Annotated in this window: 47 protein-coding genes and 1 tRNA gene (2 of these 48 only partly in view); 38 read left to right on the forward strand and 10 right to left on the reverse strand. The window is 57.4% G+C overall.

Features of this window, described 5'->3' with window-relative positions; translation table 11 throughout:
* The 8 genes from RAC90_RS00500 to glyA form a co-directional block, all read right to left on the reverse strand.
* Window positions 1-1,719, reverse strand: the 5' portion of a protein-coding gene (locus RAC90_RS00500) for a DUF294 nucleotidyltransferase-like domain-containing protein (protein ID WP_375123814.1). The gene continues 165 nt to the left of window position 1, outside the view; 1,719 of the gene's 1,884 nt are visible here — the first part of the coding sequence; the start codon lies at window positions 1,717-1,719; its stop codon lies off the left edge, out of view.
* Window positions 1,720-1,779: 60 nt separating this feature from the next.
* Entirely contained in the window at window positions 1,780-3,438 is a 1,659-nt protein-coding gene (locus RAC90_RS00505; protein WP_039338067.1) for a BCCT family transporter, read from the reverse strand.
* 155 nt (window positions 3,439-3,593) lie between these two features.
* On the reverse strand, window positions 3,594-4,454 hold the full coding sequence (gene purU, locus RAC90_RS00510) for a formyltetrahydrofolate deformylase (RefSeq protein WP_375123815.1): 861 nt from the start codon (window positions 4,452-4,454) through the stop codon (window positions 3,594-3,596).
* Window positions 4,455-4,520: 66 nt separating this feature from the next.
* Window positions 4,521-5,195: a sarcosine oxidase subunit gamma gene (locus RAC90_RS00515; protein WP_081011341.1), complete on the reverse strand. Its 675-nt coding sequence runs from the start codon at window positions 5,193-5,195 to the stop codon at window positions 4,521-4,523.
* Window positions 5,188-8,208, reverse strand: a complete 3,021-nt coding sequence (locus RAC90_RS00520; RefSeq protein ID WP_375123816.1) for a sarcosine oxidase subunit alpha family protein — start codon at window positions 8,206-8,208, stop codon at window positions 5,188-5,190. The genes RAC90_RS00515 and RAC90_RS00520 overlap by 8 nt, the downstream gene beginning before the upstream one ends.
* A 12-nt stretch (window positions 8,209-8,220) precedes the next feature.
* Window positions 8,221-8,508: a sarcosine oxidase subunit delta gene (locus tag RAC90_RS00525; RefSeq protein ID WP_033740381.1), complete on the reverse strand. Its 288-nt coding sequence runs from the start codon at window positions 8,506-8,508 to the stop codon at window positions 8,221-8,223.
* Between the two features lie 11 nt (window positions 8,509-8,519).
* A complete protein-coding gene (locus RAC90_RS00530) occupies window positions 8,520-9,773 on the reverse strand; it encodes a sarcosine oxidase subunit beta family protein (RefSeq protein WP_033740946.1) in 1,254 nt (417 codons plus the stop codon).
* Window positions 9,774-9,858: 85 nt separating this feature from the next.
* Window positions 9,859-11,124: a serine hydroxymethyltransferase gene (gene glyA / locus RAC90_RS00535; protein ID WP_375123817.1), complete on the reverse strand. Its 1,266-nt coding sequence runs from the start codon at window positions 11,122-11,124 to the stop codon at window positions 9,859-9,861.
* 313 nt (window positions 11,125-11,437) lie between these two features.
* On the opposite strand from glyA, the gene RAC90_RS00540 reads away from it, so the two are divergent.
* The 8 genes from RAC90_RS00540 to RAC90_RS00575 all read left to right on the forward strand — a co-directional run bounded on the left by RAC90_RS00540 (window position 11,438) and on the right by RAC90_RS00575 (window position 22,251).
* Window positions 11,438-12,814 (forward strand): L-serine ammonia-lyase, encoded by a 1,377-nt coding sequence (locus tag RAC90_RS00540; protein ID WP_375123818.1) that lies wholly within the window; start codon window positions 11,438-11,440, stop codon window positions 12,812-12,814.
* Between the two features lie 335 nt (window positions 12,815-13,149).
* Window positions 13,150-14,298, forward strand: a complete 1,149-nt coding sequence (locus tag RAC90_RS00545) for a GlxA family transcriptional regulator (RefSeq protein ID WP_033740379.1) — start codon at window positions 13,150-13,152, stop codon at window positions 14,296-14,298.
* 209 nt (window positions 14,299-14,507) lie between these two features.
* Window positions 14,508-15,485, forward strand: coding sequence for a dipeptidase (locus tag RAC90_RS00550; RefSeq protein WP_033740378.1), 978 nt, complete (start codon window positions 14,508-14,510; stop codon window positions 15,483-15,485).
* A 38-nt stretch (window positions 15,486-15,523) separates the two neighbouring features.
* Window positions 15,524-16,051, forward strand: coding sequence for a DUF5943 domain-containing protein (locus RAC90_RS00555; RefSeq protein ID WP_033740376.1), 528 nt, complete (start codon window positions 15,524-15,526; stop codon window positions 16,049-16,051).
* Window positions 16,052-16,144: 93 nt separating this feature from the next.
* Complete coding sequence (gene dgcA, locus RAC90_RS00560) at window positions 16,145-18,208, forward strand: dimethylglycine demethylation protein DgcA (RefSeq protein ID WP_375123819.1); 2,064 nt, start codon at window positions 16,145-16,147, stop codon at window positions 18,206-18,208.
* Window positions 18,209-18,273: 65 nt separating this feature from the next.
* Window positions 18,274-20,232 carry a (Fe-S)-binding protein gene (locus RAC90_RS00565; RefSeq protein WP_039338059.1) on the forward strand — a complete coding sequence of 653 codons (1,959 nt, stop codon included), beginning with the start codon at window positions 18,274-18,276 and terminating at the stop codon, window positions 20,230-20,232.
* Window positions 20,232-21,470, forward strand: a complete 1,239-nt coding sequence (locus RAC90_RS00570) for an electron transfer flavoprotein subunit alpha/FixB family protein (RefSeq protein ID WP_375123820.1) — start codon at window positions 20,232-20,234, stop codon at window positions 21,468-21,470. Before RAC90_RS00565 ends, RAC90_RS00570 begins: the two co-directional genes overlap by 1 nt.
* The gene (locus RAC90_RS00575; RefSeq protein WP_185199289.1) at window positions 21,460-22,251 is read left to right on the forward strand and encodes an electron transfer flavoprotein subunit beta; all 792 of its coding nucleotides are present in this window, start codon (window positions 21,460-21,462) and stop codon (window positions 22,249-22,251) included. The genes RAC90_RS00570 and RAC90_RS00575 overlap by 11 nt, the downstream gene beginning before the upstream one ends.
* A 48-nt stretch (window positions 22,252-22,299) precedes the next feature.
* On the opposite strand, the gene RAC90_RS00580 is transcribed toward RAC90_RS00575, so the two are convergent.
* On the reverse strand, window positions 22,300-23,565 hold the full coding sequence (locus RAC90_RS00580) for an aromatic ring-hydroxylating dioxygenase subunit alpha (protein WP_054633523.1): 1,266 nt from the start codon (window positions 23,563-23,565) through the stop codon (window positions 22,300-22,302).
* 361 nt (window positions 23,566-23,926) lie between these two features.
* Here RAC90_RS00580 and RAC90_RS00585 point away from each other — a divergent pair, with 361 nt between their 5' ends.
* Entirely contained in the window at window positions 23,927-25,054 is a 1,128-nt protein-coding gene (locus tag RAC90_RS00585) for a 2Fe-2S iron-sulfur cluster-binding protein (protein ID WP_152607497.1), read from the forward strand.
* Window positions 25,055-25,341: 287 nt separating this feature from the next.
* On the opposite strand, the gene RAC90_RS00590 is transcribed toward RAC90_RS00585, so the two are convergent.
* A tRNA-Asn gene (locus RAC90_RS00590) sits at window positions 25,342-25,417 on the reverse strand.
* 503 nt (window positions 25,418-25,920) lie between these two features.
* Here RAC90_RS00590 and RAC90_RS00595 point away from each other — a divergent pair.
* The 29 genes from RAC90_RS00595 to phnM all read left to right on the forward strand — a co-directional run.
* Window positions 25,921-26,844 (forward strand): sugar ABC transporter substrate-binding protein, encoded by a 924-nt coding sequence (locus RAC90_RS00595; RefSeq protein ID WP_033740368.1) that lies wholly within the window; start codon window positions 25,921-25,923, stop codon window positions 26,842-26,844.
* 31 nt (window positions 26,845-26,875) lie between these two features.
* Complete coding sequence (locus RAC90_RS00600; protein WP_033740365.1) at window positions 26,876-28,360, forward strand: sugar ABC transporter ATP-binding protein; 1,485 nt, start codon at window positions 26,876-26,878, stop codon at window positions 28,358-28,360.
* Window positions 28,361-28,383: 23 nt separating this feature from the next.
* Window positions 28,384-29,409: an ABC transporter permease gene (locus tag RAC90_RS00605; RefSeq protein ID WP_369974382.1), complete on the forward strand. Its 1,026-nt coding sequence runs from the start codon at window positions 28,384-28,386 to the stop codon at window positions 29,407-29,409.
* Between the two features lie 603 nt (window positions 29,410-30,012).
* Window positions 30,013-30,930 (forward strand): nitrogen assimilation transcriptional regulator NAC, encoded by a 918-nt coding sequence (gene nac / locus RAC90_RS00610; RefSeq protein WP_006119661.1) that lies wholly within the window; start codon window positions 30,013-30,015, stop codon window positions 30,928-30,930.
* A gap of 203 nt (window positions 30,931-31,133) precedes the next feature.
* On the forward strand, window positions 31,134-32,093 hold the full coding sequence (gene cbl, locus RAC90_RS00615; RefSeq protein WP_375123821.1) for an HTH-type transcriptional regulator Cbl: 960 nt from the start codon (window positions 31,134-31,136) through the stop codon (window positions 32,091-32,093).
* Window positions 32,094-32,230: 137 nt separating this feature from the next.
* Complete coding sequence (locus RAC90_RS00620) at window positions 32,231-33,688, forward strand: NAD-dependent succinate-semialdehyde dehydrogenase (protein ID WP_324030403.1); 1,458 nt, start codon at window positions 32,231-32,233, stop codon at window positions 33,686-33,688.
* A gap of 353 nt (window positions 33,689-34,041) precedes the next feature.
* Window positions 34,042-35,511, forward strand: a complete 1,470-nt coding sequence (locus RAC90_RS00625) for an aldehyde dehydrogenase (RefSeq protein WP_205952023.1) — start codon at window positions 34,042-34,044, stop codon at window positions 35,509-35,511.
* A 32-nt stretch (window positions 35,512-35,543) separates the two neighbouring features.
* Window positions 35,544-36,212 (forward strand): haloacid dehalogenase type II, encoded by a 669-nt coding sequence (locus RAC90_RS00630; RefSeq protein ID WP_039338052.1) that lies wholly within the window; start codon window positions 35,544-35,546, stop codon window positions 36,210-36,212.
* A 10-nt stretch (window positions 36,213-36,222) separates the two neighbouring features.
* The gene (locus RAC90_RS00635; protein ID WP_205952022.1) at window positions 36,223-37,500 is read left to right on the forward strand and encodes an FAD-binding oxidoreductase; all 1,278 of its coding nucleotides are present in this window, start codon (window positions 36,223-36,225) and stop codon (window positions 37,498-37,500) included.
* Window positions 37,501-37,651: 151 nt separating this feature from the next.
* A complete protein-coding gene (locus RAC90_RS00640) occupies window positions 37,652-39,259 on the forward strand; it encodes an ABC transporter substrate-binding protein (RefSeq protein WP_375123822.1) in 1,608 nt (535 codons plus the stop codon).
* A gap of 27 nt (window positions 39,260-39,286) precedes the next feature.
* A complete protein-coding gene (locus tag RAC90_RS00645) occupies window positions 39,287-40,240 on the forward strand; it encodes an ABC transporter permease (protein WP_039338049.1) in 954 nt (317 codons plus the stop codon).
* Window positions 40,240-41,088 carry an ABC transporter permease gene (locus RAC90_RS00650; RefSeq protein ID WP_006119653.1) on the forward strand — a complete coding sequence of 283 codons (849 nt, stop codon included), beginning with the start codon at window positions 40,240-40,242 and terminating at the stop codon, window positions 41,086-41,088. The genes RAC90_RS00645 and RAC90_RS00650 overlap by 1 nt, the downstream gene beginning before the upstream one ends.
* Window positions 41,085-42,749 (forward strand): ABC transporter ATP-binding protein, encoded by a 1,665-nt coding sequence (locus RAC90_RS00655; protein ID WP_110268287.1) that lies wholly within the window; start codon window positions 41,085-41,087, stop codon window positions 42,747-42,749. Before RAC90_RS00650 ends, RAC90_RS00655 begins: the two co-directional genes overlap by 4 nt.
* A gap of 83 nt (window positions 42,750-42,832) precedes the next feature.
* Window positions 42,833-44,164, forward strand: a complete 1,332-nt coding sequence (locus RAC90_RS00660) for an FAD-binding oxidoreductase (RefSeq protein WP_058701623.1) — start codon at window positions 42,833-42,835, stop codon at window positions 44,162-44,164.
* 10 nt (window positions 44,165-44,174) lie between these two features.
* On the forward strand, window positions 44,175-45,017 hold the full coding sequence (locus tag RAC90_RS00665; RefSeq protein WP_375123823.1) for a GNAT family N-acetyltransferase: 843 nt from the start codon (window positions 44,175-44,177) through the stop codon (window positions 45,015-45,017).
* The gene (locus tag RAC90_RS00670; RefSeq protein ID WP_172912973.1) at window positions 45,017-45,943 is read left to right on the forward strand and encodes a glyoxylate/hydroxypyruvate reductase A; all 927 of its coding nucleotides are present in this window, start codon (window positions 45,017-45,019) and stop codon (window positions 45,941-45,943) included. Before RAC90_RS00665 ends, RAC90_RS00670 begins: the two co-directional genes overlap by 1 nt.
* Before the next feature lies 1 nt (window position 45,944).
* Window positions 45,945-47,078, forward strand: coding sequence for a M20 aminoacylase family protein (locus RAC90_RS00675; RefSeq protein WP_375123824.1), 1,134 nt, complete (start codon window positions 45,945-45,947; stop codon window positions 47,076-47,078).
* A gap of 113 nt (window positions 47,079-47,191) precedes the next feature.
* Window positions 47,192-48,505 carry a 4-aminobutyrate--2-oxoglutarate transaminase gene (gene gabT, locus RAC90_RS00680; RefSeq protein ID WP_033740353.1) on the forward strand — a complete coding sequence of 438 codons (1,314 nt, stop codon included), beginning with the start codon at window positions 47,192-47,194 and terminating at the stop codon, window positions 48,503-48,505.
* 249 nt (window positions 48,506-48,754) lie between these two features.
* Window positions 48,755-49,270 (forward strand): Lrp/AsnC family transcriptional regulator, encoded by a 516-nt coding sequence (locus RAC90_RS00685; RefSeq protein ID WP_033740352.1) that lies wholly within the window; start codon window positions 48,755-48,757, stop codon window positions 49,268-49,270.
* A 138-nt stretch (window positions 49,271-49,408) separates the two neighbouring features.
* Complete coding sequence (locus tag RAC90_RS00690) at window positions 49,409-51,190, forward strand: thiamine pyrophosphate-requiring protein (RefSeq protein WP_039338040.1); 1,782 nt, start codon at window positions 49,409-49,411, stop codon at window positions 51,188-51,190.
* 98 nt (window positions 51,191-51,288) lie between these two features.
* Complete coding sequence (locus tag RAC90_RS00695) at window positions 51,289-52,131, forward strand: oxidoreductase (RefSeq protein WP_375123825.1); 843 nt, start codon at window positions 51,289-51,291, stop codon at window positions 52,129-52,131.
* A 214-nt stretch (window positions 52,132-52,345) separates the two neighbouring features.
* Entirely contained in the window at window positions 52,346-53,062 is a 717-nt protein-coding gene (phnF, locus tag RAC90_RS00700; RefSeq protein WP_006119641.1) for a phosphonate metabolism transcriptional regulator PhnF, read from the forward strand.
* Window positions 53,059-53,508 carry a phosphonate C-P lyase system protein PhnG gene (gene phnG / locus RAC90_RS00705; RefSeq protein WP_006119640.1) on the forward strand — a complete coding sequence of 150 codons (450 nt, stop codon included), beginning with the start codon at window positions 53,059-53,061 and terminating at the stop codon, window positions 53,506-53,508. The genes phnF and phnG overlap by 4 nt, the downstream gene beginning before the upstream one ends.
* Window positions 53,505-54,089 carry a phosphonate C-P lyase system protein PhnH gene (phnH, locus tag RAC90_RS00710; RefSeq protein WP_033739495.1) on the forward strand — a complete coding sequence of 195 codons (585 nt, stop codon included), beginning with the start codon at window positions 53,505-53,507 and terminating at the stop codon, window positions 54,087-54,089. The genes phnG and phnH overlap by 4 nt, the downstream gene beginning before the upstream one ends.
* Window positions 54,080-55,156 (forward strand): carbon-phosphorus lyase complex subunit PhnI, encoded by a 1,077-nt coding sequence (locus tag RAC90_RS00715; protein WP_375123826.1) that lies wholly within the window; start codon window positions 54,080-54,082, stop codon window positions 55,154-55,156. The genes phnH and RAC90_RS00715 overlap by 10 nt, the downstream gene beginning before the upstream one ends.
* Window positions 55,149-55,997 (forward strand): alpha-D-ribose 1-methylphosphonate 5-phosphate C-P-lyase PhnJ, encoded by an 849-nt coding sequence (locus RAC90_RS00720; protein ID WP_375123827.1) that lies wholly within the window; start codon window positions 55,149-55,151, stop codon window positions 55,995-55,997. The genes RAC90_RS00715 and RAC90_RS00720 overlap by 8 nt, the downstream gene beginning before the upstream one ends.
* Window positions 55,987-56,748: a phosphonate C-P lyase system protein PhnK gene (gene phnK, locus RAC90_RS00725; RefSeq protein ID WP_006119636.1), complete on the forward strand. Its 762-nt coding sequence runs from the start codon at window positions 55,987-55,989 to the stop codon at window positions 56,746-56,748. Before RAC90_RS00720 ends, phnK begins: the two co-directional genes overlap by 11 nt.
* The gene (phnL, locus tag RAC90_RS00730; protein ID WP_033739491.1) at window positions 56,748-57,467 is read left to right on the forward strand and encodes a phosphonate C-P lyase system protein PhnL; all 720 of its coding nucleotides are present in this window, start codon (window positions 56,748-56,750) and stop codon (window positions 57,465-57,467) included. The genes phnK and phnL overlap by 1 nt, the downstream gene beginning before the upstream one ends.
* Window positions 57,464-57,671, forward strand: partial view of an alpha-D-ribose 1-methylphosphonate 5-triphosphate diphosphatase gene (phnM, locus tag RAC90_RS00735; RefSeq protein WP_039338201.1) — the 5' end (the start) only. The gene runs 929 nt beyond the window's last position; only the first 208 of its 1,137 coding nucleotides appear in the window; it begins with the start codon at window positions 57,464-57,466; its stop codon lies off the right edge, out of view. The genes phnL and phnM overlap by 4 nt, the downstream gene beginning before the upstream one ends.

Raw genomic sequence — 57,671 nt, forward strand, 5'->3', positions numbered from 1 at the left:
GATGCGCACCATCGAAATAAACTCCAGCGCATCCCGCAGATCCTGACCGCGTCCGTGGGGCAAAATGTCGGCCTGCATAATCGTCTGCAGCCGATCAAAGGAGTTATGCGCCGTTGCGCCCGCCGCCAGCGCATGCACACGAATCAGATCGGCCAGCGGGGCCGTTCCGCGCCGTTTCATATCAATGGATTGCGTATGCTGGCCGGAGGGCTCCATCACAAAGTTTTTAAAGAACCCCAGCGGCGGCTTTCGCAGCAAGGCATTGCGCGCCAGACAGGCGAGAAAACGGGCGTTGTGCCGCGCTTTGTGTCTGATACGCTGGTTAAGCTGTTCTCCCCATTCCACCTGGCCCCAGACGGCGTCCAGATCGAAGAAAATCGCGCTGTCCAGCAGTGATTGCGGTGAGGGCGAATCGATCCACTCATCAAAATAGCGTTCCCAGACGGAGAGCGGCTGACACCAGCGGCTGTTTGTCGCCATGATATTTCCCTTGCAGTAGCGATAGCCGCAGGCGTCCAGCCCGTCACTCACGCGTCGGGTCAGCGCCATAAAATAGGGCGCATGGCGCAGCGGGTCATAACGGTTATCCAGGATCAGGGCATTATCCTGATCGGTGACGAGCAGTTGCTCCTGGCGGGCCATCGAACCCAGGGTAATAAAGCAGTAGGGGACCGGCGGCGGCCCCAGTTCCGCCTCGGCCAGCGCCAGCAGGCGCTGCGTGAAGCTGCGACCAATGACCGCCATGGCGCGGCCAGTCATCTGCGAGTTGGCATCTTCACGTACGATGCGGCTGAAACAGGCACGCACCTCGTTTTTCAGGGCGCTCAGTTCGTCCGGGCGCTGGCAGTGAAAAATACGGCTGACGATAAACAGGCTGTTTTGCGATTCGTAGCGGATAATGTCCGATTGTGAAATCACGCCGACAGGACAGCCGTTTTTCATCACCGGCAGATGATGAATATTGTGCTGCATCATGGTCAGCATCGCTTCAGACAACAGCTGATAATGTTCCACATGGTTCAGCGGTGCGGTCATGATCGCCTTCACCGGTGTCTCAAACCCGAGTCCACCCGCGATGACCCGCTCACGCAGGTCTTTATCCGTCACGATGCCGGTCAGCGCCGGCCTGACGGCGGGGTTAACTTCTGCCATCGGCGTCACGATCAACAGCGAGGAGACATCCTCTTTACTCATTTTCACCGCCGCGTCGCGCACCGTGGCCCGGCTGTCGAGGGTAACGGGCGGTCGGCTAATCAGCGCCTCAATGCGGGAGGCCATCAGGCCGTTAGCCTCTTCTGTGCGCGCCACAGTTTGCCGGAGACGGGTGCGGTCCTCCACTTCCACTAAATCGGCAAATTCCTCGTATTTGCGAAACAGCGCATTAAAAATCGGGGCCGGGATCAGGTAAGTCAGCGTATCTTCCAGCGCGGTCACCGGAAAGCGTACGCTGTTTTCGCGCAACAAACCAAACTCGCCAAAATAGCCCCCGGCCGTCAGTCGGTTATACAGATCGCCATTGCGTCGGTAGATTTCCACCGCGCCGCTGCGAATCACATACCAGGCATCGACAGGCTGGCCAAAGGTGAGAACAGGCGTTCCGGCTTTGAAATAGCTGACCTCAATGTGCGCGGCGATGCGCGCCAGCGCCGTGAGCGGTAAGGTGTCAAACGGCGGATAGCGCTGAATGAAGTCGATAATTTCCTGATGGGCTGACTGCACGGTGACCTCCTTTTCTGCCACAGCGGACAGCCTGACCTGCGCGGTCCGCTCAACGCTGACTTATTGATTACGCACCGCAGGGGCAGAACGTGCCAGCCGCGGTTCTGACATCAGTCCTTTCACCACCGCGACTGAGGCGATCAGCAAGACCAGTGCGAACGGCAGCCCAGTCGAGACCACCATCGCCTGTAGCGCATCCAGTCCACCGCCGAGGATCAACGTTATCGCAACCAGCCCTTCAAACACGCACCAGAACACGCGCTGTGAAGTGGGAGAGTCGATCTTGCCACCGGAAGCAATAATATCGATGACCAGCGTGCCCGAATCCGCCGACGTCACAAAAAACACCACCACCAGAATAATCGCCACCACGCAGGTGATTTTTGCCAGCGGCAACGTATCCAGCATGGTGAACAACTGCAGCGGCAGAACAGCATCGGCAATGCTCTGATAGCCTTCGGTGAAATACTGATGAATGGTGGTGCCGCCCAGCACCGTCATCCACAGCACGCAGGCCAGTGACGGCACCAGCAGTACCGAGATCATGAATTCACGCACCGTGCGACCACGCGAGATGCGTGCAATGAACATCCCGACAAAGGGTGACCATGAGATCCACCATGCCCAGTAAAACGAGGTCCAGCCTGCGGCAAAATTGCTGTCAGGGCGGGCAACCGGATTCGACAGGGCGGGCAAAAACGCAAGATAGGAAGCCAGGTTTGAGAAAAAACCGCTAAACAAAATCAGGGTAGGGCCGACCACAATGATAAACAGCAGCAGTAACCCAGCCAGAATCATGTTGGCTTCAGATAACCGCCGTACGCCGACATCCAGCCCGGCCACCACCGAAAAGGTGGCAATCGCGGTGATGACGATCACCAGGACAATCTGCGTAGTTTGTCCTAATGGCACATCAAACAGAAAATTCAGGCCGGACGCCGCCTGGGAAGCGCCCAGCCCCAGCGAGGTTGCCAGACCAAACAGCGTCGCCAGTACAGCTAGGATATCAATGATGTGTCCCGGCCAGCCCCACACCGCGTCGCCCAGCAGCGGATAAAACAGCGAGCGAATCGTCAGCGGTAAACCTTTATTGAAAGAGAACAGCGCCAGACCTAATGCCAGAAAGGCGTAAATGGCCCAGGGATGCAGCGCCCAGTGAAAAATCGTGGCGGCCATCGCCAGCTGCTGCGCATTGTCGGCCGCGCCAACTGCACCATTCAGGGGAGCCCAGTCGGTACGTACACCGTTTTCCACGACGGTGCCACCCATTGAGCTGGAGAAGTGCGACAAAGGTTCGGAAACGCCATAAAACATCAGCCCAATGCCCATTCCGGCAGCAAACAGCATGGAGAACCAGGTCACGTAGTTGTAGTCAGGGCGGGCCAGCGTGCCGCCGAGGCGCACTTTACCGAGGGGGGAAATAATCAGGCCGAGACAGAGAAGAACAAAAATATTTCCGGCACTGATAAAGAACCAGTCGAGTCGGGTGGTCAGCCAGTTCAGCATTCCTTTAAACAGCGGTGCCACATCACTTTGAAAGACGAGCGTTAAAACGATAAAGGCAATAATGACCATCCCGGAGAGAACAAATACCCGGTTGTGAATATCCAGACCGAAGGGGCCAACATTTACCACGATATTGTCCTGCCCCACCTGATAATCAGTATCATAAGGTGCGACGTCCCCGTCAGGCAGCATGGGATCTCTGGCGTCTGCCATAATCATTTCCTCGCGATTTGTTCGTTGTTGTTAATGCCATCCTCAGCACGCCGGGCTGGCTCTGTTTTAGTTAACGGACATCGTTTCGCTCATCCCTGACAATCCCTGTTTTCCTGTGGTGCAAGAGTGCGGCTATCAGTCGCCTTTCCTTTCATTCAGCTGAACACCACCGTACGTTTTCCGCTTAAAAACACCCGTTTTTCGACGTGATAACGCACGGCATTAAATAACGTTACCCGCTCAATATCCTGTCCACGACTAATCAGGTCATCCGGATAAAGGGCGTGATCGACGCTCTGAATGCCCTGGGTAATAATCGGCCCTTCATCCAGATCGTTATTCACATAGTGGGCAGTGGCGCCGACCATTTTTACCCCTTTTTCCCAGGCCTGATGGTAAGGGCGCGCGCCTTTAAAGCCCGGCAGCAGGGAGTGATGAATATTGATGGCTTTTCCGTCGAGTTTTTCGCACATGGCAGGTGACAGGACCTGCATATAACGGGCCAGCACTACCAGGTCGATATGATGCTGCGCCAGCAGCGCCATAATGCGGGCTTCCTGTTCGGCGCGGTTCGCGTTATTTACCGGCAGATAGTAATAAGGAATACCGTGCCATTCGGCCAGGGAACAGAGATCGGGATGGTTAGAAATGATCAGCGGGACATCAATATTGAGCTGGCCGGTGCGGTGACGAAATAACAGATCGTTAAGACAGTGATCGAATTTAGACACCAGAATAGCGACGCGTTCGCGATGCTGCGGCGGCGTGAGTTGCCAGTGCATTTCAAAGGGCATCACGCGCGGCGTGAAATTATCCCGAAAAAGGTCGGTACTGAAGGGGGAGGCGGGTGAAAAGGCAACGCGAATAAAAAAACGGTGACTGACCCTGTCATCAAAAGAGTGTATTTCATTGATGTAGTGACCGGACTCTGCCATGAATCGGGTCACAACATCCACGGTACCCAGTTTACTCGGGCAACTGGCGGTAAAAATCCATGAATCGGGCAGCGCGCTCATGGGCAGCTCCTGTGAAGAAGAGAAACGCGTGCCGTCGGAAACGCGTCCGGCCGGCACAACAGGGCATTACTTCGTAATGGTCAGGCCATATTCACGACTGGCATCCTGTAACCACAGCCAGATGTAGTCGGCGAAGCTACGACGGACGACCAGTTCCCAGCGGTCTTCGCCGGTCCGGCGGATCAGTGCGCTGCTTTTGGCAAATACCGAACCTGCGACTTTGCCCACCGGGAACGCACGGGGATGGAGATCCAACACCGTGCTTTTCTTCAGCACATCAATGGCATGTTTGCCGGAGAGCGTCAGTATCGTCTGTCCGCCGCTGACGTTGACCACGGAGTAGTGACCGTCAATCTCTGCGCGCAACGCTTTTTCCACCGGAAACAGCTGGTCCATTGGCAGAACCACCAGCCACTCGTCGGGACTCAGCCAGCGCACAGAAATGTCGCCCTCTTCACAGGAGGTAAGGGGGACGGTGGGCAGCGCTACACCCAGCACCGTCAGGCAACCCCGCATAAAACTCCGGTTCTGCTGTGAACCGCGCAGCACCAGATGGCCCAGCAGCGCCTGTTCGCGCAGCTGAACGCCACCGGGCTGCGCATGGCTGGCCGCCAGCTTGTCCAGCCCGGCGTGATGCAGAGGGGATTCGGCGCGTACCTGCGCAGGCGCACACTGATCCATGACCGCCACCTGTCTGACAGTCTTTGCCGGTTTGGTTTCAGGTAAGAGGGTTTCAGACATGTTGACGTTCTCCTTTCGGATCGATAAAGACCGTGCTGCAGATTTCCGCTTCGACCACCCGGCCATCGGCCAGCGGGTAGAATACGGTTTCGCCCATGCGAGACAGCCCGCCTTTGATAAAGCCCATGGCGATGCTGCGATTCAGGTTAGCGCTCCAGTAGCTGGAGCTGATGTGGCCCAGGATATCCATCGGGACAGGCTGAGCAGGATCGGCCACCGCTTGTGCGCCTTCCGGCAAGACGATCATAGGATCGCGTGTTTTCAGCCCGACCAGCTGTTTGCGCTGGTCACGTACGCAGTCAGCCCGCGCCATGCCGCGTTTGCCGATATAGCTGAACGGTTTTGTGTCCGCGACGCACCAGCTCATATTGAGATCGTGCGGCGTCACCGAGCCGTCGGTGTCCTGACCGGCAATGATGAATCCCTTCTCGGCGCGCAGGATATGCATGGTTTCGGTGCCGTAAGGCGTCAGATCGTATTTTGCGCCGTGCGCAAAGAGTTTCTCCCAGACGTACAGGCCGTAATTGGCCTGTACGTTGATCTCAAACGACAGCTCACCGGTAAAGGAGATACGGAAGAGTCGTGCCGGTACGCCCGCTATCTTGCCTTCCTGCCAGTCCATAAACTTAAAGGTCTCTTTGTCCAGCGAGACGTCGCTGCACAGTTCAGCCAGTAAATTGCGGCTGTCTGGGCCGGATACGGTCATCGTGGCCCAGTGATCGGTCACGCTGGTAAAGAACACTTCCAGCTCCGGCCATTCGGTCTGATGGTACAACTCCAGCCATTCCATGACGTGTGCCGCGCCGCCGGTGGTGGTGGTCATCAGGAAGTGGTTTTCCGCCAGGCATGACGTCACGCCATCGTCGAACACCATGCCGCTTTCGCCGCACATCAGACCGTAACGGCATTTGCCGACGCCCAGTTTGGCCCAGGCGTTGGTATAAACACGGCTGATAAACTCACGGGCATCTTTGCCCTGAATATCAATTTTGCCCAGCGTGGACGCATCCAGAATGCCCACGCCATTGCGCACCGCACGACATTCGCGATCCAGCGTCTGTTGCATCGTTTCGCCGGCACGCGGGTAGTACCAGGGGCGCTTCCACTGGCCGACATCCTCGAACATCGCACCTTGCCTGACATGCCACGGGTGCATGGCGGTGAAGCGTTTGGGTTCAAACAGTTCACCACAGTTACGCCCCGCGATAGCGCCAAAGGCGATCGGCGTATAGTTCGGACGAAATACCGTGGTCCCGGTCTCGGGGATGCTCTTGCCCATCACTTTGGCGGCAATCGCCATACCGTTGATGTTGCCCAGCTTTCCCTGATCGGTGCCAAACCCCATTGCCGTATAGCGTTTAATGTGCTCAATCGCTTCAAACCCTTCCCGCGTTGCCAGGGCGATACCGTCGGCCGTAACGTCATTCTGCAAATCCACAAACTGCTTGGGTGCGCGGCTGATCGGTTTGATGTGCGGAATATGGAACAGGGCGGCAGGAGGATGTTCCAGCCACTTTTTCACATCGGGCAGGGCGACCTCGACCGGCGTCAGTCCCAGCTTCAGCGCAGCGTCCTGCCCGGCATTGATGCCTTCCTGCAGCACGTTATCAAGCGCATAGCGCCCGTTGATGCCGCCTGCCGTCAACTGCTTCTGATGTGTCGGCCCGGGCAGGAAACCCGTCACGTCCGTGTTCCAGACCGGACGGCTGCCGGTATGGCCCGCCAGATGAATGACCGGGCTCCAGCCACCAGAGCTGGCTACGGTGTCGCAGGTGAGGGAAAAGGGCTTGCCGGCGATCGCCTCACCTTTTTTATCCAGGGCGGCAATCGTGACGCCGCTGACGCGCTTCTTGCCCTTTACTTCAATAACGGCACTGCCGGTGATGATTCGAATACCGCGGCCACGAACAGCGGCGGCCAGTTCACCTTTGGTCACGGTTCGGGTATCTACCACGGCGACCACCTCGCGTCCCGCATCAGCCCAGTCGAGCGCGGTTCGGTAAGCGCTGTCATTGGTGGTCATCAGCACCAGCTGGTGACCGGGCACCACGCCATAGCGGTTGATGTAGGTGGAGATGGCAGAAGGGATCATGCAGCCCGGTACATCGTTATGGCTAAACACCAGCGGTCGCTCCTGGGCACCGGTGGCCAGCACGACCCAGTGTGCCCGGACGCGGTGCATACGCTGGCGAACCTGGGCCGCCGCAGCGCGATCGCCTTTGTAGTCGGTTCGGTTCTCGTTAACGGTAAGAAAGTTATGGTCGTGATAGCCATTCACCGTGGCGCGCGTCAGCAGCGTCACCTCCGGCATCGTCGCCAGTTCCGCCACCACCTTGTTGACCCATTCCATTGCCGGTTTGCCGTCAATCTGTTCCCGGCTGGCAAGCAGATGGCCACCGAATTCATCCTGCTCATCCGCCAGGATGACGCGGGCGCCGCTGCGACCGGCGGCGAGTGCCGCCATCAGGCCCGCAGGCCCGCCGCCCACAACCATGAGATCGCAATGCTGGTTCATGGCGTCATAGATATCGGGATCTTTCTCGCGTGGCGCGCGACCCAGACCGGCGGCTTTGCGGATGAATTTCTCATAGGTCGGCCACATCGATTGCGGATACATAAAGGTTTTGTAGTAAAACCCCGGCGGCATCACTTTGCCGCCAAGGTTGCCTACCAGACTCATCAGGTCGGATTCGACAGACGGCCAGCCGTTGGTGGCCGAACAGACCAGGCCGTCATAAAGGGCCTGCTGGGTAGCGCGCACGTTTGGCACCTGCGTGGCTTCTGTCGCGCCAAGCTGTAGCACTGCGTTCGGCTCTTCAGCGCCGGCGGCGACAATGCCGCGTGGACGGCTGTATTTAAAACTGCGACCGACAATATCAATGCCGTTGGCGAGCAGGGCGGAGGCGACGGTATCGCCTTCATAGCCCTGATACGGCTTGCCATTCCACGTAAAGGTCAGCGTACTGGAACGGTTAATTCTGCCGCCGGACGGCAGGCGATTCTTCTGGCTCATGCGCTCCGCTCCTTACGCGTGTTCACGGGATTCAGGCTGTTCGTTGAGTGTGTAAACCTGTTTAATCTCATAAGTCTGGGTATCACGTACCAGATTAAAGAATTTGCGGCATCCCGCGCTGTGCACCCAAAGTTCGTGATGTAATCCGCGCGGGTTTTTACGGAAATAGAGAAAGGTTCCCCACGCTTCATCACTGCACTGGTCCGGGTTAGCAGGCCGCGCGATATGCGCCTGGCCACGGGGATGAAACTCTTCTTCTTCGCGATACTCACCACAGTGAGGACAGTAAATGTGCAGCATGTTGTCACTCCTTAGTGGGCTACGCCTGCGGCGCCATGTTCATCGACCAGCGCACCGGTATAAAACCGGGACAGGGCGAAGGGTTCAGCAATCGGGTGCGGCGTGCCGTGCGCTAACTGATGGGCAAACAGGTTGCCGGAGCCAGGCGTAGCCTTAAAGCCACCGGTGCCCCAGCCGCAGTTAAAGAACAGGTTGCGCACCGGGGTGGACGAGAGAATCGGGCTGGCATCCGGGCAGGTGTCGACAATGCCGCCCCACTGACGGTTCATGCGGACACGGCTGGTGCACGGAAACAGCTCAACAATGGCCTGAATGGTGTGTTCAATGACGCTGTAGGATCCGCGCTGACCATAGCCGACCCAGCCATCAATACCTGCGCCGATGACCAGATCACCTTTATCTGACTGACTCATATAGCCATGCACATGGTTGGACATGACGACGGTATCCAGGAAGGGCTTGATCGGCTCGGAGACCAGCGCCTGAAGCGGATGGGATTCAACCGGCAGCTCAAAGCCGGCCATTTTGGCCATCACGCCAGAGTTACCGGCGGTGACGCACCCCACACGATCCGCTTTAATTACGCCGTGGTGGCGGGTTTTGACGCCGGTGATTTTGCCGTCACTGATTTCCATATCAATGACCTCGCAGTTCTGAATCAGATCGACGCCCAGGCTGTCCGCCGCACGGGCATAACCCCAGGCCACCGCATCGTGACGGGCATTGCCCCCGCGCCGCTGTACCGACGCGCCCAGTACCGGATAGCGCGCATCTTTGCTGCAGTCCAGTGCGGGGATCTCTTTCTGTAACTGGTCGCCGTAAACCATCTCGTTGTCGATGCCCTGCAGGCGATTGGCATTCGCCAGTCGTTCATTGGTGCGCAGGTCCTGCAACGTATGGCAGGTGTGATAAACCCCACGCTGAGAGAACATCTGGTTGTAGTTCAGCTCTTGTGACAGGCCTTCCCATAATTTCATGGCGTGCTCATACAGCGCTGCGGATTCATCCCACAGGTAGTTGGAGCGCACAATCGTGGTGTTACGGCAGATGTTGCCGCCGCCAAGATGGCCTTTTTCCAGCACCGCCACGTTGGTGATGCCGTGCTCTTTCGCCAGATAGTAGGCGGTAGCCAGACCGTGCCCCCCGCCGCCGATGATAATAACGTCGTAGCGTTTCTGCGGGGTGGGGTTGCGCCAGACTTTCTGCCAGTTCTCGTGATAGCTCAGACTGTGCCTGAGCAGGCCAAATCCTGAATAGCGTTGCATCATTTCTACTCCAGTAACTCTCGCGCGTGGGCGAATTGACAGACGATAAAACCGCGCCGCCGACCGAAGCCGGTGGCCGCCTGGCCTAACGGTAAACCGGGAAGCCCGCGCACAGGGACAGCACCTGCTGCTTCACCTGAGCAATCTTCGTCTCCAGCATGTCGGCGTTGTTCATCACATCCAGGATGTCGGCAATCCAGCCGGCCAGCATGCGACAGTGCGCTTCGCTGAAGCCGCGCGTGGTAACAACCGGCGCGCCAATGCGCAGACCGGAGGTCACAAACGGGGATTGTGGATCGCCGGGAACGGCATTTTTGTTGACGGTAATGTTGGCGCGTCCCAGCGCCGCATCGGCCGCTTTACCGGTCAGCCCCTGTTTAATCAGGCTGAGTAAAAACAGGTGGTTGTCGGTGCCGCCTGAGACCACATCGTAGCCACGCGTCATAAACACGTCGGCCATCGCGCGGGCATTGTTGACCACGCGACGCTGGTAGTCGGTATAGTCAGGCTGCATGGCCTCTTTAAAGGCGACGGCTTTGGCGGCGATCACATGCATCAACGGACCGCCCTGGCCGCCCGGAAACACGGCAGCGTTGAGCTTTTTCTCCAGCTCGGGGTTGGCTTTTGCCAGAATCAGGCCGCCGCGCGGACCGCGCAGGGTTTTATGCGTGGTGGTAGTGACCACATCGGCATAGGGCAGTGGAGTGGGATAAAGGCCCGCCGCGACCAGGCCCGCCACATGCGCCATGTCGACAAACAGCCAGGCACCGACCTTATCGGCAATGGCGCGGAAGCGCGCCCAGTCCACGACGCGTGAGTAGGCCGAGAAACCGGCGACGATCATTTTCGGCCGATGTTCCAGCGCCAGCGCTTCGACCTGTTCATAATCAATTTCGCCGCTGGCTTCATTCAGGCCGTACTGTACGGCACGGTAAATTTTGCCGGAGAAGCTGACATGGGCGCCGTGCGTCAGATGACCACCGTGCGCCAGGCTCATGCCCAGAATGGTGTCGCCCGGCTGGCACAACGCCATATAGACCGCCGCATTCGCCTGCGAACCCGAATGGGGCTGCACGTTAGCGTAATCGGCACCAAACAGCGCACAGGCACGTTCTGTTGCCAGTTTTTCGACTACGTCGACATATTCACAGCCGCCGTAGTAGCGCTTCCCCGGATAGCCTTCTGCATATTTATTGGTCAGTACCGTACCCTGAGCCTGCATCACGCGCGGGCTGGTGTAATTCTCGGAGGCGATAAGCTCAATATGCTCTTCCTGACGCACCGCTTCCTGTTCAATGGCCTGCCACAGTTCACTGTCAAAGCTTTGAATATCGTCGCGCTTCGCAAACATGCTTTTCTCCTTGCCCGGATAACCACGCAGCGCCTGCTTTGGGCCTGAACCGTTCAGGGCAGCGGTAGAGTGAATGTGGGAGGGATAATAACCAGCGTCACCGATGCCGAAATGTTTGGTAGCGCCCCGGCGATATCAATTTGCGACATACCCACGCAAGGCGGACACATTGAACGGTGAAGAACGGCAGAAAGGGCAAAACATGGCGAATTCATCGCCAAATACGTCGTTATCCGGCATCTCTTGTTTTTCATCCGCGCAGATAATGCGGCTGTCATTCACTCAACGGCAGGCATAAGCCCGGGAGCGCAACATGAGTATCAGTGTCTTCGATCTGTTCAAAGTCGGAATTGGTCCCTCCAGTTCACATACCGTTGGCCCTATGCGCGCGGCACAACGCTTTGTCGAACCGCTCGGTCACCGTGAGGATCGTGGGATGATTTACCGCATCAAAGTCGAACTGTTTGGTTCGCTCAGCGCCACCGGGCGCGGGCACAGTACGGATAAAGCGGTACTGATGGGGCTGATGGGCGCGTCACCCGATACCGTCGATCCCGCTACGATCAACAGCACGATACAGGCGATTGATGAAACCGGCTCCCTCACACTGCCCTGGGGAGAAAACATTGCGTTCGACAGCCATGAGGACCTGCTGTTTGTCGATGATGTGCTCGCTTACCATCCGAACGCGATGCGCCTGAGCGCGTTTTACCGCAACGGGCAAAGCCATTCGACCGTGTATTACTCCATTGGGGGCGGATTTGTGCTGGATGAGAATGAGGCGCTGGCGTCGGCACATCTGGTGCCACAGTGCACGCTGCCCTACGACTTTAACAGCGGCGCCGCTTTGCTGGCACACTGTGCGGACCGGCAGTTACGCATCAGTGCACTGATGCTGGAGAATGAAAAAGTCTGGCGCACGGAGGCCGGGATTCGGACCGGTCTGGCGCAGATCTGGCAGGTGATGCAGCAGTGCATTGCCAATGGTCTGGAAAATGAAGGCATCCTGCCGGGAGGGCTTAACGTGCGCCGACGAGCGGCCATGCTCTACCGATCGCTGTGCCGCGCCTCAGCGGAAAATGTGATCAGTTCAACCCTGTCGGCGATGGACTGGATCAACCTCTATGCGCTGGCGGTCAATGAGGAGAATGCGGCAGGCGGGCGTATGGTTACCGCGCCCACGAACGGGGCGGCAGGTATTATCCCGGCGGTACTGATGTACTACATGAAGTTTAAACCCCAGGCGCGCGAAGACGATGTGGTCGATTTTCTGCTCGCGGCGGCGGCGATCGGCGCACTGTGCAAGAAAAATGCTTCCATTTCGGGGGCCGAAGTCGGCTGCCAGGGTGAGGTGGGGTCCGCCTGTGCTATGGCAGCAGCCGGCCTGACCGAGGTGCTGGGTGGCACGCCCGAGCAGGTCGAAAATGCCGCCGAGATTGCGCTGGAGCATAATCTCGGTCTGACCTGCGATCCGGTTGGCGGACTGGTGCAGGTGCCGTGCATCGAACGCAATGCCATTGCGGCAATGAAAGCGATAAACGCGGCACAGATGGCGCTGCGCGGCGACGGTCAGCACTTTATTTCGCTGGATAAAGTGATTCGCACCATGCGCGACACCGGACGGGATATGCAGGATAAATACAAGGAAACCTCGCGCGGTGGGCTGGCGGTCAACGCGATTGAATGTTAACAATGTGTTGGTTTTTGGTTACTTGCGCTTATGGGTTCGAATAAAAAACAGCCAGAAAAACACGTCACAAAACAGTGCAATAAAACCGTCATATGACTAAAACGGTTCAGCGGGTGCACCGTTATGAAGCCTGCCTGCGTTGAAAGGGCAGCAATGATCAAATCTGTGAAGCTGAACAAACATTTGTTTCGCTTATGTTAACTGTGTGTCATTTTTGCGTCGTGCGACCTGGTGACGAATGGCATGGCTGTTGCTTACTCTATAGGTGTTGGAAAGCAGTTGGGTGAAATACCCCTGGGTGATGTTCCTGTTAAGCCTAATAGAGGTCAGCGCACATGTTCGATACAGACGCAATTCATAAACGTTCCTCTACTGAAAATAAAACGCGCAGCGTAGGCTTTCTGCTGGTGAATAATTTCACCATGATCGCGCTGGCAACCGCCGTTGAACCCTTACGCATGGCGAACCAGCTGAGCGGCAAGGAGCTGTACAGCTGGTATACCGTCAGTGAAGAGGGCGCGCCCGTTGTCGCCAGTGACGGGATTGCCATTACACCCGACCATTCGATGGCGAACGTGCCGGCACTGGATGTCCTGATTGTGGTCGGCGGTGTCAACATTACCCGCAGCTATTCCAGTCGACAGATTGGCTGGCTGCAAAGTCTGGCGCGCCGTAAGATCCTGATTGGTGGCATCTGTACCGGCCCGTACCTGCTGGCGGAAGCGGGGCTGCTGGATGGCTATCACTGCAGCGCCCACTGGGAATGCATAGCCTCCATGCAGGAAGCCTATCCCCGCGTGATCTGCACCAATCAGCTGTTTGTGATTGAGCAGGATCGCATGACCAGCAGTGGCGGTACTGTACCGATGGATATGATGCTGACGATGATTCAACGGCATTTTGGCCATCAGCTCACCGCCGCCATTTCAGAGATGTTTATCTGCGACCGGGTCCGCAACGAGTCCGATTACCAGCGTATTCCCCTGCGCCATGTACTCGGCACCGCCCAGCCCAGCCTGGTCGAAGCCGTTTCCCTGATGGAGGCCAATATCGAAGAGGCCATCGATCTGGATGAACTGGCCGGATACGTGGGCCTGTCCCGGCGACAGCTGGAACGGCTGTTCCAGAAATATCTGCACTGTTCGCCCTCACGTTACTACTTAAAGCTGCGTCTGTTCCGCGCCCGTCAGTTATTAAAACAAACCTCCATGTCGATTATTGAAATTGCGCTGGCCTGCGGTTTTGTTTCCACGCCGCACTTCAGTAAATGCTATCGCGAACACCTTGGCGTGCCGCCGCGTGAAGAGCGGCGCGGCGTTCACAGCCAGGGCAGCGGCAAAACGCTGACGCAGTTTTTCATGGCCGACCTGCCCGGCCTGACTAACTGGCAGCAGGAAAGCACCGTCTCCACCTCCCTGCGTATTCTGAACGAAGCGCGGTTTGAACCCACCTTTGGCTCCGTCACGCTGCCGGGCAATCTCTGACGCCTGTCTTACCCCACTGCGTCAGCAAAAAACAGCCTTTCGGGGCTGTTTTTTGCTTCGGGTCCCGCAACGTATTGCCGTTTTTCTGTGCCCTGATCTGCGCCAGCGGTCAGGCAAGTGACGTTTTCAGAACAATTCTGCCCGCGCGTAAACCCTATTCTGTTTTCATCAGGCCGCATCCGGTTATGACGTAAACCAGAGAGGAAGATATGAACGCGACTGAATTGCATGATTCTGCGATTGTCATTGATGGGTTGGTCATTGCGAAGTGGGACAGAGCGCTGTTTGAAGATATGCGCCGCGGCGGACTCACCGCGGCCAACTGCACGGTATCCGTGTGGGAGGGCTTCCAGAGCACGGTGAATAACATTGTCGAGATGAATCACCTGATTGCGCAAAACGCCGATCTGGTCACCAAAGTCACCACGACGCGCGATATCCGCCGCGCTAAGGACGAAGGCAAAACCGGGATTCTGCTGGGCTTCCAGAATGCCCATGCGTTTGAAGACCAGCTTGGCTATATCCAGGTGTTTAAAGAACTGGGTGTCGGTGTGGTGCAGATGGCCTATAACACGCAGAACCTGGTCGGTACCGGCTGCTATGAGCGTGACGGCGGCCTCTCGGGCTACGGCCATGAAGTCGTGGCGGAAATGAACCGCGTCGGCATGCTGTGCGACCTGTCGCACGTCGGCGCGCAAACTTCGAAAGAGGTGATCCTCGCCTCGAAAAAACCGGTGTGCTACTCACACTGCCTGCCATCAGGTCTGAAAGATCACCCACGCAATAAATCGGATGAAGAGTTGAAGTTTATTGCCGATCACGGCGGCTTTGTTGGCGTCACCATGTTTACCCCGTTTTTAAAGAACGGTATCCACTCCACCATCGAGGATTATGTCGAAGCCATCGACTACATCTTTAACCGGGTCGGGGAAGACCAAATCGGCATTGGCACCGATTTCACCCAGGGACATGGCCAGGCATTTTTCGAATGGCTGACTCACGACAAAGGTTACGCCCGCCAGTTAACGGACTTCGGCAAGATCATCAACCCGGAGGGCATTCGTACTTTGGGCGAATTCCCGAATTTAACCGCCGCCTTGTTACGTCACGGCTTCACCGAAAAGCAGGTGCGTAAATTTATGGGCGAAAACTGGCTCAATCTGCTGGCCAATGTCTGGAACGAGTAAATCCGTTACCCATTCCTGTGAACACATGAGGTTAAACCATGGCACATGCGCCTGAAATGCCTATCAGCGTCGATGATGAAACCGGCGTCTGGACCACCGATGCGTTACCGATGTTGTACGTACCGCGCCACTTTTTTGTGAATAACCATATGGGCATCGAAGAGGAAATCGGTGCAGAACGCTATGCCGCGATCCTCTACAAAGCGGGCTATAAATCCGCCTGGCACTGGTGTCAGAAAGAGGCCGAACTGCACGGTTTTTCGGGTGAGGCGGTGTTTGAACACTACATGAAACGCCTTTCTCAGCGCGGCTGGGGCTTTTTTACCACCGAGTCGCTGGACCTGAAGCAGGGGACCGCGCGCATCCGGCTCGATCACTCCGCGTTTGTGTATCAGTACGGCAAAGTGAACCGTAAGGTGGACTACATGTTTACCGGCTGGTTTGCCGGTGCCATGGACCAGATCGCCGAAAGCCTGGGCTACAGCGTAAGAACGCAGGCGGTGCAGACGCAGAGTGCGGCGGAAGAGGGCTGTGATTACGGCATCTTCACCGTTTCGCCGCGCTAAACACGCACGCGCCGCAGCCTGCTGCGTAAGACGCATGACCTGAAGGAACCGCTGGCTGGCGGCGGGCTATCAGAATTACGTGAAGGTGAAGCTATGTCACAGTTTGATCTGCTGTTTGAGCCATTGAAGATAAATAAACTGACTATCCGCAACCGCATTGTCAGCACGGCCCATGCCGAGGTGTACGCCACGGATGGCGGAATGACCACCGATCGCTACGTGAAATACTATGAAGAGAAAGCGAAGGGGGGATGTGGCCTCTGTATCTGCGGCGGCTCAAGCGTCGTGTCCATCGACAGTCCGCAGAGCTGGTGGAGCTCGGTCAACCTGAGCACTGATCGTATCATTCCGCACTTTCAGAATCTGGCCGATGCCGTGCATCAGCACGGCGGCAAAATCATGATTCAGATTAGCCATATGGGTCGCCGTTCACGCTGGGATGGGGAAAACTGGCCGAATCTGATGTCGCCGTCCGGTATTCGTGAACCGGTGCACCGCGCCACCTGTAAAACGATCGAGGAAGAGGAGATCTGGCGCGTCATTGGCGATTTCGCCAAAGCGGCGGTGCGGGCGAAAGCGGGCGGCCTGGATGGTGTCGAGTTATCGGCCGTGCATCAGCATATGATCGACCAGTTCTGGTCGCCGCGCGTCAATAAGCGCACGGATGAATGGGGTGGCAGCTTTGAAAAACGGATGCGTTTTGGCCTTGAAGTCCTGACTGCCGTGCGTGACGCGGTGGGGCCGGACTTTGTGGTGGGCATGCGCATCACCGGCGATGAGTTCCATCCGGACGGCCTCAGCCATGAGGACATGCGCCAGATTGCCGCGTACTACGATAAAACCGGCCTGGTCGATTATTTCGGTGTGGTCGGTTCCGGCTGTGACACCCACAACACGCTGGCTAACGTGATCCCCAACATGAGCTATCCGCCCGAGCCGTTCCTGCACCTGGCGGCAGGCATTAAAGAAGTGGTCTCGGTGCCGGTGATACATGCGCAGAATATTAAAGATCCCAATCAGGCACAGCGCATTCTCGCCGCGGGCTATGTGGACTTTGTCGGCATGACGCGCGCCCACATCGCCGATCCGCACCTTATCGCCAAAATCAAAATGAATCAGGTAGACCAGATTCGTCAGTGCGTTGGGGCGAACTACTGTATCGACCGTCAGTATATGGGGCTGGATGTGCTGTGTATTCAGAACGCGGCCACCTCGCGCGAGTACATGGGGCTGCCGCATATCATTACCAAAACCGACGGCCCTGTGCGCAACGTCGTGGTCATCGGCGGCGGGCCTGGCGGACTGGAAGCCGCACGCGTGGCAGCCGAGCGCGGTCATAAGGTGACACTGATCGAGCGCGCCAGTGAACTGGGCGGGCAGATCACCATTGCCGCCAAAGCGCCGCAGCGCGACCAGATGGCGGGGATTACGCGCTGGTTAGCGATGGAGCTGGCGCGCCTTGGCGTTAACGTTATGACTGATACGACAGCGGATACGGCGATGATCCGGGACCTGAATCCGGATGTCTGCATCCTCGCTACGGGTGGACAACCTTTCCTTGAACAAAATCCGGAATGGGGCGCAGCCGACGGAAGGGTGGTCTCCAGCTGGGACATTCTCAACGGCGTGGTGGAGCCGGGCAGAAACGTACTGGTGTACGACGCCATCTGTGAATTCTCTGGCATGTCCGCCGCCGACTTCCTGGCGGCACGCGGCGCGTTAGTCGAACTGGTCACTGGCGACATCAAACCCGGCATTGGCATCGGCGGCACGACGTTCCCAACCTACTATCGCAGCCTGTATGAAAAAGCGGTCGTGATGACCGCTGATCTGGCGCTGGAGAAAGTGTATCGCGAAGGCGAGAAGCTGGTGGCGGTGCTGGAAAATGAGTATACCGGCCAGAAAGAGGAGCGGGTGGTCGATCAGATCGTGGTCGAGAACGGCACGCGTCCTGATGAGGCGCTGTACTACGCGCTGAAAGCCGAATCGCGCAACAACGGGCAGATTGATGTAGAGGCGCTGTTTGACATCAAACCGCAGCCGGTGTTGTCGCAGCCGGGCAGTGGCATGATCCTCTGGCGCCTGGGCGACTGCGTGTCGCAACGCAATGCCCACGCCGCGATTTACGATGCACTGCGTCTGTGTAAGGACCTGTAATTCGCTGTCGTTGACGTGCAGCCCGCGCGCTGCACATCGCAGAAATTGTCTGGTAAGGGCACATCATGGTACTCGATCGGTTACTTCCCTGGTTACTGCTTGGCGCAGTGATACTCGCCCTCATCGGTATGGTCAGGCGCATGCTGCTCTGGCGGCGCGGGCAACCTGAAAAGGTGGCCCTGCTGAGCGGTTTGCTGGCCATGCCACGGCGCTATCTGGTCGATCTGCATCATGTCGTGGCACGCGATAAATACATGTCGCGCACCCATGTGGCGACCGCAGGTGGCTTTGTCCTGTCAATGTTACTGATTCTGGCGGTTCACCTCTTTCGCATCAGCAACGTACTGGTCAATGGCGTACTGGCGGCCGCGCTGGTCGTCATGTTTACAGGCGCGCTGTTTGTCTGGTATCGCCGCCGGAATCCGCCCGCCCGGCTTTCGCGTGGCCCCTGGATGCGGCTGCCGAAAAGTCTGCTGGTGTTTGCGTTCACCTTCTTTATCACCACATTGCCGATCTCGGATCGGTTTGGCGAGGCCGGACGCTGGGCGCTGGCGCTGCTTCTGCTGGCGGGCATCATCTGGGGACTGGGTGAGATGGTGTTTGGCATGGCCTGGGGCGGACCGATGAAACATGCCTTTGCGGGCGCACTGCATCTGGCTTTTCATCGCCGGCCGGAACGCTTTGGCGGCGGACGTTCAACCGGACTCAAAAGCGTCGATCTCAATGCGCCGACGCTGGGCGTCGAAAAACCGGCGGATTTTAGATGGAATCAACTGCTCGGATTTGACGCCTGCGTCCAGTGCGGTAAGTGCGAAGCAATGTGCCCGGCATTTGCGGCGGGTCAGCCGCTAAACCCAAAAAAGCTGATCCAGGACATGGTGATCGGCATGGCAGGCGGCAACGATGCCCGTTTTGCGGGCAGCCCTTATCCCGGTGTACCCGTCGGTGAGGCCTGCGGCCAGCCGCATCAACCGATCGTCGGGGGGCTGATTAAAGAAGAGACGTTGTGGTCCTGCACGACCTGCCGCGCCTGCGTTGAAGAGTGCCCGATGATGATCGAGCACGTTGATGCCATTGTCGATATGCGCCGTTTTATGACGCTGGAAAAGGGGCAAACACCAGGCAAGGGCGCGGCAGTGCTGGAAAACCTCAGTCTCACTGACAACCCGAACGGCTTTAATCCGCGCAGCCGTACGCACTGGGCGGCTGACCAGAACCTGCCGCTGATGCGCGACGTGAAACAGACCGACGTGCTGTTCTGGGTATCGGACGGCGCGTTTGATATGCGCAGTCAGCGTATCCTGCGCGCCTTCGTCAATATTCTTAAGGCCGCCAATGTGCGTTTTGCGGTGCTGGGCGATGAAGAACGGGACAGCGGCGACGTGGCGCGGCGGCTGGGCGATGACGCCACATTCCAGCGCCTGGCGAAAAGCAACATTGCGACGCTGCAACAGTATCGTTTTAACCGCATCGTCACTACCGATCCGCATGCCTTTCACTGTCTGAAGAATGAATATCCCGAACACTATCCGGCGGGCACGCAGCCCGACTACGAGGTGCTGCACCACACGACATTCATCAACGAACTGGTTAAGGCACAGCTCCTTGACCTGAAGGATTACAAGGGCGGCAAGGTGACCTGGCACGATCCCTGTTATCTCGGCCGCTATAACGGTGAATATGCCGCTCCGCGCGAAGTGCTGGCGGAACTGGGGATCACGCTGTCTGAAATGACCCGATCCGGCTTTCGTTCCCGCTGCTGCGGTGGCGGGGGCGGTGCGCCGGTGACGGATATTCCTGGTGAACGCCGTATCGCCGATATGCGCATGGAGGATGCCAGAGAGACCGGGGCGGAACTCATCGCTGTCGGTTGCCAGCAGTGTACCGCGATGCTGGAAGGCGTTGTCGGGCCACGTCCGGCGGTAAAAGACATCGCCGAACTGGTGGCTGAGGCGCTGAGCGAACCCAAAAAACCGCTGCCCGCGAAAATCCGCGACCGCCAAATTGCTGTGGAGGTTATCTGATGGAAACGATCATACGTCGCGATCCGCGCCTTGAGTGGATCAGCCGCAACCGCCTGCATCCCGACCATGTGGAGCGGTGTCAGCCGCCGCCGGAGAGCCGCGGCCCGTCAGGGTTGCTGCGCAAAAACCCACACGTCGTAGGCTTTACCGGCCCGACTGGCCTCAGGCGCATTGACCGCGAGAACGGTAATGCCTGCGTGCAGCTCGCCAGCCGGCGTCTGGCCGGGGCTGATCATCCGGTCGAACGGCCGCTTTATCGTGTGGAGCAGCCCGATTACTGCGTGGCCGTGGTGCTCGACATGTCCGGCGGACGCCTTACCCGCCACGATCGCGATATCCTGGGCCAGGCTCATCAGCTGATCCAGCATGCTGGTGGCGCTGGCGTGGTGATGGCCGTGGTGTTTGGCGAGCATCGTGAAGGGGACTTTGCGACGGCCGGTGTGGATCGCCTGCTGCATCTCAGCGGCGAGCACTATACCGGCTACCGCCCGGAGCAGCGCATTCATGCACTGATGGCGGTTGAAAAAGAGTGGGCACCGCGTTTCTGGCTGTTCCCGGACAGCGTCGCGGGCGGCTTCGAACTTGGCTGCCGGTTTGCCGCCCGCACGGGCGAACGGCCCGCAACCCAGGTCTGGCGCGTAACCGGGGAAACCTGCATCAGCCGTGCCGCAGGCGGCAGCGCGGATATTACCCGACCGCTTGCGCGCGTGATGTTGCTGGCGGAGGAGTGCGCCGAACCGATCGACGACACCCGGCATGAGGTCTTGCCGGTCAGCATCGGGCCATTGAGTATCCGGACAAAACGTATTGAGGACTGCGGCCTGATACCGGTCGATCCGGCTGCGGTGCCGCTGGGCGAAGCGGAATTCATTCTGTCGGCAGGTAATGGCATCGGCAACTGGGAACAGTTTCATGCCACGGCCGCGCTTCTCGGGGCCACCGAAGGCGCAAGCCGTGTCGTGGTGGACAGCGGTCATATGCCGCGTTTCCGTCAGGTAGGGGCCACTGGCACCTGGGTAACGGCACGGGTTTATGTGGCGGTGGGCATCTCCGGCGCGGTACAGCATTTACAGGGCATTGCGCAGTGTGACCGGGTGATTGCCATTAATACCGACCCCGGCTGTGATATGGTCAGCCGCGCCTCGCTCAGCGTGATTGCCGACAGTGATGAGGTTCTGGCAGCGCTGGCACGGCGGGTGCGTGACTGGCGCAAAGAGGAGTTACATCATGCAGCATAATGTGCAACACAGCGGCTGCCGTATCACCGCGCTGGTGTCGGTGGGCAGGCATCCGGAATCCGGACGCGCCCGTCGGGCAGAACAGGACGCCCGCGCGGTAGAGCTTGGGCTGACGCTGGCGCAGGACACCCTGGAAGTCCTGCATGCGGGCGATCCGCATGATGCGGCGCTGCGCAGCTATGCCGGGATGGGCGTGGAGGCGCTGCGCGTGCTCGCCATGGACGAACAGGGCGACGCGGTGGCGGTATTGAGCCATTACCTTAGTCAGGATCAGCCGGACGTGATCCTGACCGGCGGCCGGTCGGAGCGGGGTGAGTCGTCCGGTATGCTGCCTTTTCTGCTGGCGGAAGCGCTGGCGATGCCAGTGGTGGTCGGCGTGGCGGAAATCGTCAGCCTGAACGGCACCGATGCCGAAGTATTACAGGCACTGCCGCGGGGACAGCGCCGGTTGCTACGCATTGCGCTGCCGTTTATCGCCAGCGTCGACATGGCCGCCTGCGCACCGCGTCAGGTCGCCTTTGGTCCGGCAAGCCGGGCGACGATTATGGCGCAGCCGGGCGTTGAGGTGCGGGATGCGGCAAGAGCGGAGTGGCAGATTGCCCCGGCGGTCAAACGGCCGAAGCGTCTTAAAAAGATCAAAGCCAAAACGGCTGCTGACCGCTTTAAAGCGGCAACCGCCAAATCACAGAGCGACGGCGGAAAGGTTCTGCAAAATAAACCGGTAGAGGAAATGGCGCAGGCGGTCTTTGATCTGCTGCTGGAGGAGGGAGTGATTCGCTAGGGCAACGCTGATCCTGCCTGGCTTGATCCTCGCCAGGCAGGAATATCATCAGCCTTTCACGTTTTTGAGGATGGTTTCGCTGTACCAGTCGATAAAGTTAATCACGCCGAACTCATAGGTTTCCGAATAAGGGCCCGGTTGATAGCCGACAGAGTTAATCCCACGCTGGTTTTCTTCCCCCAGAACGCGATCCTGCTCATTGGTCGCATCCCAGACGGCACGCAGTTTCTCGGGATCAAAATCTTCACCCGCCACCGCGTCTTTATGCACAAACCATTTGGTGGTGACCATCGTTTCCTGCGCCGAGAGGGGCAACACGCGGAACACAATAAAGTGATCGCTCTGCATGTGGTTCCAGGAGTTCGGCAGGTGCAGGATGCGCATGGAACCCTGATCGTGACTCAAAAAGCGCCCCATGAGTCTGGTGCAGCCTTCGCGACCATCTATGGTCATCGCCTTCGTGCCCTCTTTCAGCGGCATCCGCACGATGCGGTTACGCAGGCCAAAGCTCTGGTGGCGATGGGGAATTCCCTGTTCGTCCCAGCGTGCGGCCTGTTTATTGTAGTAATCGTGGAAGCTCTGCGGCGCGCGCGGATCGTTGGTATCGTCCCACTCCAGCAGGCTGTTCAGCAGTTCAGGATGACTTCCGGCGCAGTGATAGCACTCGCGATTATTCTCCAGCACCAGTTTCCAGTTCGCTTTTTCGTACATGTGCGATTCTGCCGCCAGTTTGGTGTTTTCCACGTCATAGGGCGCCATGTATTCGTCCAGGGTGGCCAGAAAGGCGTCAAAGTCAGACTGTGGCGGCGCATCAGCCAGACAGACAAAAATAAAGCCGCCGGCGGTTTTGCAGTGCGCCTTTTTCAGCCCGTGCTGCTTCATATCAAATGCCTGATTCATTTCCGAGCCGGCAAATAACAGATTGCCTTTCAGGTCGTAGGTCCACTGATGATAGGGACACACCAGATTCGCCACTTTGCCGCGCTCTTTTGAGCAGAGTCGGGAGCCGCGATGACGGCAGGTATTATGAAAGGCGTTAATGTTACCTTCCGCGTCCCGCAAGACCAGCACCGGGTTCTGACCCACCTCAAGGGTGAAGTAGTCCCCTTTTTTCGGGATTTCACTGCTCATTCCCGCAAACAGCCACTCTTTCTGAAAGATCGCCTCCATATCAATGCGAAACAGAGTCGGGTCGTTATAAAGCGCCTGCGGCAGCGAGTAGTTGGGCTGACGCTTTTCGAGCAAATCGCGTATGCGGTCGTTCGCATCGACAAGGCTTGTACAGGTGATATTCAGCAGATCGTTATGGCTCATAGTGATCTTCCCGCGCGGTTAAGGAGAGTGTTTTGCGCCTTTCCAGGCGTAACAGGATGCCAACCACCCAAATTTTCCGTCAGGCCAGACGTTGATACACGCGTAACGGCTAAGGGTGACGTCCATGCTGCACGGGTTACGCGCACGCCAATGTTCTGCCAGCGACATCCATCCCCTCTGTTAAAGACGTGCGCGCGAAATTTCTTAGCGGGACGGTTTTTTTAAGCATTTCCGTGTCGCGAATAACTAAATGCTGAAACAGGGTTAAACGGAAAATCAGGCTTACCGGCTCAAAAGCCTGTTGCGATGTCGCCAGTCAGACAGGCAATTGAACTCTCCACTTCTGATGGGAATGAAACGTATGTCAGACCGAAATATCACCGTACTGAATACCAATGCTTTTGAGCCTGTCACAACACAAACCTGGACCAATGGCCGCCATGCGGTGCGCTGCGTGAAGGTGATACAGGAAACCCATGACGTGAAAACCTTCTGCTTTATGGCAGAGCAGCCGGTGATGTTCTTTTTCAAACCGGGGCAGTTTGTCACGCTGGAACTGCTGATCGAGAATGAAACGGTTTTCCGCTCCTATACCATCTCCAGTTCGCCCTCCGTGCCTTACAGCTTTTCCATTTCGGTAAAACAGGTGCCGGGCGGCGTGGTCTCGAACTGGTTACATGCCACACTGCGCGAGGGCATGAATCTGGCAGTACATGGTCCGGTAGGGCAGTTCAACTGCATCGACTATCCCAGCAACAAGGTGCTGTACCTCTCTGGCGGCGTGGGCATTACGCCCATGATGTCGATGGCGCGCTGGTATTTTGATACCAATGCGGATGTGGACATGGTGTTTGTGCACAGCGCACGAACGCCGGAAGACATTATTTTCCGACGCGATCTGGAAAACATGACGGCACGCATCCCCAATTTCAGACTGAGTATCATCTGTGAGCGGTACGAATCGGGCCAGTGCTGGTCCGGCTTCAGCGGTTTCCTCAATTTGGCGATGCTGCAGATGATTGCTGCGGATTTCATGGACCGCGAGATTTTCTGCTGTGGCCCGACACCGTACATGCGTGCGATTAAAACGCTGTTACAGGAAGTCGGTTATGACATGACGCGCTATCACGAAGAGTCGTTTGGCGCCACACCAGAGGTCGTGCAGGAGCAGGTCGAACAGGAGGCCGAAGAGGCCGCTGAAATGGCCGACGCGCTGTGCAGTTCAGAACTGCTTAGCGTGGCATTCACCCAAAGCGACAAGAGCGTCAGAATCGCCCCCGGCGAAACCGTGCACGCCGCCGCGGCCAAACTGGGGCTGCATATTCCAAAAGCGTGCGGCATGGGTATCTGCGGCACCTGTAAGGTGAAGTGCCTGGACGGCGACGTCGAAATGAACCACAACGGCGGCATCACCGATGAGGATGTGGAAGAGGGCTACATTCTGTCGTGCTGTAGCATTCCAAAGAACAATATCATCGTTGAATTTTAATGACGATCCGCATCGCCGTCTGGCGCACCCTCAGCGCGAACACGTTTGCTGTGCAGTGCGCAACGGTGATGCAGCCTGAACAGGGGTAAAGCGTCGTTCGCAGCGGATAGACAGATACAGCGTCAGTGACAGGGCTTATTCTCTTTCTTGCTGGCCGTCCTCACTCTGCATCGACGCCTCACTCCCGCGTTAGGGCCGTCGAACGGGACATATGTCCTGCAAGCGTTCACAAAAGCGCACCAAACAAAAAGCCCGCTCAGGTTTCCCTGAGCGGGCTTTTCTCAATCTGGCTCCTCTGACTGGACTCGAACCAGTGACATACGGATTAACAGTCCGCCGTTCTACCGACTGAACTACAGAGGAATTGTTGGAACGGGGCGAATAGTAGCGGCGTCAGTACGGGATGTCAAAGCACTCTTTAACGGTTTGCGTTCAAGTGCGTGTAAAAGCAGCGCATTGGCGAAGAACTGACGCATTCGCTTGCTTTTCAAACTGCTAACAGGATCTCACTTTAAACCCATTTCCAGGTAGATGTTAGACGCATGTCAAATTTTTGTTATTTGACGATATCAAAACACTTGTTTCAGTGCTTTTATGATAAAAATTTCAAAAAAGTAATTTATGGAATAAATAAACTGTTTACGGCGACAAAATGGAATGTTCTGAGATGTGTCCGCGTCGCCTGTAGCGCATGTTTATGGAAATCATGAAGATAAGAAAAGTGGTGGGAGTGTCAGAAAAGCGTCAACGTAGTCGTCTTACCTCAAATTTTCCATTAAAAACGCCAGCGAGGCGGTATGAATGTAAAAAATATTTTTCATTCAACAGGTCAGTCGCTAGCAAGTTAACAAATAAGAAGGGTCCCTATGAACATCAAAAAAACGATTGTTGCTTCACTGTTAGCCTGCATGTTGCCCGCCGCTGCGATGGCGAAAGATATTTCCGTGGGGGTTTCGATGGCGATGTTTGACGATAACTTCCTGACCATTGTGCGTAACGCTATACAAAATGAGATGAAAAAGGATGACGTAAAAGGCCAGATTGAAGATGCCAAAGGCGATGTCGCGCAGCAACTTCAGCAGGTACAAAACTTTATTGGTCAGGGCGTCGACGCCATTATTGTTAACCCGGTGGACACCGACGCGGTGAAACCGATTATCGATCAGGCATCTAAGGCGGGTGTGGCGCTGGTGTTCGTCAACCGCAAACCCCAGGCGCAGTTGGGTGACAAGATGGCGTTTGTGGGTTCTGACTCCGAACTGGCGGGCCGTCTGCAGATGGAAGCGCTGGCAAAAGCCATGAACGGAAAAGGTAACGTGGCTATTTTGCTGGGTGATTTGGCGAACGAATCCACCCGCGAGCGCACCAAAGGGGTGGAAGCGGTCGTGGCGAAATACCCGAATATTAAAGTGGTACAAAAGCAAACGGCGAAATTTAGCCGTAACGATGCGGTGGACGTCGTGAGTAACTGGATGACCGCCGGAGACGATATCAACGCTATCGCGTCAAACAACGACGAAATGGCCATCGGTGCCATTCAGGCGCTGGGTAAAAACGATAAACATATTCTGGTCGCCGGTGTCGATGGTACCCCCGATGCGCTGCAAATGATTAAGAACGGCAAAATGGTCGCCAGCGTGTTCCAGGACGCAAAAGGACAGGGTGAAGGTGCCGTTCAAACGGCGGTTAAGCTCGTCAAAGGTGAGAAAGTGCAAAAGATCGTCGATATCCCGTTCCAGCTGATCACCAAAGACAACTACACCAAATACACCAGCATGAACCAAAAATAAACGTCCTGAACCTGTGGAACGGAGGTGATGTATGACCGCGTTTGCGCTTGAAGCCGAAGGCATCAGCAAGTTCTTTCCGGGCGTGAAGGCACTGGATAATGTGTCGTTACGTGTGCGTCCGGGAACGGTACATGCGTTGATGGGTGAAAATGGCGCGGGCAAATCCACTTTAATGAAATGCCTGATCGGGATGTACCGTCCCGATCAGGGCTCCATTAAAATTAAAGGGGAGCCAGTGCAGTTCAGGGACACCATGGATGCGTTACGTTCCGGTATTTCCATGATTCATCAGGAACTCAACCTGGTGCCGCATATGACCGTCGCAGAGAATATCTGGCTGGGACGGGAGCCGGTGAAGTTTGGTTTTGTCGATCACGCCCGACTGAATGAAGAAACCCAGCAGTTGTTAAGCCGCCTGAACATCAGACTGAAAGCCGATCGGCTGGTGGGCGAACTCAGTATTGCGTCACAGCAGATGGTGGAGATCGCCAAAGCGGTGTCCTGGAACTCGGACATTGTGATCATGGACGAGCCCACCTCCGCCCTGACGGAAACCGAGGTCGCCCATCTGTTTACCATCATTCGTGATCTGCGCGAGCAGGGCAAAGCCATCGTTTATATCAGTCACAAAATGGATGAGATCTTCGCCATTACGGATGAAATCAGCGTGTTCCGCGATGGCAGCTGGGTGGGCAGCGACAGTACCAGCGCATTCACGCGTCAGTCGCTGATTACCAAAATGGTCGGACGTGAGCTGACGCAGCTGTTCCCGAAATTCAATAATGCGATTGGGGAAGAGGTGCTCACCGTTCGTCATCTGAGTTGTCAGGACCGCTTTTCCGACGTCAGCTTTGGCGTGCGCCGTGGGGAAATTCTCGGTGTGGCGGGTCTGGTCGGTGCCGGACGCAGTGAAGTGATGGAAAGCCTGTTTGGCATGGTGCCTTTCGACAGCGGCGAAATCCTGATTGATGGTGTGCCGGTCGCTATTGATTCGCCGTCGGTCGCCATCGAAAAAGGAATGGCGTTTCTGACAGAAGATCGCAAGAAGTCCGGATTGTTTTTGGTGTTGTCGGTGTTAGAGAACATGAGCATCGTCAACATGCCTGAATACAGCGGTAAAGGCGGTTTTGTCAGTCATGTGAAAATGGCTCAGGACTGCATGGATCAGATCCGCCGTCTGAATATCAAAACCCCCACCATGGACCAAATCATTAATAACCTGAGCGGAGGGAATCAGCAGAAAGTCCTGATTGCCCGCTGGCTGCTGGCTCAACCCAAAATCCTGATTCTTGATGAGCCGACCCGTGGAATTGACGTCGGGGCGAAAGCAGAGATTTACCGTTTGATCAGTGAACTGGCCAACCGTGGAGTTGCCATCATTATGGTGTCGTCAGAGCTGCCGGAAATTCTGGGCATGAGTGACCGTATCATGGTGATGCATGGTGGGCGCATTACCGGCATCCTCGATAAAGACGAGGCCGATCAGGAAACTATTTTGTCGTTAGCATCCGAATGAGGCGCGAAACCACGATGAGTAATATGAAAGCAACGGCCACGCAGGCTCCTCAGCATCAACCCTCTTTTTTTGCGCATTTACGTCAGAAACTGCCAAAAGATACCGGCATTTTTGTCGTGATGGTCGGCATTGCGTTAATTTTCGAAATGTTTGGCTGGTATGTGCGCGATCAGTCCTTTTTGATGAACACCAATCGTCTGATTCTTATCGTCCTGCAGGTTGCCATTATCGGCATCATTGCTGTGGGCGTGACCCAGGTCATTATTACCACCGGTATCGATCTGTCCTCCGGGTCGGTTATCGCGCTCACTGCCGTGGTAGCCGCCAGTCTGGCGCAAACTTCAGATACGCTGACCCCGATGTTCCCGTCACTGGTGAACATGCCCGCGGTGGTGCCGATTGGGGCCGGCATTGGGGTAGGGTTATTGTGCGGTCTGATTAACGGCGTATTAATTACCCGTACCGGTATTCCCCCGTTTATTGCCACGCTGGGCATGATGGTGTCGGCCCGTGGACTGGCACAGTATTACACCCAGGGTAACCCTATCAGTTTTCTCTCTGACGGGTTCACCTCGATTGGCCAGGGCGCAATGCCGGTCATTATCTTCCTGGTGGTTGCGCTGGTGTTCCACATCGCACTGAAACATACCCGCTACGGCAAATACGTGTACGCCATCGGCGGTAATATGACCTCGGCCAAAGTGTCCGGTATCAACGTCAATAAATACCTGATTATTGTCTATACCATCGCAGGCGCGTTGTCCGGCCTGGCGGGCGTGGTACTGGCGGCGCGCGTCAGTAGCGGCCAGTCGAGCATGGGCGTGGGCTATGAGCTGGATGCGATTGCCGCGGCGGTTATCGGCGGCAGCAGCCTGATGGGCGGCGTAGGGCGCATTACCGGCACGCTGATAGGCGCGGTGATACTGGGACTGATTAAAAGCGGCTTTACGTTTGTCGGGGTAGATGCGTACATCCAGGATATCATCAAAGGCATCATCATCGTCGCCGCAGTGACCATCGATATGCGACGCAACCGTGCCAAACGCTGAATACGCTGCCGCCCTGGCGCTGTAGCGGCGCTGGCGGCAGGCGCTTATCCCGGTCACATCGTTCACCCTGCGCCCGGGACTAAGCGCCACCGCCGCCTTGCTACATCACACATGCGTTTGCGTCGTCCCGTTTCGCGATCCTGTTAAAAGAAAAAACAGGGTAGTAAACGTTTCGGTTATTCCTTTTAACTAATGCGTCTTTGCACGTCTGCCGGGCCGTGATAACGCCGCCCCGGCGGTCTGCTAAACCTGTTACGTTTCCCGCCTTTTACGGATAAACCCTGCCCCGGAGAGGTGGGGGGATTTCCCGGTCGTCAAGCCTCATCCTCGATGAAGATTGCCTGTTAACCATCCCTGCACGCTGGTCTGTCATGTTGCGCACTATTGCGGTGCAGGGCGACATGAATGGGAAAAGCAGGTCTGGCAGTCGTCCGGGATTACCTCTTTAGAGGTAACAGGAAACGCTTTTTTATCCGACTGTTAGAAAAATTTTCAAAGATATTTTGCAAACTGAATAAACCTGGTCTGCATCTTGCAATTCCCTCTTATGCAGGCTGGTGAGTAGCGACCAGCCAGACACCTTGACGTAGCGACGGAGGCAAGATGAACTTAAGACGGCTGAAATACTTTGTGAAAATCGTCGATATCGGTAGCCTGACACAGGCAGCAGAAGTGCTGCATATTGCTCAGCCTGCATTGAGCCAGCAGGTTGCTACGCTGGAAGGCGAGCTGGAACAGCAGCTTCTGAACCGGACCAAACGCGGCGTCACACCGACCGAAGCCGGTAAACTGCTTTACAGCCATGCACGCGTCATTCTGCGGCAGTGTGAGCTGGCCCAGTCTGCGGTGATGAATGCCGGTCAGGTGGTGGAGGGGCAGGTGTCAATCGGTCTGGCACCGGGCACGGCGGCATCCGCGTTAACTATGCCGCTTCTGCAAACCGTACGGGAACAGTACCCGGATATCATGATTTACCTGCATGAAAACAGCAGCAGTGCGTTGAATGACAACATCATCAGCGGGCAACTGGATATGGCGGTGCTGTATGACCGCGCCCCCACGGCGGGCATCAACAGCGTGCCCCTGCTGAAAGAAGATCTCTATCTGGTCGGCGCAACCGCCTGCCCTGGCGCCAACGTCGATCTGGCCGAGGTAGCCCAGATGAGCCTGTTTCTGCCGCGTGATTACAGCGCCGTGCGCCAGCGGGTTGATGAGGCTTTCTCACTGCGCCGCCTGAGCGCGCGCATTATTGGCGAGATCGAATCGCTTTCGACGCTCACCGCCGCAATATCCAGCGGGATGGGCGTGACCGTGTTGCCTGAATCGGCGGCCAGAGCGCTGGTTGGTTCAACCCAGGCCTGGATGGCGCGGATCACCAGCCCGACCATCAGCCTGCCGCTGTCACTGAATCTTTCACACCGCTTGCCGTTATCGCCACCCGCACAGGCCGTTAAAAATATTCTGCTGTCGCTGCTCAACAAGCCACTGACTGAAAAACGCGAACTCACGCTGGTCAGCTAAACACAGCGTTCTGTTTATCCCTCTCAAGCAGGGCGCGTAAAACCGCGCCGCTGCCTTTTCTCCTCTTCCATGCTGTCCTCTCTGTGCGTCCTGCCGCCTTCTATATGCTTCAAACGCATAAATAAATCTTTTTTATTATTTCAGGTTATCGATAAGCGTTTTTATTATCGAATGATCAGATTGCGTAAAGAGAGGTAAATATTTTGAATTTCCAGCAACTTAAAATTATTCGCGAAGCCGCGCGGCGGGAGTTCAACCTCACGGAGGTCGCCAGCACGCTGTTTACCTCGCAATCAGGCGTCAGCCGTCATATTCGCGATCTGGAGGATGAGCTTGGCGTCGAAATTTTTGTCCGCCGTGGCAAGCGCCTGCTTGGTATGACGGAGCCGGGCAAGGCGCTGCTTACCATCGCCGAACGCATTCTTGATGAAGCCGGTAAAGTGCGTCGCCTGGCCGATGTCTTCACGAACGAATCCTGCGGCATTCTCTCTATCGCCACCACACACACGCAGGCCCGGTACAGCCTGCCGCCGGTCATCAAGTCCTTTCGCCAGCTTTATCCTAATGTCCGGCTTGAACTTAATCAGGGATCGCCGCAGGAAATTGTGAATATGCTACTGGCCGGTGAGGTGGATGTCGGGATTGCCAGTGAAATGCTGGCGAATAATAACAGCCTGGCCGCGTTTCCCTGGTTCAGCTGGCATCATGCACTGTTGGTCCCGCGCGATCATGAACTGGCACAACAGCAGCCGGTCTCACTGAATGCTCTCAGTCAGCATCCGTTAATTACCTACCGGCAGGGCATTACCGGCCGCTCCCGGGTGGACAGCGCGTTTCAGCGCGCCGGCTTAAAGCCGGATATCGTGCTCAGCGCTCAGGATTCCGATGTGGTGCGCACCTATGTCAAACTCGGGCTGGGCGTCGGTATTCTGGCCGATCAGGCCTGTGAAAAAGAGCCGGGCGGAGAGCTGGTCCGGCTGGATGCCACTCACCTGTTCGACGCCAACACCGTCTGGCTGGGCCTGAAACGGGGACAACTGCAGCGCAATTACGTCTGGCAGTTCCTTGAGCTGTGCAACGCGAATCTGTCGCTTGAAGAGATTAAAGCGCAGGCGCTCTCTACGGCAGGCGATGATGAGCCCGTAATCGACTTTCAGATCTGACTCCGCGTTGCGCCCTGACGGCATAAAATTTTTTTTCGGCCGTCATTCGCCATAGCGAACGCTTTCTGGCTGCCAATAACAACATCCTGCGCTTCCCCCAACCGATAAAGTGAAGAGAACTGAAAAAGGGGGATGCGATGTCACGTATACAACTGAAAGATCACACACTACTGCGCCAGCAGGCGCTGTTTGCCGGTGAATGGCAACACGGTTATCAGGGCGCAACGCTCGCCGTTAACGATCCGGCTACGGGCGAAACGCTGGCTAGCGTACCGGCGTTAGGTCGCCAGGAAACGGAGGCGGCAATTGCCTGTGCCGAATCGGTCCGCCATGCATGGGCGACAACCCCCAATGCCACCCGTGCGGCGCTGCTGGAAAAATGGCATCAGCTTATTCTTGATAACGCTGACGATCTGGCCATCATCATGACGGCAGAACAGGGCAAGCCGCTGGCGGAGGCGCGCGGTGAAGTGCTCTACGGTGCCAGTTTTGTGAAATGGTTTGCGGAAGAAGCGCGTCGGATTTATGGCGACACCATTCCCGCCCCAACGACCGACCGGCGCATTATTGTCCTGAAACAACCGGTTGGCGTCGCGGCAGCGATTACGCCCTGGAATTTCCCCATCGCAATGATTACCCGCAAGGTCGCACCGGCACTGGCGGCAGGCTGCCCGATTATCGTTAAACCGTCTGACCTGACGCCGCTGTCTGCACTGGCACTGGCCGTGCTGGCCGAGCGCGCGGGTTTCCCGGCAGGCGTTTTACAGGTGCTCACCGGCATGCCGACAGACATCGGCGCCGCGCTGACCGAAAGCCGTCTGGTGCGTAAAATCTCGTTCACCGGCTCAACGCGCGTGGGCCAACTGCTGATGAAGCAGTGCGCTGACAGCATTAAACGCCTGAGTCTGGAGCTGGGCGGCAACGCGCCGCTTATTGTCTTTGACGACGCGGATATCGAGATTGCCGTCGCGGGCGTGATGACCAGCAAATTCCGTAATGCGGGACAAACCTGTGTGTGTGCCAACCGTATTCTGGTGCAGCGTAACATCTATGAACGCTTTACCGCCCGACTGCTGGACGCGGTGGCGACCCTGAAGGTCGGAGATGGTTTTGCCCCTGGCAGCACTATCGGGCCGTTGATCAATACCTCCGCGGTGGAGAAGGTCAACGGGCACATTGATGATGCGCTGCAAAAAGGCGCAACGCTGTTGACCGGTGGCATCAGCAACGGCCCCGGTACGTGGGTGCAGCCCACCGTGCTGGGACAGGTCACGAGTGAGATGCGCATCGCGCAGGAAGAAACCTTTGGACCGGTGGCTCCGCTGTTTATCTTTGATGATGAAGAACAGGCGCTGGCGATGGCAAATGACACACCCTTTGGCCTCGGCGCTTACTTCTTTACTGAAAATATCCGTCGAGCCTGGCGCGTGGCGGAAGCGCTGGAGTTTGGCATGGTCGGTTTTAATACCGGCGTCATTTCGCTGGAAGTCGCGCCGTTTGGCGGCGTGAAATTATCCGGGATAGGTCGCGAAGGGTCGCGATATGGCATTGACGAATATCTGGAGCAAAAAACATTTCACATGGGCAGCCTGTAATTTAACTTATAATTTCTGATATTCCTCGCCAGCATGAACGTTATGCTGGCGTTTTTTTTGTGCGCCAGATCGACGTTTTATCCGTATTCTCCTTTTTAGTGCAAGTTTCATGCGCATTGCACCAAAGCAATGCGGCTTTTTTGTGAGCTAAATCATCTGTTTAACCCTTCGGCAATTCCGCAATAAATCCTTCACGAATACGGCACAAAAATTTTTTTGGGCGGTTTTAAACGCATTTTTATTTTTTTAACGGCTGGCATACTTTCTGCATTACCTAATAAAGCGTGCCGAAAAGCATTGCCAGAAATTAATTCATCCAGCGTGTGATGGGTGTAAAAAATAAGGATTCTTTCATGTTGAGTTTCGACCCGGAAAGCGTGCAACTCCCGCCTGGTCACTATATTGGCGGAAAACATGTACAGACCCAGGGCGACGCTTTTGCCGTTAAACGCCCGTCTGATGGCAAGGTGTTTGCCACGCTGCGCGAAGCCCAGGCAGAGGATGTTGACCATGCCGTCATGACGGCACATCAGGCATTGAAAACCAGCGGCTGGTCAGGATGTGCACCGCGTGAACGTGGTCGGGTATTGCGCCGCTGGGCAGACTTAATCGAACAGGATCCCCTGCTGGCGCAGCTTGAAGCCCTTGGCTCAACCCGTCCGATTACCGATGTCGTACAACATGAAATTCCCTTTACTGCCGAAGCCATTCGCTTTTACGCCGAGTGCGCCGACAAATACAGCGGCGATCTGTTTCCGACACGCGACAGTAGCCTGGGCATGTTGATTGCGGAGCCCTATGGCGTTATCGGGGCGATCACGCCGTGGAACTTCCCGCTATCGATGGCTTCATGGAAATGCGGACCTGCGCTGGCCGCAGGCAATGCGGTAGTGCTAAAACCTTCAGAGCTGACGCCGCTGTCCACCGTGCGTATGGCCGAGCTGGCGGTACAGGCCGGGTTACCGGCGGGCATTCTGAATATTGTGCAGGGCAGCGGTGCGGTGACCGGCAGCGCCCTGGTCAGGCATCCCCTGGTGCGCAAAGTCTCCTTTACCGGCTCCACTGTCACAGGCGCGCGCATTATGAGTGATGCGGCCCAGTTTGGCATGAAGCCCGTCACGCTGGAGTTAGGCGGCAAAAGCCCCCAACTGGTGTTTGATGATGCGGGCGAGATTGAGGTGCTGGCACAACGCATTCTGCGTGGCTTTACCGCCAATGGCGGCCAGGCCTGCGTTGCCGGAACGCGCCTGATTGTGCAGCGCGGTATTGCCGGTGCGCTGACGGAACGGCTGGCGGCGCTGTGTCGTGAGGTCCGGCCTGGCGTGACCTGGCAGGAGACCAGCCGCTATGCCCCGCTGATTGATGCGCGTCAGGGCAACAAAGTGCAGTCCGTGATTGAGGCGGCGAAAGCCCAGGGCGCAGACGTGCTGGTGGGCGGTGACCGCTTCGCGGATACCGACGAGGGCTGGTTCTGGCAACCTACGCTGCTGACGCAGGTGAAACAGGATAATCCGGCAGTGCAGCAGGAAATCTTCGGGCCTGTGCTGACAATTCAGACGTTCGACAGCGAAGACGAAGGGCTGGCGCTGGCGGCACATGAGACCTATGGCCTGTGCGCCGGGGTGCATACGCTGAGCCTGCCACGTGCGATGCGTGCGATACGGGGAATCGCTTCCGGTACGGTATGGGTCAACCGCTACGGGCGGTCCGGCGATTTCATTATTCCTACCGGAGGGTTCATGGGGTCCGGTATCGGCAAAGATTTGGGTCGTCAGGCGTTCCAGGCCTGCCAGCGCCAGAAAAGCGTCCTTATCGATTTTTAAGCACCTAACCAGACAATAACGAGGTTAATGTAATGGCACTGTTTAAACCCAAATTCATCACGTTTGATTGCTATGGCACGCTGATCTTTTTTGATATGGCCGGTGCGGCAAAACGCTGTTTTCACGATCGCGTCGACGCGAAAGACATGGCGGCCTTTGTGACCGACTTTTCCAGCTACCGCCTGGACGAAGTGCTGGGCGCGTGGAAACCCTATTACGATGTGGTCAGCAATGCGATTCAGCGCACCTGTAAAAAGTGGGGCGTGACATGGACGCAGGCAGACAGCGATTACATTTACACCGACTGCGCCACCTGGGGACCGCATCCGGATGTACCTGCCGGGTTAGCTAAAGTGGCGGAAGCCTTCCCGTTGGTGCTGCTGACCAATTCAATGAAGGATCTGATTCCGCACCATATTCCTCGTCTGGGTGCGCCCATCCACATGACGATTACCGCAGAAGAAGCGGGCGCGTATAAACCGCAGATGAAAGGCTTTGAATACATGCTGGAGAAACTGGACTGCCGTCCGGATGAAATTCTGCATGTCTCCTCCAGTTTCCGCTATGACCTGATGACGGCGCACGATCTTGGCATTAAACACAAGGTCTGGGTCAACCGTGGCCACGAACCGGCTAACCCCTATTACCAATACACCGAAATCAAAGACATTGGCGGCCTGCCCGGCGTCGTGGGTCTGTGAGGACAGCGTCATGAAACTGGAATCGTACTGGCAGGCGACCGCACCGGCGTTTCGCGCGGCCGCCAGCGGTCCGTTACCCGCCCACGCGGATGTGGTGGTGATCGGGGCGGGCTTTACCGGTGTTTCGGCGGCCTTAACGCTGGCGCGCAGTGGGATCAATGTGGTGGTGCTGGACAGCGGGGAGGTAATGAGTCAGGCCTCCGCCCGTAATGGCGGTCACTGCAACACCGGCGTGGCGCAAAACTTTGCTTCACTGGTGGCCAGCCAGGGGCTTGAGCAGGCCAGTCGGTTCTATAAGGCATTCGATGATGCCGTGACCTATGTCGGACAGTTGATTAAAGACGAGCAGATTGACTGTGACTTTCGTCTGTGCGGCAAGCTCAAACTGGCCAGTAAGGCGTCGCACTTCTCCGGCCTGCGTGAGGCCTGGGAACTGATGCGCCGTACGGTGGATCCGGAGGTGGAGCTGCTCAGTCAGTCAGAGATTGCGCAGGAGATCGACGGCGGCGATTTCCATGGCGGCCTGCTACAGCATCACGGCGGCCAGATGCACATGGGCAAATTTGGCGTCGGCCTGGCCGAAGTCGCGGCCCGCAGTGGGGCAAAAATTTATACGCACCATCACGTTACGAAGCTGGAACGGCTTGACGGCTACCGCCATCGGGTGGTGACCAGCAAAGGTGACATTCTGGCCGATAAAGTGCTGATGGCGACGGGCTGTTCGAGTGACGGTCCGTTCCCGTGGTTCCAGCGCCGTATTGTGCCGGTAGGCAGCTTTATCGTGGTGACCGAGCCGCTGGATACGGCGCTTCTTACCGGCTTGCTGCCGCATAAACGTAACTATGTGACCTCCATGAACATCGGCAACTACTTCCGGACCACCGCGGACAGCCGTCTGGTGTTCGGTGGCCGGGCACGCTTCGCCATCAGTAACCCGACGTCGGACTCCCGCAGCGGGGACATCCTGCACGCCGCCATGGCCAGTATGTTCCCCAGACTGCGCCATACGCAGATCGACTACTGCTGGGGCGGCATGGTGGATATGAGCGCCGATCGCCTGCCGCACGCAGGCGAACAGGACGGTGTGTTTTACTCGCTGGGTTACAGCGGGCATGGCACGCAGATGTCGGTATGGATGGGCCGGGTCATGGCCGATCTGTTGAGTGAGAAATCCCGCGATAACCCCTGGCAGCGCGAGACATGGCCTGCACTGCCGGGTTATCACGGAAAACCGTGGTTCCTGCCTCTCGCCGGGCTCTACTACAAAGCAAAGGATCGCCTTTCATAACTTCACATTGTTTTTCAGGCCGCCGGGGCATTGTCGGGTCGAAACATCATGACCGGATCATCGCCTTCGCGGTGCGCGCCACACAGCATGTGCCGTCTGATTAACGCAGGGAATTTCACCGTTCGCTTGAAAACGTAATGAGGGTGTACAGATGAGTAAAATCGATAATAAAGAATCTGACGTAACCAATCCTGCTCTGACGCGGATGATCACTGAAGGTACGCTGTCCCGCCGCAGTCTGATGAAATTGCTTTCAGCCGGGGCCGCGATGAGCACCGGGCTGATCGGCTTCCCTGGCATGGCGCTGGCAGAGGAGAAACCGACTCAGGGCGGCAAAATCCGTGTGGGCATGTCCAATGCGTCGGCGACTGACACGCTGGACCCGGCGAAAGGCAATAACAGCGCCGACTTTACGCGCCAGTTTATGTTCTACAGCGGTCTGACAGAGGTGGATAAAACCCTGACGGTGAAACCTGCGCTGGCGGAATCCATCGACTCTGACGATGGCGTCACCTGGAGCATTAAGCTGCGTAAAGGCGTGACCTTCCATGATGGTAAGCCGTTTACATCCAAAGACGTGGTTTATTCACTGAGCCGCCATAAAGATCCGGCCGTCGCGTCCAGCGCTTTCAAGCTGGCTGAGCAGTTCAAAACCATCAACGCCGTCAACGACAATGAAGTGCAGCTTATTCTGGTGGCACCTAACTTTGACGTTCCCTACATGCTCGCGACGTCGCCCTTCCTGATCGTGCAGGACGGCACCAAAGATTTCAGCAAAGGTATCGGCACAGGGCCGTTTGTCTGCAAAAGCTTTACGCCTGGCGTCAGTACGCTTGGCACGAAAAATCCCAACTATTTTAAACCGGGGCTGCCGCATCTGGACCAGGTGGAACTGCTCGGCGTGACCGATCAGGCGGCCCGCGTCAATGCTCTGTTATCAGGCGATATTCAGGTGGCTTCAGGGCTGAAAGCCTCGGACAGTATGCGCATCAGCCGTACACCGGATCATGGGGTGCTTGAAACCAAGGGCGGCATGTACACCAACCTGATTATCCGCAGCGACATTAAACCCGGCAGCAATCCGGATTTCGTGCTGGCGATGAAATATCTGCAACCCCGTGAGATCGTGGTGAAAACCGTGTTGCAGGGCTTTGGCGACGTCAGCAACGACACGCCGGTGCCGCCGTGGCACCCGCTGTACAACGCCGATCTCAAACCCCGTCCGTTGGATCCGGAAAAAGCGAAGTTTTATATCAACAAAGCCGGCATGAGCGGGCAAACCATTGAGATTGTGACAACGCCGCCGCTGGAAGGCGCAACCGAAGGCGCGCAGCTGATTCAGCAGGTAGGTCGCAATGTCGGACTGAACGTCAACGTGCGTCGTGTGCCGTATGAAGGCTACTGGGGCACCCACTGGATGAAAGATCCCATTGGTTACGGCTCCATCAACCCGCGGCCAACACTGGATATGCTGTTCTCACAGTTTTATCTCTCCAGCGCACCGAATAACGAATGCGGCTGGAAAAATGAACAGTTCGATCAGCTGGTGATTGCGGCGCGTGGCGAACGTGATAAAGCCAAACGCAAGCAGATGTACGGCGATATGCAAACCCTGATCTATGACCACTGCGGCACGCTGATTCCTGCCTTTATCAGCTCGATGGATGGTTACAGCAAGAAGCTGAAAGGGCTGGAAGCCTGGCCGTCAGGCATGTTGATGGGCTATCGCTTCCACGAGTTTGCCTGGCTGTCTGCCTGATCACGCGTCTGTAAGAGGAGTTCGCCGATGAACCGATACATGATGTTCCTGATTGCCCGGCGCATTGGCGCCGGCATCCTGACCTTGCTTATCGTCTCAGCGGTGGTGTTCTTTATCACCAGCCTGCTGCCGGGCGATGCGGCGCAAATGATCCTGGGGCAAAACGCCACACCCGAAACCGTGGCGGCCCTGCGTCAGCAACTGGGCTTAGATCAGCCGCTGCTGGTGCGCTATTTCACCTGGCTCGGCGGCATGCTGACAGGGAATTTTGGCACCTCATTTGCCAGTCATCTGCCGGTGGCACAGCTGGTGGCACAGCGGCTTCCGGCCACGTTTGAACTGGCGGCGACCACCACCGCCATCTGCGTGCCGCTTGCGCTGATTATCGGTATTGCCGCCGCGATGAACCGCGGCTCTAAGCTGGATCGCGCGCTGGTGATTGGCACTATGGCCACGGTAGCCGTACCGGAATTTCTGGTGGCGACCGTAGCGGTGCTGATCTTCGCCGTGAAGCTGCACTGGGTCTCGGCTATGTCACTGGGCAGTCCCAACATGGATTTCGCCAGCTATATCAAAGCCTACGCATTGCCGGTCATCACGCTATGTTGCGGCCTGGTCGCCCAGATGGCGCGCATGACGCGTGCGGCCATCATTAACCAGCTCGACAGCCCGTATCTGGAAATGGCGTTGCTGAAAGGCGTTTCCCCGATGCGCGCCGTGTTGCGTCATGCCTTACCTAACGCCGTTGGCCCGATTGCAAACGCGATTTCCCTCAGCCTTTCTTATCTGTTTGGTGGCGTCATCATCATTGAAACCATCTTCAGCTATCCCGGTCTGGCCAGCCAGATGGTGGATGCGGTCAGTAACCGCGATCTGCCCGTCGTGCAGCTCTGCGTCATGCTGTTTGCCGGCTGTTATCTGTTGCTGCTGCTGGCTGCGGATATTGTCACTATCGCCTTTAACCCGAAATGGAGGAGCTGATGAAACTTCTGCTTCCCTGGCGCATTTTTCAGTCACTGTCGTTATCAGGTCGCCTGGGCCTGATCGTGACCCTGTTCTGGCTGGTCATCGCGCTGTTTGGCACCTGGTGGGCACCGCACAGCCTCGACGATATTGGTTCCGGGCCGCTGATGGGCGGATTCACCCCCGAAAACCTGTTGGGCACCGATTATCTGGGGCGGGATATGCTCACGCGCATTATGTACGGCGCGAAATTCTCGCTGGGCCTGGCACTCGGCGCGGCCATTCTGGCCAGCCTGATTGGGACGATGCTGGCCTTAATCGCGGCGGTCACCGGACGCTGGCTGGAAGAGCTCTTGGGTCGCATTAACGACGCGATGCTGGTGCTGCCGGGTAAAATTCTGGCGCTGATGATTGTGGCGGTATTTGGTTCTTCACTGCCGATGCTGCTGATCACGGCGGTGTTCACCTACTGGCCGGGCGCCTTCCGCATTGCGTTTGCGCTGGCCAGTAGTTTGCGCAATATGGATTACGTCCGCGCCTCCCGGCTGCGGGGCGAAAGCCGCTGGTACATCGCCATCCACGATATTCTGCCGAACATGGTTCATCCGGTGCTGGCCGATTTTGGTCTGCGCTTTGTGTACATCGTCCTGCTGCTGAGCGGCCTGAGCTTCCTGGGGTTGGGCGTCCAGCCGCCGTATGCCGACTGGGGCACCTTAGTCCGCGAAAATATTCAGGGGCTGTTTGACGGTTCGCCGGCGGTGTTGATGCCCGCCCTGGCGATTGCCAGTCTTACTATCGCCGTAAACCTGTTTATTGACAGTCTGCAAAGCATGCGTCCGCTGACGCTGGCAAAGGAGGGGGCATGAACGTGACACCACATACGGCGATGCCTGTGATTTCGGTGGATAAGCTGCGCGTAACGGCGCACAACGACAATGGCGATGAGCTGGATATCGTCTCCGATATTCGCTTCACCGTGCAGAAGGGGGAAGTCCTGGCGCTGATTGGTGAATCCGGCTCGGGGAAAACCACCATCGCAATGGCGCTGATGGGCTATGCCCGCCACGGTTGTAAGATCGCCGAGGGAAATATCCACGTCGCGGGCACCAACGTCATGGCACTGACGCCTGCCGAACTTCGCTTTTTCCGCGGAAATAAGGTCGCCTACATTGCGCAAAGTGCGGCGGCCTCGTTTAACCCCGGCATGAAAATTATCGACCAGGTGATCGAGCCAGTGGTGATTCACGGCACGATGACGCGCAAGGCGGCAAAAGCCAAAGCGCTGGGCCTGTTTCGGGAGCTGGCGCTGCCGAATCCGGACACCATTGGCGATCGCTTTCCGCATCAGGTTTCGGGCGGACAGCTCCAGCGCTTAATGACGGCCATGGCGCTGATTAGCGATCCGGAGGTGGTGATTCTTGATGAGCCCACTACCGCGCTGGATGTCACCACGCAGGTCGAAGTGCTCAAAGCCTTCCGCCGCGTGGTCAAACAGCGTGGCGTGACGGCGATTTATGTCAGCCACGATCTGGCCGTCGTTGCACAAATGGCCGACCGTATTCTGGTTTTGCTGCAGGGAAAAATTGCCGAATACGGCACCACGGCCCATCTGATAGGCGCACCGCAGTCGGACTATACGCGCCTGCTGATGGCGGCGGCGCAACAGAAAGAACGCCCCAGCAACTGGTGCCCGGCAAAGGCGAATGAGCTGCCGCTGCTGGAAGTACGCGACCTGTCTGCGGGTTACGGACCCAAAGGCAGTGATGGTTTGCCCAAAGTGCGCATTCTGGAAAACATCAATCTTACGCTCTGGAAAGGCCAGGCCATCGGCATTATCGGTGAGTCCGGCTCGGGCAAAACCACGCTGGCTCATGCTATCGCCGGCCTGAACCCGGCCTGTCAGGGGCAAATCCTGTTTAACGGTCACATGGTGGCCGGTCAGATGCAAAAGCGCACGGATAACGAACTGCGTCGTATTCAGTATGTTTTCCAGATGGCGGATACGGCGCTCAATCCTGCACACAGTGTGGAACAAATTCTGTCACGCCCGCTGACGCTGTTTCATGGGCTGAGCGGCATCGCCCGGCAGAACCGGCTGTATCAACTGCTGGATTTGGTCAGGCTGCCACGTACCGTGCTCTCGCGCCGTCCCTGGTCGCTGTCCGGTGGACAAAAGCAGCGCGTGAACCTGGCGCGCGCGCTGGCGGCAGAGCCGGATGTCATTCTGTGCGATGAGGTAACCTCGGCGCTCGATACCGTGGTGGCCTCGGCGGTACTGGATCTGATCAGTGAGCTGCGCCGTGAACTGGGGCTGTCTGTCATCTTTATCAGCCACGATATGCACGCCGTCAGAGCGGTGTGCGATGAGATCGTCGTCATGCGCAATGGCGCTATCGTCACCCAACTGGCGCGGGAAAATTACGAGCAGCCGACCCGCGAGCTCTATTTTGAACGCCTGAAACGTGCCGTGCCTGAACTCCGTCAGGGCTGGCTCGACGAGCACGAAGAGATCCTGAAAGCCGAATAACCGGTAAACAAGCGCCCCCCATTCCGGGGCAGGGCAGCACGCCATTGCCATGTTGCCCCAACACACGACGAGGTTGTGACGACATGCCCGCACCGATTCGATATGTACAGGACAGCCCGGATTTCCCGGATGCTGCTGATGTGGTGGTGATAGGTGCCGGTATCGCCGGTGCAGCCGCAACCTGGTATCTGGCAAAGCAGGGCCTGAAAGTGGTGCTGATAGAAAAAGGCCTGGTCGGGGCCGAACAGTCCAGCCGCAACTGGGGCTGGTGCCGCCAGCAGAATCGCGACGAGCGTGAACTGCCACTGGTGATTGAAGCCCTGCGCGGCTGGGAACAACTGAGTCAGGAAACCGGGGAAGAGCTGGGGTTTCGCCGCAGCGGCCTGGTGTATGCCACCCGCAATGAAGCGGATATTGCCGCCTGGGATAAGTGGGGGCAGATGGCGAAGCAGTACGGCGTGCGCAGCGATATTCTGAATGCCCGGCAGGCTAAAGCGATGACGCCGGGCAGTACCACTGACTGGCTGGGCGGCGTATCAGCGCCTACGGACGGTGCTGCTGAGCCGCGACTCGCCGCCCCCGGCATTGTCATAGGGGCGCAGAAAAACGGGGCGCAGGTTTTTCAGCAGTGTGCCGTGCGCGGGCTGGATATCACGGCGGGCCGTGTCAGCGGCGTCGTTACGGAACGCGCCCTGATCAAGACCAGCCGTGTGATCTGTGCTGCCGGGGCATGGACCTCAATGTTTTGCCGTCGTCACGGTCTCGATCTGCCGCTTGGCAACGTGATTGGCACCGCGTTTCGCACCCAGCCCATTCGGCAGGCCATTACCGTGCCGTTTTATACCGAACGTTTCGCCTGTCGCCCACAGCTGGACGGCAGCTATACGGTTTCCGTCTCCGGCCGCGGCAGACTGGAGCCCGGCGCGCAGGGTCTGCGTTATCTGAAGCAGTTTTATCCCACATTCAAAAGTCGTCGTAAAAACCTTACCCTGAACCTGGGGATTAAACCGTTTTTCCATGGGCCTGAAGCCATGGGCCGCTGGGATCTGGATAGCGTTTCGCCGTTTGAGCGCATGCGTATTCTCGATCCGGCCGCCGATCGCTCGGTGGTGGAAAACGGCCTGGCAGCGATGCGCCGGGAGTTTCCTGCCCTGGCCAACCTGAAGGTTGCCCAGGCCTGGGGCGGCATGATTGACAGCACCCCGGATGCGATTCCGGTCATCTCCACCGTGGCAAAACTGCCCGGTCTGGTGCTGTCGGCGGGCTTCAGCGCCCACGGTTTTGGCATTGGCCCCGGTGCGGGCCGCCTTGCCGCCGAGCTGGCAACTGACGCCACGCCGGTTGTCGATCCGACACCTTATCGCTACAGCCGTTTCACTGACGGCAGCGCACTTGATGCACCTGGCATGATGTAAGGAAAGCAAAATGACATTTCATATTCGTACCATGACCTCAGACGATATCCCGCAGGTTCACGCCATGAGCCAGGCACTTAACTGGCCGCACCGTCGCGAGGACTGGGCGATCGGCATCCAGCTTGGCGAAGGCGTAGTGATTGAAGAGCAGGGCGAGGTCATCGGCAGCGCGATTCTGTGGCGCTGGGGTGACGAGGCCGCCACCATTGGCCTGGTCATTGTGGCCAATCAGCATCAGGGCCGGGGACTGGGCAAGCAGCTGATGCTGGCGCTGCTGGAAAAAGTCCCCGGCTATAACGTACGTCTGCACGCCACCGACATGGGCAAGGGCCTTTACGAGAAACTGGGTTTTGTGGCCTGCGGTAACATTCTCCAGTACCAAACGCCATCCCTGAGCAGCGTGCCGGCCGTGCCTATCCCGGCGGGGTTAACTCTGTCTGCCGCAACCGCCGAAGACCAGGACAGGCTGGTGCAGATGGACCAAGCGGCGCATGGACTGTACCGCCCTGAACTTATTGCGCATCTTATTAACGATAATCAGACCGTTATTTTGCAGGACGACGCGCAACAGGCGCGGGGGTTTGCCAGCCTGCGCCGTTTTGGCCGCGGCTGGGTGATTGGTCCGGTGATCGCGGACAGTTTACCGGTGGCACAGGCACTGACCGCCGCGTTAATGCAGGGCCTGAAAGGGGAATATCTGCGCATGGACACCGACGCCGCGCTGCCGATGGCCAGCTGGCTTGAAAGTCTTGGACTGGCCAATGTGGATGCCCCGGTCACCATGGTACGTGGCCAGGTGTGGGCACCACAGGGCATGCAGGCGTTTGGCTTAATGACCCAGGCGATGGCCTGATGCATATCGTGTACAAATCGGAGCCCCAGCGTGGCCTTTACTGGCAGCGCTGGCTGGCGGCGCATGCGCCGGATATCCACTTACATCTCTGGCCCGAAACGGGTGAGCCGGAGCAGGTGGAGGCGGTGATCGCCTGGGTGCCGCCGGACGATGTGACCCGCCGGTTTCCCAACCTGAAAATTCTGTTTTCTGTCGGTGCCGGGGCGGAACAGTTCGATCTGTCCGCGCTTCCTGCGCACCTGCCGTTAGTGAGGATGATTGAACCCGGGCTGACGCAGGGCATGGTGGAATACATTACCTTCGCCGTGCTGGGACTGCATCGCGATATGCCGCGCTATTTCCAGCAACAGCGTGCGCAGCAGTGGCAGGCGCATTCAGCCGTGCCCGCCAGCGAACGGCGCGTAGGGATCATGGGACTCGGCGAACTGGGGCGCGCCGCACTGACCCAGCTTCAGACATTAGGCTTTGACTGCGGCGGCTGGAGCCGGACGCCTCATCAGATACCGGGCGCAGTGTGCTGGCACGGTGACGCGCAGCTGCCCGCGTTTCTGGCACGCAGCGACATTCTGGTGTGCCTGTTACCACTGACGCCCAGCACAGAGGGCCTGCTCAATGCCAGACTGTTCAGCCAGTTGCCCGCCGGGGCCGCGCTGGTGCAGGCCGGACGCGGACCGCAGCTTAACGAACAGGATTTGCTGACCGCGCTGGACAGCGGTCAGTTACGGGCCGCGGTGATTGACGTAACGGAGCCGGAACCGCTCCCTGCCGGTCATGCGTTCTGGACCCATCCCGCCATCTGGCTCACGCCCCATATTGCCAGCCGCACACAAAACGACAGCGCGGTGAGCGCACTGGTGGCCAACCTGCGGCGTTTTCAGCGCGGTGAGCCGCTGCACGGCGTTATCGATCGTTCACGAGGATATTAAGATGGATCATTTAGTGGCGTTGCGCCGGGATCTGCACCGTAACCCGGAGCTGGGATTTCAGGAGCAGCGTACCAGCGACATTGTTGCCCGCTTTTTACACGATCTGGGTATTGAAGTGCATCGTGGCATCGGTAAAACCGGCGTCGTGGGCATACTGAGGAAAGGCACAAATTCGCGCATGATTGGGTTGCGTGCCGATATGGATGCGCTTCCTATGCAGGATAAAGGCGAGATTGCCTGGACCAGCCTGCAACAAAACCGCAGCCACGCCTGTGGTCATGATGGCCACACGACCATGTTGCTGGGCGCAGCGGAGAAACTGGCGCGTGACGTTGCGTTTGACGGTACGGTGTGTTTTATCTTTCAACCGGCAGAAGAGGGGCTGGCGGGCGCGAAGGCTATGATCGACGATGGCCTGTTTGAACGCTTTCCCTGCGATGCCGTGTATGCGCTGCATAACTGGCCCGAGCTGCCGCTTGGGGAGATTCAAACCCGTCCGGGGCCGATTATGGCGGCAGCCGACCGTTTTGATATCACCGTCAAAGGCGCAGGCGGGCATGCTGCCCAGCCTCATCTGACCCATGACACGCTGCTGGCGCTGAGCGAGCTGGTGGTCCAGCTCAACACGCTGGTGCCACGGGCACTTGATCCCTGCGAACCGGCTCTGCTGACCGTGACGCGCATGCAGGGCGGTTTCTCCCACAATATGATCCCTGCGGAAGCCAACATCACCGGTACGGTGCGCACCTTTAATCCCGCGGCGCAGGACATCATCGAATCACGCCTGCGGCAGATGGCAGAACACATCGCGGCCGCGCACGGCTTACAGGCTGAGGTGAACTATCTACGCTATTACCCGGCCACGATCAACAGTGATGCGGAAGCGACTCAGGCACTTGCCGCCCTGCAGGCCGCAGGTATGCAGGCACGCCTCGCGGCTCAGCCCGCGCTCACCTCAGAAGATTTTGCTTTTATGTTGCAGGCCAAACCCGGCGCCTATTTATGGATCGGTTCCGCGCCCTGCAAGCCGCTGCACCATGCGGCCTATGACTTTAACGACGCGTTGATACCGCATGGAATACGGGCATTTATCACGCTGGCCTGCCACGGGCTGGGGGCAACATTTCCTTGCTGAAACCTGTGGGATTTTAACACTTAATGCCGCTACTGGCGGAATTACGGCACCGTCATCGCTCAACAGATTGCGATACTTAAGCCAACCGAACACGACGTGGATGAGGTAGAGAAATGCAGAATGTCCTGGCAGAACAGCAAACTTATTCGGATAACAGCCTGTTGCTGGATGTCCGAGAACACCATGTGCCGCGTGGCATCGTTACCGCACATCCGCTGGTGATCGAACGCGCGAAAGGCAGCGAAGTATGGGATGTGGAAGGGAACCGCTATCTGGATTTCGTGGGCGGCATCGGCGTACTGAACGTCGGTCATAACCATCCTGCGGTCGTTAACGCCGTGACCCGTCAGCTCGGCCTGGTGTCGCATGCCTGTTTTCAGGTTGTGGCCTATCCCGGCTATATCGAACTGGCACAGCGCCTCAATAAGCTGGTCGGCGGTGAAGATCATTATAAAAGTGTTTTCTTCACCAGCGGCGCAGAAGCCGTCGAGAATGCGGTAAAAATTGCGCGAGCTTATACGCAACGTCCCGGCATTATCGCTTTTGACGGTGCCTTCCACGGTCGTACCTTGCTGGGTGTCACGCTGACCGGCATGTCTGCGCCGTACAAACAGAATTTCGGTCCGTTCCCGAGTGATGTGTATCGTCTGCCGTTCCCGAATCCGTTGCACGGTGTCACGGAGGCCGACTGTCTGAAGGCGCTGGAGCAGCTGTTTGCGGTGCAGATTCTGCCGGAGCGCGTGGCCGCCATTATCATTGAACCGGTGCAGGGCGATGGCGGCTTCTTACCGGCCGGTCCCGCGTTTATGCAGGCCCTGCGCCGCATTACCACCCAGCACGGCATTGTGTTGATCTGTGATGAAATCCAGAGCGGCTTTGGCCGTACCGGCACCATGTTTGCCTTCCAGCAACTTGGCATCAAACCGGATTTAGTCACGACGGCGAAGAGTCTGGCGGGCGGGTTGCCGATTTCGGGCGTGGTAGGTAAAGCCGAGATCATGGACAGCCCGGCGCCGGGCGGACTGGGCGGGACCTATGGCGGTAACGCGCTGGCCTGTGCGGCGGCCCTCGCGGTACTGGATATCTTTGAGCAGGAAAATCTGCTGGCGCGTTCTTGTCAGTTAGGTGAGCAACTGAATCAGCGTCTGCGTCAGCTGGCAGACAAGTATGCCTGTATTGGCGATGTGCGCGGCGTAGGTTTTATGCAGGCCGTTGAGATTCTGGATGTGGACACACACAAACCCGACAGTGCACTGACGCAAAAGATCCTCGACTGCGCCTGTCAGGAAGGGTTGCTGCTGATTAAATGTGGCTTGCATCGCAATACCATACGTTTCCTTGCACCGTTAGTGACCACCGATTCGCAACTTGAAGAGGCGCTGCATATTTTCGATATCGCGCTGGCGCGGGCGACCGGTCGTTTGTAACTGCACTGGCCCTCATTGACAAGGCAGCCACCCGGGATGCGGTCCACCAGGCCGCAACCGGGTGTCACGCTGGCGCATTTTTTGCAAAGCGTGATAAGCCCGGGATTTTTTGTGTTACAAAAAAGTAGCGCAGTTGTTATTTTAAAAGGCGTATTTTAAGGAGTAATAAAAGTGCGCTTTGCGCGAGTACACAGCGTATTTCTGGGTAGTCACGAACGTCCAGTACAGCGGTAAACAATGAGGGGTGCTATGAACGGCTTAATGAAACTCGATCGCATCGATATCAATATTCTGGTGCAACTACAAAAAGATGGCCGTATCAGCAACGTTAATCTCGCCGATGCCGTCGGGCTTTCCCCGAGCCCTTGCCTGCAACGCGTCAAGCGCCTGGAACAGGCGGGATTCATCACGGGCTATGAAGCGCACGTTAATCTCACCAAAATTACCGATTCCGTCACCGTCTTTACCGAAGTCACGCTTAACGGACACCGCCGCGAAGACTTTATGAAGTTTGAAGCTGCGATGCGTGACGTCGATGAGCTGATGGAGTGCCATCTGATTACCGGCGGTTACGATTACCTTCTGCGCTTTATCACCCGCAGTATTGAGCACTACCAGGACGTGATTGAGAAGATGCTCGATGCCCAAATCGGCATTGATAAATACTTCAGCTACATCGTGATCAAATCCCCGGTCATGAAAAGCAGTGTGCCCCTGCGCTCACTGATCGGCAAACATAACGCGATGGAATACGGAAGCCAGTAGCCCGCGCAGTAAGAACGCTTTTTCGCGATGACAGGTACGAATGCAACATCGCCTGTGCACGAAACCCATCACTGACCGTTGATATTTTTTTGATCGACTACCCTTTAAGTCTGCACGGACTAAGAGGGGAAGGCGACCATGAGTACCAAAACCAGTGATTTTTTTGTCCAGCGTCTCAAGGCGTGGGGCGTTACGCGCATTTATGGCTATCCGGGCGATGGCATCAACGGTGTTTTAGGGGCCATTCAGCGTGCCAACGAACAGGGTGACGGCATTGAATTTATCCAAGTCCGTCACGAAGAAATGGCCGCCTTTATGGCCGCCGGACATGCCAAATTTACCGGCGAGCTTGGCGTTTGTCTGTCAACGGGCGGCCCGGGTGCGACACATCTTCTGACCGGGCTCTACGATGCCAAAATGGATCACGCACCGGTTCTCGCCATTGCCGGGCAGGCGGAAGCGACCGCTCGCGGTGCCAGTTATCAGCAGGAAATGAACCTTGACCGGATTTTTTCCGACGTGGCTAATTTTGTGCAGGAAGCCTCCGCGCCTGCGCAGGTCCGCCATCTGATTGACCGTGGCGTTCGTATTGCCATTGCACAGAATGGCGTGGCGGTGGTGATCGTCCCGAAAGATATTCAGGACGAAGCCTGGCAGGCGCCTCCGCACCTTCACGGGTTTACCCATTCTGGCAGCGGCTATCAGCGCCCCAAAGTTGTCCCTTACGACCATGATCTGCAACGTGCTGCGGAGGTGCTGAACAGCGGGAAAAAGGTCGCCATTCTTATTGGTTCTGGTGCCCGCGATGCGGCGACAGAAGTGGTGAAAGCGGCTAATCTGTTGGGCGCGGGCGTGGCAAAAGCGTTGTTAGGTAAAGATGTGCTGCCGGATGATGCCCCTTTTGTGACCGGCGCTATTGGTTTACTTGGCACGGGGCCCTCCTGGGAAATGATGCAACACTGCGACACGCTGCTGATGATCGGTAGCGGCTTTCCCTGGACGGAATTTCTGCCGAAAGAAGGTCAGGCACGCGCAGTACAGATTGATATCGATCCTGCCATGCTGGGCCTGCGTTATCCTTGTGAAGTGAATCTGCACGGCGATGCCGCAGAAACGTTGCGTGCTTTGTTACCTTTGCTGGAGCACAAAACCGATCGTCGCTGGCAGGAGGATATTGCACGTCAGGTACAAGAGTGGTGGACACTGATGGAAACGCGAGCGCATGCTCCTGCCAATCCTGTTAATCCGCAGCGTGTGGTATGGGAAATGTCGCCGCAACTGCCGGACGATGCCATTGTGACCTCTGATTCCGGCTCCTGTGCCAACTGGTTTGCGCGTGACTATCGTGTAAAACAGGGCCAGCGCGCCTCACTGTCCGGCGGCCTGGCCTGTATGGGGGCGGCGGTGCCCTACGCGATTGCGGCCAAATTTGCCCATCCGCACAAGCCGGTTGTGGCGCTGGTGGGAGACGGGGCGATGCAGATGAATAATATGGCTGAGCTGATCACCATTCAGAAATACTGGCAACAATGGGCCGATCCGCGCCTGATTGTTTGTGTATTCAATAATCAGGACCTCAATCAGGTGACCTGGGAACAGCGCGTGATGGAGGGCAATCCGCGCTTCGAAGCAACCCAGCAACTGCCGAACGTTAACTATGCTGAGTTCGCTGAATCCCTGGGATTGACAGGGATCTATGTGGATAATCCGGATGCGCTCGCAGGTGCATGGCAACGGGCGCTCAGCGCTGACCGGCCTGTACTGCTGGAGGTAAAAACCGATCCGGAAGTCGCGCCTCTGCCGCCACATATCACGTTCAGTCAGGCCAAATCCTTTATGGCCTCCATGGTTAAAGGGGATCGTGGCGCGGTCCAGATTCTCAGTGACACGGCCAGCCAACTTTTTCATAAAAAACAGTAGCGGGTAAATTTTCACTCGCCCTGCGGCAAGACTCTGCTTGCTGCCGGCCATGCGGATGTCCGGCAGCCCTTTGCTAAACCGATAACAGGAGCCTGATCATGGGAACAAACACACAACCGGTGTGGCTGATTTCTGGATGTTCAACGGGATTTGGCCGTGAACTGGCGCAGCAGACCATCGCCCGCGGATTCCGGGTGGTCGTAACTGCACGCCATCGATCAGCGATCGCCGATCCGGTTGACGGCCATCCGAACGCGATCGCGGTTGAACTGGATGTGACGCAACAACACAGTATTGATAAGGCGGTCAACAAAGCGCTTGAAACGTTCGGCACCCTTGACGTACTGGTCAATAATGCGGGTTACGGTTACCAAAGTTCCGTCGAAGAAGGGGAAGACAAGGCCATTCGCGCGCAGTTTGATGCCAACGTTTTCGGTCTGTTTGCTCTGACGCGTGCGGTACTGCCGGCTATGCGCACCGCGCGACGGGGCCACATTATGAATATCACCTCCGTGGCAGGATTTATCGGCTTTGCCAGCTCAGGTTATTATGCTGCCAGTAAGCACGCCGTAGAGGGCTGGTCTGATTCGCTCGCCCAGGAAGTGGGTCCGTTAGGGATTCACGTGACCTGTATTGAACCCGGCCCGTTTCGTACCGACTGGGCAGGACGTTCCCTGCATCAGACCCCGAGCACCTTACCGGATTATGCCGAAACCGCTGCCGCCAGGATGAAGGCGACGGTGGCGTACAGCGGCACGCAGAAAGGTGACCCTGTTCGTGCGGCGAGCGCGATGATCGCCATTGCTGAACACCCCGAACCGCCGCGCCACGTGGTGATGGGAGCATGGGGTTATGAGGCGGTAACGGAAAAACTCAAAGCGCGACTGGTACAGATAGAAGCCTGGAAACAGACGTCATTATCAACCGATTTTCCTGATTAAACAGCCGGATAAGCCCTGACCGCTCTTTGGCATGGATGCCCTATGGCGTTGAGCGGTTTACTCTCAGACCTGTCCGGTGTCCTGCGCTTCACAGACAAATTCACCTTCGCTTCACTAAGTCGTCACCTCTCTGTCATCTGATCCCGTCACGCTGTAGCCATCCCGCAGTCCACCGGCTGCGAAATCCCCCTTACGCTGTGAGGATTTATTTGTGATGGAGTTATCCAGACATCCGACCACTGTGTATCAGGCCGTTGCGGCGCAACTGGAGCAGGCTGTTCAGGAGCGTTATCGCAGTGGTGACTACCTTCCTTCGGAGCAACAGCTGGCCGATCACTATGCCGTTAACCGCCACACCTTACGTCGGGCGGTTGATGAACTGGTGAATAAAGGGTTGCTGCAGCGTCGCCACGGCGTCGGCATTTTGGTGTTAATGCGCCCGTATGATTATCCGCTCCATGCGCAGGCCCGCTTCAGCCAGAACTTACTGGAACAGGGCAGCGATCCCACCAGTGAGCGCCTGCTGGCCGTATTGCGTCCTGCCAGTACAGACGTCGCGGCCGCATTAGGCGTGAACGAAGGCGACAACGTCATTCATCTGCGCACGCTGCGCCGGGTCAATGGCCTGCCGGTGTGCCTGATTAATCACTTCCTGCCCGACCTCAGTTGGTGGCCGCAGCTACAACGCTTTACCAGCGGCTCGCTCCACGACTTCCTGCGGCAGCACACCGGCAAGCAGCTGGTGCGCACGCAAACGCGCATCAGCACCCGTCGGGCTCAGGCCAAAGAGTGCAAGCAGCTGGAGATCGCACTGCATTCCCCCTTGTTGTGCGTGCGCACCCTGAATAAAACCACCGATGGTGCGATGGCGGAGTACTCCGTCAGCCTGACGCGTGGCGACATGATTGAACTCACTCTGGAGCACGAATGAAACAGCAAACGGCACGCCAGCACTGGCTTTCGGTGTTGGCCCACAGCAGCGCCGCCGAGCTTGACGCGCTCTGGCAGCCGCTCAACCTTACGCCGGCCTTTACGCTGATCCGACCGGCTGAAATTGGCCTGACACGGTTGCAGGCCCGCATGGGCGCGACGGGCAAACGTTTTGTGATGGGCGATGCCACCGTCACGCGCGCGGTCGTCCGGCTAAACGATGGCACCCTGGGCTACAGCTACCTGCTGGGCCGGGATAAAGCCCACGCCGAACGCTGTGCCCTGATGGATGCGCTGTTGCAGCAGACGGGCACCGCCGAGCTGTTACAGGAAAAGATTATTACCCCACTGGCGGCCTTACGCGACGAGCAGCGTCAGCTGCGTGCACGTGAAATCGCCAGTAGCAAAGTGGACTTCTTTACGCTGGTACGCGGAGACAATGAATGACTTTACTGGCAAGTTTTCATCACCCGGTTGCGGATGCGCAGCATGCTTTTCGCCGCATTCTGAAAGCCATGAGCGAACCTGGCGTTATGGTATCGCTGCCGCTGCAACAGGGCTGGGGCGCACTTTCTCCCGCCGCCACTGCCGTGCTGCTGACCCTGGTCGATCAGGAAAGCCCCCTATGGCTGGACCCACAGGTCGATAATCAGACGCTGCGCGATAACCTGCGTTTTCATACCGGCGCACCGATTACCGACAGCAGTGATGCGGCATTTGCGTTAAGTCACGCGACCGCTCAGCCTAATCCGGCCGACTTTTCCGCGGGTGATAACCTGGCACCTGAGAAAAGCACCACGCTGATTATTGAGGTACCTGCGCTGAACGGTGGCCTGGCATTACGGTTGACAGGGCCGGGGCTGCGCGAAGCACGCGCCATTGCGCCACAACTGCCGGAAAGCGTGATCGACTACCTGCGTGCCCGCCCGCATCCGTTTCCTCAGGGTGTGGATCTCATCTTTACCTGTGGCGAAGCGATGATGGCGGTGCCACGGACAACCCACGTTGAGGTGTGCTCATGTACGTAGCCGTGAAAGGGGGCGAAAAAGCCATTGCTAACGCCCATCACCTGCAGGCGGATGTGCGGCGCGGCGATCGCGCGGTGCCTGAATTATCCTGCGACCAGGTCGCGCAGCAGCTCGGTCTGGCGGTAGATCGGGTGATGACGGAAGGTGGCATTTACGATCCCGCGCTGGCGGCGCTGGCGATTAAGCAGGCCAGCGGCGATCTGGTGGAGGCCATTTTCCTGCTGCGTGCCTATCGCACAACCCTGCCGCGGCTGGCGCAAAGCACGCCGTTAGCTACGGGTAGCATGCGAATCGAGCGACGCATCTCGGCGGTGTATAAGGATTTACCCGGCGGTCAGGTGTTGGGGCCGACCTACGACTACAGTCACCGTCTGCTGGACTTTACGTTGATGGCAAATGGCGAAACACCGCCGCCGCCGCGCAGTGAGCAGGCGCTGCCGGAACACTGTCCGCATATGTTCAGCATGATGAGCGAGGAAGGCTTCGCGGAGACAGAACACGACGATGGCAGCGAACCCACGGATATCACCCGTGAGCCGATGGGCTTTCCCGCCTCGCGCGCGGCACGTCTTCAGCAACTGGTGCGCGGCGACGAAGGGTTTCTGCTGTCGCTGGGCTATTCCACTCAGCGTGGCTATGGCCGCACGCACCCCTTTGCCGGTGAAATCCGTACCGGATACGTCAGCGTCAGCATTTGTCCCGAAGAGCTGGGTTTTGAACTGGAGATCGGGGAAATGCTGCTGACCGAATGCGAAATGGTCAACGGTTTTACGCACGACGGCGAAAGCGCCCCGCACTTTACGCGGGGTTATGGCCTGGTCTTTGGCCGGGCTGAACGTAAAGCCATGTCCATGGCGCTGGTGGATCGGGCGCTACAGACGCGTGAACACCATGAACGCATTACCAGCCCGGCGCAGGACGAGGAGTTTGTGCTGTCCCATGCGGATAACGTCGAAGCCGCAGGTTTTGTGTCCCACTTAAAACTGCCGCACTACGTCGATTTCCAGGCGGAACTGGAACTGCTGAAACGTCTGCGCCAGGACTATCAGGAGCAGCAAAATGGCTGAACTCAGCGGCTATAACAACGGCTATCTTGACGAACAAACTAAACGTACGATCCGACGCGCCATCCTGAAAGCCGTGGCGATTCCCGGTTATCAGGTGCCGTTTGCCGGACGTGAAATGCCGATGCCTTACGGCTGGGGCACCGGCGGTATTCAAATTACCGCCAGCGTGATTGGCGACAAAGACGTTCTGAAAGTTATCGACCAGGGCGCGGACGATACCACCAATGCGGTCTCGATCCGCCGTTTCTTTCAGCGCGTCAGCGGTGCGGCGACGACCGAGCGCACAGTGGATGCCTCGCTGATCCAGACGCGCCACCGTATTCCGGAAACGCCGCTGCAAGAAGATCAGATCCTGATTTTCCAGGTGCCGATTCCCGAGCCGCTGCGCTTTATTGAGCCTCGCGAAACGGAAACCCGCACCATGCATGCGCTGGAAGAGTACGGCATTATGCAGGTCAAACTGTACGAAGATATCGCCCGTTTTGGTCACATCGCCACCACCTATGCCTATCCGGTAAAGGTCAACGATCGCTATGTGATGGATCCGTCGCCGATCCCCAAATTCGATAACCCCAAGATGCACATGATGCCCGCGCTCCAGCTGTTTGGTGCCGGTCGTGAAAAACGCATCTATGCCTTGCCGCCCTATACCAAAGTTGAAAGCCTCGATTTCGACGATCATCCCTTCACCGTGCAGCAGTGGGACGAACCCTGTGCGCTCTGTGGTTCGCGCCACAGCTATCTGGATGAGGTGGTGATGGACGACCAGGGCACGCGCATGTTTGTGTGCTCCGATACCGATTTTTGCCACCAGCAGCAGGAACAACACCATGCACAGTGAACAACCGCTGCTCGCGGTGAACAACCTTACGCATCTGTATGCGCCAGGAAAAGGCTTTGAAGACGTCAGTTTTGATCTCTATCCGGGCGAGGTTCTGGGTATCGTCGGGGAATCCGGATCGGGCAAAACCACCCTGTTGCGTAGCCTGTCAGCGCGGCTGGCACCGCAGGCGGGCGCGATTCACTATCTGCAACGCGATCTGTATCAAATGAGCGAAAGCGACCGCCGCCGCTTACTGCGCACGGCGTGGGGCGTGGTCCACCAGCATCCGCTGGAAGGTTTGCGCCCTCAGGTCACGGCGGGCGGCAATATCGGCGAGCGCCTGATGGCCGTCGGTCACCGCCATTACGGCGAAATCCGCGCGCAAGCCAGCCACTGGCTGCAGGCGGTGGAAATCGCGGCTAACCGCATCGATGATCTGCCGACAACCTTTTCCGGCGGCATGCAGCAGCGTCTGCAGATCGCCCGCAATCTGGTCACCCAGCCGAAGCTGGTGTTTATGGATGAACCGACCGGCGGCCTGGACGTTTCGGTGCAGGCACGGTTACTGGATCTGCTGCGTACGCTGGTGCGGGAACTCAATCTGGCGGTGGTAATTGTGACGCACGATCTGGGCGTGGCGCGCCTGCTGGCGCATCGCCTGCTGGTGATGAAGCAGGGCCGGGTGGTGGAAAGTGGCTTAACTGACCGCGTGCTGGATGACCCGCATCATCCTTACACGCAACTGCTGGTTTCATCGGTGCTCAACTAATGGCGACGGCGACTATGAAAACGCAACTGCGCGTAGAAAATTTGTGCAAAACCTTTGTGTTGCACAATCAAAACGGGGCGGCGCTGCCGGTATTACAGGATGCCTGCCTGGACGTCAGTCAGGGCGAATGCGTGGTACTGCACGGGCATTCCGGCAGCGGGAAATCCACCCTGCTGCGTGCCCTGTACGGTAACTATCAGGCCAACAGCGGCCACATCTGGGTACAGCATCAGGGTGAGTGGGTGGATATGGCGCAGGCACCGGCCCGTCAGATTATTGCCATTCGTCGCGATACTATCGGCTGGGTCAGTCAGTTTCTGCGCGTCATCCCGCGCGTGCCGACGCTGGAGATCGTGATGCAGCCGTTGCTGGAGCGCGGCGTGGAACGCGGCTTCTGCGAAGCCCGCGCGAAAGAGCTGCTGACGCGACTTAACGTCCCGCAGCGCCTCTGGTCTCTGGCCCCCTCAACCTTTTCGGGAGGCGAGCAGCAGCGCGTCAATATCGCCCGCGGCTTTATCGCGGACTATCCGGTGTTGTTACTGGACGAACCCACGGCGTCACTCGACAGTGTCAACAGTGCCGCGGTCGTGGGCCTGATTGAGCAGGCGCGTGAACGCGGCGCGGCAATCGTGGGGATCTTTCATGATGAAGCGGTGCGGGAACGTGTGGCCGATCGCCTGCACGTCATGCAGCCCTTCAAAACAGGGGCAGAAGCATGATCATTAATAACGTAAAGCTGGTGCTGGAAAATGAGGTTGTTGCCGGTTCGCTGGAGTTTCGCGAAGACCGTATTACCAACTTTAGCGAAACGAACAGCCAGCTGGCCAGTGCGCTGGATGGCGAAGGCGCGTATCTGCTGCCGGGCCTGGTGGAGTTGCATACCGATAACCTGGACAAATTTTTCACCCCACGGCCTAAAGTCG

The sequence above is a fragment of the Pantoea sp. CS_6 genome (assembly GCF_041954745.1).
GTDB lineage: Bacteria > Pseudomonadota > Gammaproteobacteria > Enterobacterales > Enterobacteriaceae > Pantoea > Pantoea stewartii.

Excerpts from the sequence above, each read along its gene's own strand:
- RAC90_RS00625 (WP_205952023.1), top strand. The coding sequence starts at position 34,042 with ATGTTGAGTTTCGACCCGGAAAGCGTGCAACTCCCGCCTGGTCACTAT.
- RAC90_RS00505 (WP_039338067.1), bottom strand. The coding sequence starts at position 3,438 with ATGGCAGACGCCAGAGATCCCATGCTGCCTGACGGGGACGTCGCACCT.
- RAC90_RS00605 (WP_369974382.1), top strand. The coding sequence starts at position 28,384 with ATGAAAGCAACGGCCACGCAGGCTCCTCAGCATCAACCCTCTTTTTTT.
- RAC90_RS00655 (WP_110268287.1), top strand. The coding sequence starts at position 41,085 with ATGAACGTGACACCACATACGGCGATGCCTGTGATTTCGGTGGATAAG.
- RAC90_RS00565 (WP_039338059.1), top strand. The coding sequence starts at position 18,274 with ATGGTACTCGATCGGTTACTTCCCTGGTTACTGCTTGGCGCAGTGATA.
- RAC90_RS00645 (WP_039338049.1), top strand. The coding sequence starts at position 39,287 with ATGAACCGATACATGATGTTCCTGATTGCCCGGCGCATTGGCGCCGGC.
- RAC90_RS00570 (WP_375123820.1), top strand. The coding sequence starts at position 20,232 with ATGGAAACGATCATACGTCGCGATCCGCGCCTTGAGTGGATCAGCCGC.
- gabT (WP_033740353.1), top strand. The coding sequence starts at position 47,192 with ATGCAGAATGTCCTGGCAGAACAGCAAACTTATTCGGATAACAGCCTG.
- glyA (WP_375123817.1), bottom strand. The coding sequence starts at position 11,124 with ATGTTTGCGAAGCGCGACGATATTCAAAGCTTTGACAGTGAACTGTGG.
- RAC90_RS00600 (WP_033740365.1), top strand. The coding sequence starts at position 26,876 with ATGACCGCGTTTGCGCTTGAAGCCGAAGGCATCAGCAAGTTCTTTCCG.
- phnG (WP_006119640.1), top strand. The coding sequence starts at position 53,059 with ATGAAACAGCAAACGGCACGCCAGCACTGGCTTTCGGTGTTGGCCCAC.
- RAC90_RS00580 (WP_054633523.1), bottom strand. The coding sequence starts at position 23,565 with ATGAGCCATAACGATCTGCTGAATATCACCTGTACAAGCCTTGTCGAT.
- nac (WP_006119661.1), top strand. The coding sequence starts at position 30,013 with ATGAACTTAAGACGGCTGAAATACTTTGTGAAAATCGTCGATATCGGT.
- RAC90_RS00685 (WP_033740352.1), top strand. The coding sequence starts at position 48,755 with ATGAACGGCTTAATGAAACTCGATCGCATCGATATCAATATTCTGGTG.
- RAC90_RS00665 (WP_375123823.1), top strand. The coding sequence starts at position 44,175 with ATGACATTTCATATTCGTACCATGACCTCAGACGATATCCCGCAGGTT.
- RAC90_RS00620 (WP_324030403.1), top strand. The coding sequence starts at position 32,231 with ATGTCACGTATACAACTGAAAGATCACACACTACTGCGCCAGCAGGCG.
- RAC90_RS00630 (WP_039338052.1), top strand. The coding sequence starts at position 35,544 with ATGGCACTGTTTAAACCCAAATTCATCACGTTTGATTGCTATGGCACG.
- RAC90_RS00595 (WP_033740368.1), top strand. The coding sequence starts at position 25,921 with ATGAACATCAAAAAAACGATTGTTGCTTCACTGTTAGCCTGCATGTTG.
- RAC90_RS00635 (WP_205952022.1), top strand. The coding sequence starts at position 36,223 with ATGAAACTGGAATCGTACTGGCAGGCGACCGCACCGGCGTTTCGCGCG.
- phnF (WP_006119641.1), top strand. The coding sequence starts at position 52,346 with ATGGAGTTATCCAGACATCCGACCACTGTGTATCAGGCCGTTGCGGCG.
- RAC90_RS00530 (WP_033740946.1), bottom strand. The coding sequence starts at position 9,773 with ATGCAACGCTATTCAGGATTTGGCCTGCTCAGGCACAGTCTGAGCTAT.
- phnH (WP_033739495.1), top strand. The coding sequence starts at position 53,505 with ATGACTTTACTGGCAAGTTTTCATCACCCGGTTGCGGATGCGCAGCAT.
- RAC90_RS00660 (WP_058701623.1), top strand. The coding sequence starts at position 42,833 with ATGCCCGCACCGATTCGATATGTACAGGACAGCCCGGATTTCCCGGAT.
- RAC90_RS00675 (WP_375123824.1), top strand. The coding sequence starts at position 45,945 with ATGGATCATTTAGTGGCGTTGCGCCGGGATCTGCACCGTAACCCGGAG.
- phnK (WP_006119636.1), top strand. The coding sequence starts at position 55,987 with ATGCACAGTGAACAACCGCTGCTCGCGGTGAACAACCTTACGCATCTG.
- RAC90_RS00575 (WP_185199289.1), top strand. The coding sequence starts at position 21,460 with ATGCAGCATAATGTGCAACACAGCGGCTGCCGTATCACCGCGCTGGTG.
- RAC90_RS00715 (WP_375123826.1), top strand. The coding sequence starts at position 54,080 with ATGTACGTAGCCGTGAAAGGGGGCGAAAAAGCCATTGCTAACGCCCAT.
- RAC90_RS00670 (WP_172912973.1), top strand. The coding sequence starts at position 45,017 with ATGCATATCGTGTACAAATCGGAGCCCCAGCGTGGCCTTTACTGGCAG.
- RAC90_RS00690 (WP_039338040.1), top strand. The coding sequence starts at position 49,409 with ATGAGTACCAAAACCAGTGATTTTTTTGTCCAGCGTCTCAAGGCGTGG.
- purU (WP_375123815.1), bottom strand. The coding sequence starts at position 4,454 with ATGAGCGCGCTGCCCGATTCATGGATTTTTACCGCCAGTTGCCCGAGT.
- RAC90_RS00550 (WP_033740378.1), top strand. The coding sequence starts at position 14,508 with ATGAACGCGACTGAATTGCATGATTCTGCGATTGTCATTGATGGGTTG.
- RAC90_RS00640 (WP_375123822.1), top strand. The coding sequence starts at position 37,652 with ATGAGTAAAATCGATAATAAAGAATCTGACGTAACCAATCCTGCTCTG.
- phnL (WP_033739491.1), top strand. The coding sequence starts at position 56,748 with ATGGCGACGGCGACTATGAAAACGCAACTGCGCGTAGAAAATTTGTGC.
- RAC90_RS00555 (WP_033740376.1), top strand. The coding sequence starts at position 15,524 with ATGGCACATGCGCCTGAAATGCCTATCAGCGTCGATGATGAAACCGGC.
- RAC90_RS00525 (WP_033740381.1), bottom strand. The coding sequence starts at position 8,508 with ATGCTGCACATTTACTGTCCTCACTGTGGTGAGTATCGCGAAGAAGAA.
- RAC90_RS00540 (WP_375123818.1), top strand. The coding sequence starts at position 11,438 with ATGAGTATCAGTGTCTTCGATCTGTTCAAAGTCGGAATTGGTCCCTCC.
- RAC90_RS00695 (WP_375123825.1), top strand. The coding sequence starts at position 51,289 with ATGGGAACAAACACACAACCGGTGTGGCTGATTTCTGGATGTTCAACG.
- dgcA (WP_375123819.1), top strand. The coding sequence starts at position 16,145 with ATGTCACAGTTTGATCTGCTGTTTGAGCCATTGAAGATAAATAAACTG.
- RAC90_RS00720 (WP_375123827.1), top strand. The coding sequence starts at position 55,149 with ATGGCTGAACTCAGCGGCTATAACAACGGCTATCTTGACGAACAAACT.
- RAC90_RS00520 (WP_375123816.1), bottom strand. The coding sequence starts at position 8,208 with ATGAGCCAGAAGAATCGCCTGCCGTCCGGCGGCAGAATTAACCGTTCC.
- RAC90_RS00515 (WP_081011341.1), bottom strand. The coding sequence starts at position 5,195 with ATGTCTGAAACCCTCTTACCTGAAACCAAACCGGCAAAGACTGTCAGA.
- RAC90_RS00545 (WP_033740379.1), top strand. The coding sequence starts at position 13,150 with ATGTTCGATACAGACGCAATTCATAAACGTTCCTCTACTGAAAATAAA.
- RAC90_RS00585 (WP_152607497.1), top strand. The coding sequence starts at position 23,927 with ATGTCAGACCGAAATATCACCGTACTGAATACCAATGCTTTTGAGCCT.
- RAC90_RS00650 (WP_006119653.1), top strand. The coding sequence starts at position 40,240 with ATGAAACTTCTGCTTCCCTGGCGCATTTTTCAGTCACTGTCGTTATCA.